Origin of the sequence: Herbaspirillum sp. VT-16-41 (assembly GCF_001994935.1) — a bacterium.
In the GTDB taxonomy this organism is placed as follows: domain Bacteria; phylum Pseudomonadota; class Gammaproteobacteria; order Burkholderiales; family Burkholderiaceae_D; genus Herbaspirillum; species Herbaspirillum frisingense.
In genome coordinates, this window is sequence record NZ_MUXB01000064.1 from 1 (window position 1) to 46,156 (window position 46,156).

The 46,156-nt window shown below is 57.5% G+C and carries 47 protein-coding genes and 6 pseudogenes; 34 read left to right on the forward strand and 19 right to left on the reverse strand.

The window, feature by feature from the left end:
- Positions 1–306: CopD family protein (locus tag BTM36_RS27625; protein ID WP_139347062.1), on the forward strand; the 306-nt coding region annotated here is incomplete at its 5' end.
- Positions 307–322: 16 nt separating this feature from the next.
- A pseudogene (locus BTM36_RS04205) lies at positions 323–1,264 on the forward strand (nickel/cobalt efflux transporter); the annotation flags it as partial.
- A gap of 15 nt (positions 1,265–1,279) precedes the next feature.
- Here BTM36_RS04205 and BTM36_RS04210 read toward each other — a convergent pair.
- From BTM36_RS04210 to BTM36_RS04235, 6 genes and pseudogenes are all read right to left on the reverse strand, one after another.
- Positions 1,280–1,880 (reverse strand): annotated as a pseudogene (locus BTM36_RS04210) (recombinase family protein).
- A gap of 60 nt (positions 1,881–1,940) precedes the next feature.
- Positions 1,941–3,158 (reverse strand): TniQ family protein, encoded by a 1,218-nt coding sequence (locus BTM36_RS04215; RefSeq protein ID WP_050470032.1) that lies wholly within the window; start codon positions 3,156–3,158, stop codon positions 1,941–1,943.
- 1 nt (position 3,159) lies between these two features.
- Entirely contained in the window at positions 3,160–3,345 is a 186-nt protein-coding gene (locus BTM36_RS04220; RefSeq protein WP_050470034.1) for a hypothetical protein, read from the reverse strand.
- 57 nt (positions 3,346–3,402) lie between these two features.
- Positions 3,403–3,738, reverse strand: coding sequence for a PepSY domain-containing protein (locus BTM36_RS04225; protein WP_050470036.1), 336 nt, complete (start codon positions 3,736–3,738; stop codon positions 3,403–3,405).
- A 143-nt stretch (positions 3,739–3,881) separates the two neighbouring features.
- A pseudogene (locus tag BTM36_RS04230) lies at positions 3,882–4,247 on the reverse strand (chromate transporter); the annotation flags it as partial.
- Positions 4,244–5,203, reverse strand: a complete 960-nt coding sequence (locus BTM36_RS04235; protein WP_050470039.1) for a chromate resistance protein ChrB domain-containing protein — start codon at positions 5,201–5,203, stop codon at positions 4,244–4,246. The pseudogene BTM36_RS04230 and the gene BTM36_RS04235, both read right to left, overlap by 4 nt.
- Before the next feature lie 112 nt (positions 5,204–5,315).
- Between BTM36_RS04235 and BTM36_RS04240 the strand changes: the two genes are divergently transcribed.
- From BTM36_RS04240 to BTM36_RS04250, 3 genes are read left to right on the forward strand one after another with little or no spacing between them, the layout of a single operon-like run.
- Positions 5,316–5,585 carry a metal-sensing transcriptional repressor gene (locus tag BTM36_RS04240; protein WP_050470040.1) on the forward strand — a complete coding sequence of 90 codons (270 nt, stop codon included), beginning with the start codon at positions 5,316–5,318 and terminating at the stop codon, positions 5,583–5,585.
- Between the two features lie 9 nt (positions 5,586–5,594).
- Positions 5,595–6,692 carry a nickel/cobalt efflux transporter gene (locus tag BTM36_RS04245; protein ID WP_050470042.1) on the forward strand — a complete coding sequence of 366 codons (1,098 nt, stop codon included), beginning with the start codon at positions 5,595–5,597 and terminating at the stop codon, positions 6,690–6,692.
- Positions 6,693–6,705: 13 nt separating this feature from the next.
- Positions 6,706–8,010, forward strand: a complete 1,305-nt coding sequence (locus tag BTM36_RS04250) for an MFS transporter (protein ID WP_050470046.1) — start codon at positions 6,706–6,708, stop codon at positions 8,008–8,010.
- A 221-nt stretch (positions 8,011–8,231) separates the two neighbouring features.
- Here BTM36_RS04250 and BTM36_RS04255 read toward each other — a convergent pair whose 3' ends face one another.
- Positions 8,232–8,414, reverse strand: coding sequence for a hypothetical protein (locus BTM36_RS04255; RefSeq protein WP_050470049.1), 183 nt, complete (start codon positions 8,412–8,414; stop codon positions 8,232–8,234).
- A 324-nt stretch (positions 8,415–8,738) separates the two neighbouring features.
- On the opposite strand from BTM36_RS04255, the gene BTM36_RS04260 reads away from it, so the two are divergent.
- The 6 genes from BTM36_RS04260 (at position 8,739) to BTM36_RS04285 (ending at position 16,169) form a co-directional block, all read left to right on the forward strand.
- Positions 8,739–9,842: an efflux RND transporter periplasmic adaptor subunit gene (locus tag BTM36_RS04260; protein ID WP_050470050.1), complete on the forward strand. Its 1,104-nt coding sequence runs from the start codon at positions 8,739–8,741 to the stop codon at positions 9,840–9,842.
- A complete protein-coding gene (locus BTM36_RS04265) occupies positions 9,842–12,937 on the forward strand; it encodes an efflux RND transporter permease subunit (RefSeq protein ID WP_061286720.1) in 3,096 nt (1,031 codons plus the stop codon). Before BTM36_RS04260 ends, BTM36_RS04265 begins: the two co-directional genes overlap by 1 nt.
- Positions 12,930–13,232, forward strand: coding sequence for a DUF3240 family protein (locus BTM36_RS04270; protein ID WP_050470052.1), 303 nt, complete (start codon positions 12,930–12,932; stop codon positions 13,230–13,232). The genes BTM36_RS04265 and BTM36_RS04270 overlap by 8 nt, the downstream gene beginning before the upstream one ends.
- Positions 13,229–14,470 (forward strand): TolC family protein, encoded by a 1,242-nt coding sequence (locus BTM36_RS04275; RefSeq protein ID WP_050470053.1) that lies wholly within the window; start codon positions 13,229–13,231, stop codon positions 14,468–14,470. Before BTM36_RS04270 ends, BTM36_RS04275 begins: the two co-directional genes overlap by 4 nt.
- A gap of 70 nt (positions 14,471–14,540) precedes the next feature.
- On the forward strand, positions 14,541–15,497 hold the full coding sequence (locus BTM36_RS04280) for a hypothetical protein (RefSeq protein ID WP_050470055.1): 957 nt from the start codon (positions 14,541–14,543) through the stop codon (positions 15,495–15,497).
- A gap of 63 nt (positions 15,498–15,560) precedes the next feature.
- Positions 15,561–16,169 (forward strand): hypothetical protein, encoded by a 609-nt coding sequence (locus tag BTM36_RS04285; RefSeq protein WP_050470057.1) that lies wholly within the window; start codon positions 15,561–15,563, stop codon positions 16,167–16,169.
- On the opposite strand, the gene BTM36_RS04290 is transcribed toward BTM36_RS04285, so the two are convergent.
- A complete protein-coding gene (locus tag BTM36_RS04290; RefSeq protein ID WP_077235334.1) occupies positions 16,149–17,144 on the reverse strand; it encodes a site-specific integrase in 996 nt (331 codons plus the stop codon). The two genes, BTM36_RS04285 and BTM36_RS04290, sit on opposite strands and share 21 nt — an antisense overlap.
- A 170-nt stretch (positions 17,145–17,314) precedes the next feature.
- On the opposite strand from BTM36_RS04290, the gene BTM36_RS04295 reads away from it, so the two are divergent.
- The 5 genes from BTM36_RS04295 (at position 17,315) to BTM36_RS04315 (ending at position 23,083) form a co-directional block, all read left to right on the forward strand.
- Entirely contained in the window at positions 17,315–18,340 is a 1,026-nt protein-coding gene (locus BTM36_RS04295) for a DNA-binding protein (protein ID WP_077235335.1), read from the forward strand.
- Between the two features lie 32 nt (positions 18,341–18,372).
- Complete coding sequence (locus BTM36_RS04300; protein WP_254426916.1) at positions 18,373–18,747, forward strand: abortive infection family protein; 375 nt, start codon at positions 18,373–18,375, stop codon at positions 18,745–18,747.
- Between the two features lie 451 nt (positions 18,748–19,198).
- Positions 19,199–20,125, forward strand: a complete 927-nt coding sequence (locus BTM36_RS04305; RefSeq protein WP_077235336.1) for a hypothetical protein — start codon at positions 19,199–19,201, stop codon at positions 20,123–20,125.
- Between the two features lie 120 nt (positions 20,126–20,245).
- A complete protein-coding gene (locus BTM36_RS04310; RefSeq protein ID WP_077235337.1) occupies positions 20,246–21,220 on the forward strand; it encodes a hypothetical protein in 975 nt (324 codons plus the stop codon).
- Positions 21,221–21,883: 663 nt separating this feature from the next.
- On the forward strand, positions 21,884–23,083 hold the full coding sequence (locus tag BTM36_RS04315) for a tyrosine-type recombinase/integrase (RefSeq protein ID WP_077235338.1): 1,200 nt from the start codon (positions 21,884–21,886) through the stop codon (positions 23,081–23,083).
- Positions 23,084–23,233: 150 nt separating this feature from the next.
- Here BTM36_RS04315 and merR read toward each other — a convergent pair whose 3' ends face one another.
- Positions 23,234–23,638, reverse strand: a complete 405-nt coding sequence (gene merR / locus BTM36_RS04320; RefSeq protein WP_077235339.1) for an Hg(II)-responsive transcriptional regulator — start codon at positions 23,636–23,638, stop codon at positions 23,234–23,236.
- A gap of 80 nt (positions 23,639–23,718) precedes the next feature.
- Here merR and BTM36_RS04325 point away from each other — a divergent pair, with 80 nt between their 5' ends.
- From BTM36_RS04325 to BTM36_RS04400, 16 genes and pseudogenes are all read left to right on the forward strand, one after another.
- Positions 23,719–24,072: a mercuric ion transporter MerT gene (locus tag BTM36_RS04325; RefSeq protein ID WP_077235340.1), complete on the forward strand. Its 354-nt coding sequence runs from the start codon at positions 23,719–23,721 to the stop codon at positions 24,070–24,072.
- 34 nt (positions 24,073–24,106) lie between these two features.
- Positions 24,107–24,361: a hypothetical protein gene (locus BTM36_RS04330; protein WP_077235341.1), complete on the forward strand. Its 255-nt coding sequence runs from the start codon at positions 24,107–24,109 to the stop codon at positions 24,359–24,361.
- Positions 24,362–24,461: 100 nt separating this feature from the next.
- Positions 24,462–24,632 carry a mercury resistance system transport protein MerF gene (locus BTM36_RS29655; RefSeq protein WP_077235342.1) on the forward strand — a complete coding sequence of 57 codons (171 nt, stop codon included), beginning with the start codon at positions 24,462–24,464 and terminating at the stop codon, positions 24,630–24,632.
- A 12-nt stretch (positions 24,633–24,644) separates the two neighbouring features.
- Complete coding sequence (gene merT, locus BTM36_RS04340) at positions 24,645–24,998, forward strand: mercuric ion transporter MerT (protein WP_077235343.1); 354 nt, start codon at positions 24,645–24,647, stop codon at positions 24,996–24,998.
- Positions 24,999–25,011: 13 nt separating this feature from the next.
- Positions 25,012–25,287 (forward strand): mercury resistance system periplasmic binding protein MerP, encoded by a 276-nt coding sequence (gene merP, locus BTM36_RS04345; RefSeq protein WP_077235344.1) that lies wholly within the window; start codon positions 25,012–25,014, stop codon positions 25,285–25,287.
- Positions 25,288–25,306: 19 nt separating this feature from the next.
- Positions 25,307–25,732 (forward strand): organomercurial transporter MerC, encoded by a 426-nt coding sequence (gene merC, locus BTM36_RS04350; protein ID WP_077235345.1) that lies wholly within the window; start codon positions 25,307–25,309, stop codon positions 25,730–25,732.
- A 41-nt stretch (positions 25,733–25,773) separates the two neighbouring features.
- Positions 25,774–27,459: a mercury(II) reductase gene (merA, locus tag BTM36_RS04355; protein ID WP_077235346.1), complete on the forward strand. Its 1,686-nt coding sequence runs from the start codon at positions 25,774–25,776 to the stop codon at positions 27,457–27,459.
- A gap of 17 nt (positions 27,460–27,476) precedes the next feature.
- Complete coding sequence (gene merD, locus BTM36_RS04360) at positions 27,477–27,848, forward strand: mercury resistance co-regulator MerD (protein WP_077235347.1); 372 nt, start codon at positions 27,477–27,479, stop codon at positions 27,846–27,848.
- Positions 27,845–28,069, forward strand: a pseudogene (gene merE, locus BTM36_RS04365) (broad-spectrum mercury transporter MerE); the annotation flags it as partial. The gene merD and the pseudogene merE, both read left to right, overlap by 4 nt.
- Before the next feature lie 199 nt (positions 28,070–28,268).
- Positions 28,269–28,928, forward strand: a complete 660-nt coding sequence (gene merB / locus BTM36_RS04370; protein ID WP_077235348.1) for an organomercurial lyase — start codon at positions 28,269–28,271, stop codon at positions 28,926–28,928.
- A gap of 4 nt (positions 28,929–28,932) precedes the next feature.
- The gene (locus tag BTM36_RS04375) at positions 28,933–29,781 is read left to right on the forward strand and encodes a patatin-like phospholipase family protein (RefSeq protein ID WP_168189743.1); all 849 of its coding nucleotides are present in this window, start codon (positions 28,933–28,935) and stop codon (positions 29,779–29,781) included.
- 26 nt (positions 29,782–29,807) lie between these two features.
- Positions 29,808–29,933, forward strand: a pseudogene (locus tag BTM36_RS27630) (patatin-like phospholipase family protein); the annotation flags it as partial.
- A gap of 117 nt (positions 29,934–30,050) precedes the next feature.
- Positions 30,051–31,022, forward strand: a complete 972-nt coding sequence (locus BTM36_RS04385; RefSeq protein ID WP_077235351.1) for an NAD(P)/FAD-dependent oxidoreductase — start codon at positions 30,051–30,053, stop codon at positions 31,020–31,022.
- A gap of 71 nt (positions 31,023–31,093) precedes the next feature.
- Positions 31,094–31,306 carry a DUF3330 domain-containing protein gene (locus BTM36_RS04390; protein ID WP_077235352.1) on the forward strand — a complete coding sequence of 71 codons (213 nt, stop codon included), beginning with the start codon at positions 31,094–31,096 and terminating at the stop codon, positions 31,304–31,306.
- A gap of 129 nt (positions 31,307–31,435) precedes the next feature.
- A complete protein-coding gene (locus BTM36_RS04395; RefSeq protein WP_077235360.1) occupies positions 31,436–31,993 on the forward strand; it encodes a recombinase family protein in 558 nt (185 codons plus the stop codon).
- Between the two features lie 2 nt (positions 31,994–31,995).
- Positions 31,996–34,151 (forward strand): annotated as a pseudogene (locus BTM36_RS04400) (Tn3 family transposase).
- Positions 34,152–34,193: 42 nt separating this feature from the next.
- Here the strand turns inward: BTM36_RS04400 and BTM36_RS04405 are convergent.
- The 7 genes from BTM36_RS04405 to BTM36_RS04435 form a co-directional block, all read right to left on the reverse strand.
- Positions 34,194–36,491, reverse strand: a complete 2,298-nt coding sequence (locus tag BTM36_RS04405) for a heavy metal translocating P-type ATPase (RefSeq protein WP_229297043.1) — start codon at positions 36,489–36,491, stop codon at positions 34,194–34,196.
- A 128-nt stretch (positions 36,492–36,619) separates the two neighbouring features.
- Positions 36,620–37,048 carry a hypothetical protein gene (locus BTM36_RS04410; protein ID WP_077235353.1) on the reverse strand — a complete coding sequence of 143 codons (429 nt, stop codon included), beginning with the start codon at positions 37,046–37,048 and terminating at the stop codon, positions 36,620–36,622.
- Positions 37,049–37,189: 141 nt separating this feature from the next.
- Positions 37,190–37,651: a DUF411 domain-containing protein gene (locus BTM36_RS04415; protein WP_229297034.1), complete on the reverse strand. Its 462-nt coding sequence runs from the start codon at positions 37,649–37,651 to the stop codon at positions 37,190–37,192.
- 25 nt (positions 37,652–37,676) lie between these two features.
- Complete coding sequence (copD, locus tag BTM36_RS04420; protein WP_139347064.1) at positions 37,677–38,600, reverse strand: copper homeostasis membrane protein CopD; 924 nt, start codon at positions 38,598–38,600, stop codon at positions 37,677–37,679.
- Between the two features lie 7 nt (positions 38,601–38,607).
- Complete coding sequence (copC, locus tag BTM36_RS04425) at positions 38,608–38,994, reverse strand: copper homeostasis periplasmic binding protein CopC (RefSeq protein WP_077235354.1); 387 nt, start codon at positions 38,992–38,994, stop codon at positions 38,608–38,610.
- Between the two features lie 46 nt (positions 38,995–39,040).
- Positions 39,041–40,036 (reverse strand): copper resistance protein B, encoded by a 996-nt coding sequence (locus tag BTM36_RS04430; RefSeq protein WP_077235355.1) that lies wholly within the window; start codon positions 40,034–40,036, stop codon positions 39,041–39,043.
- 30 nt (positions 40,037–40,066) lie between these two features.
- The gene (locus BTM36_RS04435; RefSeq protein WP_077235356.1) at positions 40,067–41,932 is read right to left on the reverse strand and encodes a copper resistance system multicopper oxidase; all 1,866 of its coding nucleotides are present in this window, start codon (positions 41,930–41,932) and stop codon (positions 40,067–40,069) included.
- A gap of 150 nt (positions 41,933–42,082) precedes the next feature.
- Between BTM36_RS04435 and BTM36_RS04440 the strand changes: the two genes are divergently transcribed.
- Together BTM36_RS04440 and BTM36_RS04445 are read left to right on the forward strand one after the other, a co-directional pair.
- Positions 42,083–42,787 carry a heavy metal response regulator transcription factor gene (locus BTM36_RS04440; RefSeq protein ID WP_077235357.1) on the forward strand — a complete coding sequence of 235 codons (705 nt, stop codon included), beginning with the start codon at positions 42,083–42,085 and terminating at the stop codon, positions 42,785–42,787.
- Positions 42,784–44,163, forward strand: a complete 1,380-nt coding sequence (locus tag BTM36_RS04445; protein ID WP_077235358.1) for a heavy metal sensor histidine kinase — start codon at positions 42,784–42,786, stop codon at positions 44,161–44,163. The genes BTM36_RS04440 and BTM36_RS04445 overlap by 4 nt, the downstream gene beginning before the upstream one ends.
- A gap of 27 nt (positions 44,164–44,190) precedes the next feature.
- On the opposite strand, the gene BTM36_RS04450 is transcribed toward BTM36_RS04445, so the two are convergent.
- The 3 genes from BTM36_RS04450 to BTM36_RS27635 all read right to left on the reverse strand — a co-directional run bounded on the left by BTM36_RS04450 (position 44,191) and on the right by BTM36_RS27635 (position 45,629).
- Complete coding sequence (locus tag BTM36_RS04450) at positions 44,191–44,682, reverse strand: 3'-5' exoribonuclease (RefSeq protein ID WP_077235364.1); 492 nt, start codon at positions 44,680–44,682, stop codon at positions 44,191–44,193.
- Positions 44,683–44,693: 11 nt separating this feature from the next.
- Positions 44,694–45,278 carry a 3'-5' exonuclease gene (locus BTM36_RS04455; RefSeq protein ID WP_077235359.1) on the reverse strand — a complete coding sequence of 195 codons (585 nt, stop codon included), beginning with the start codon at positions 45,276–45,278 and terminating at the stop codon, positions 44,694–44,696.
- Between the two features lie 132 nt (positions 45,279–45,410).
- Complete coding sequence (locus tag BTM36_RS27635; RefSeq protein WP_139347065.1) at positions 45,411–45,629, reverse strand: hypothetical protein; 219 nt, start codon at positions 45,627–45,629, stop codon at positions 45,411–45,413.
- Positions 45,630–46,156 lie beyond the last annotated feature (527 nt).

Consider the following 46,156-nt stretch of genomic DNA (forward strand, 5'->3'; position numbering starts at 1 on the left):
GGATCGTTGGTGATCACCGGTGCGCTGAACTACTGGCTGATTGTGGGCCCCACCATTACAGGGCTTTTCTCTTCTCCCTACGGGCAACTATTAATCGCCAAGCTCGGCCTGTTCGGCTTGATGCTGGCTCTGGCTGCCGCGAATCGCTACCGCTTGAGCCCGTTGTTGGAACGAGTCCAAGTTTCGGGAGAACACGCCACGGCGATTGCTGCTCTACGCAGAAGCCTTTTCGTCGAAACCTGTTGCGCGTTCCTGATTCTGGCGTTGGTCGCCTGGCTCGGCACCTTGGGTCCGATGACTGAATAAGTTCAATCCCACGGAGACCCTCTCGCACACGGCCGTGGTGTGGGCTGTTGCGATGGCTGGACTGTATTTCGGCCGCAACTGGAACGCCGAGGCGACCGAGCCTTATTTCCAGGTCGTTTCGGCTGTGCTGATCATCGGCGTCGCGGCCTGGATGATCTGGCGTACATGGCGTGCCCAACGTGCGTGCTTCCACGACCACAGCCATGACCACGATCACCACCACGATGAAGCCAAGCACATCGACACCGGCCATGGCGTAGTGCGTCTGGAAGTGTTTGAAAAGGATGTTCCGCCGCGCTTTCGCCTGTACCGCGAAAGCAAGCATGGCCATGTGTGGGCGGCTGACCAGGTAAAAATCGAGACGGAGCGTCCGGACGGCAGCCGCCAGACCTTCACTTTCGTGCAGCGTGATGGTTTCGTCGAATCAGGGCAGGAGATTCCCGAGCCGCACGAGTTCGTCGCCCGTTTGAAGCTGGGCCATGACCACCACAGTCATGACTACGACGTCGAATTCGTCGAGCACGATGACCATCACCACGCCATCAAGGACTACGAAGGGCTGGATGTATCGGCACCGGGCTACCAAGACCCGCATGAGCTGGCCCACGCCAACGACATTCGCCGCCGTTTTGCCGGCCGCGAAGTGACCACAGGACAAATCATCGTCTTCGGCCTGACGGGTGGGCTGATTCCCTGCCCGGCGTCGATCACCGTGCTGCTACTCTGCTTGCAATTGAAGAAGATCGCGCTGGGTGCGACCCTTGTTCTGTGCTTTAGCATCGGTCTGGCTCTGACGATGGTAGCTTCCGGCGCCCTTGCCGCGCTGAGCGTCAAACACGTGTCCAAGCGCTGGAGTGGTTTCGGCGAATTTGCCCGCAAGGCTCCTTATTTCTCTGGCGGGTTGATTGTTCTGGTTGGGCTGTACGTAGGTTACCAAGGGCTACACGCCTTGGTGTAACACGCTTTCAGTTTGTCAGGCCCTGGAGAGCAGCCTCTCCCCATCCGGGCGCAGCTCGCCTTGCGGCGAGATGTGCCGGTACAGGGTCTGCCGCGTGATGCCGAGTTCCTGACACAGATCGCCGACCTTGGTTTCCGGCTGCCCCATCGCTGCCATCGCCAGGCGCAGCTTGGCTGCGGTGCCCGCCCTTCCTGCCGCGCGCCCGCGCCGACGCCAGCCCCGCGATGGTCCGTTCGGCGATCAGTTCACGCTCGAACTCGGCCAGTGCTGCGAAGATGCCAAAGACCAGCTTGCCGGCGGCGGTCGTGGTGTCGATGGCCGCGCCGTGGCCGGTCAGTACCTTTAACCCGATGCCGCGCCCGGTCAGATCGTGCACGGTGTTGATCAGGTGGCGCAGGTCACGTCCGAGGCGATCCAGCTTCCACACGACCAGCGTGTCGCCGGGCCGTAGCGCCTTCAGGCAACTTACCAGGCCGGGGCGGTCCTCGCGCTTGCCGGACGCCTGGTCTTCATAGAGGTGGGCCGGATCGACGCCGGCAGCAACCAGCGCGTCGCGCTGCAAGTCGGTCGCCTGGGAACCATCCGCCTTCGACACCCGCATGTAGCCAATCAGCATATTGCACCTGTCACATATACGTTCGATTATGTGACAGTGTGCGCCGGAAAGCTCAGGCCGTTAAAATTTGTCACTTAACCCGTCATTCTGTCTAAGGCATGCAAAGGGTCCATCAGGCTCATAATGTGACAGGAATTCCGGCGGGATGCCTTCCTTCACGAAGGTGGCTCGCAACCGTTCCAGGGAAGCTGGGTCGCGCCGACCATAGGAAGCCAACGCGAACAGCGAGCGTGCCGTCTCGGGGTTGTGCCGCGCTTCAATGATGGCTTCATCGATGGCCTGGACTGCACGTTGCCAGTGATTGACGGGTTCGGGCTTCGGCGCTTTCGCCGGCAGGCCACTGGTGAACTCGGTTTGGGGCTCGGACCAGAATAGCTTTGCATGCTCGCCAGGCGGGCTTATATCCCTCACTTCGATCAAGCTGATTGCCGTTGCCGCAGCCTCCAGCATCTGCAACCCTACTGCTAGGATCAGGGTTTCATACGGTCGCCACAGACTTTGCCCAGCACGCAGCGGATACCCACAGCGTTCCCAGATCAGGCGGAGATACCCCGCGTAGGTTCCGCACGCCGAAAGCGGGGTGTTCAGCTCATCAAGCAGCGTGCGTAGCAGCCGAAACCACAATCCGGCGTGGATGCGTCGGCGCGGCAGCTCAACATGGCCGGTCGTCAGTGCCTGCCAGGTACGCCGGTCCATCGTCGCAATCGCGTCGCTGGCCGTGCGTGGGTCGGCGTCGGCGTTTTCCCAGCCGAGAAACCGCCCAGGCACGCCCCAATACGATTCCAGCCAGCACCCATGCAGCGGGCAGCTCAGCATCAGGGGCAGCTTCCACGCAAGTAATACGGCTTGGTTTGCCGGATCGTTCAGGCAGAGTGGACAGGCGCGATGTAATGGCTGGCTGGGCAGCCAGGCGCGCCAGCTCGTGATAGATCGCGTCCTACGGCGGAGTTTCGGCAGCAACACCGAGAGCTGGAACGTATAGGTTTCTAAAGCGTCAGGAATCTGATCATCAAGGCTGTCCAGTAACCAAGGCACCCAGCCGGCGAAACTCATGCAACGCAGCCGATCCAGCTCGATGCCGCTCCGCCGGGAGAGCATTGTCAGCAGCGACTGTGGTGGCGCGGTATCCATGTCATCAGCCTGGCCGTGACCAAGATCGTGCTCCAGCAGCTCGGACACTTCCATGTGATAGCAAAGGGCCACGCGGTTGAGCCACGAAGACAAGGCTTCGCCTTCTCTGGGAGCCGGATGCAGCGGCCAGCGCGGCGCTGGCGTCACATCAGTTCCCGCTCGAACTGTCGTCGCCGCTCGCTTGGGCCGGTGTAGTCGGCCAGCCGATACCTATCACGAGCGGCATCGCCCAGATAAGCCGCTCGGCAAAAAAGACGGCGAGCGTCAGCGCCAAAGCGCTGGGGTGCTCCGGTGCGTTAAGCCAGAGAAACAATGTTTGGTTGAGTGATTCCATAGGGTCTCCGGGCTGGATCGCCTCACACGTGGGCGATCCAGCCATGCTGTCGGGAATTCAGTCACGCTTGTCGTGGTCGTCATCGTGATCCGCCTTGTCCTCGGCGGACGAGATGACCGTGCCCTTGTTGGCATCGACCCGGACATCGAAGACCTTGGCCCCGCTGACGACTTCGACGTCATAGACCCAGCCTTGCTTCGAGTTCTCGTACTCGGCGCGTGACGCCTTGCCATTGGCGTGCTGCTCGGCAACGGTGACCGCCTGAGTGAGCGGAATCTTGGCCTTGGCGATAGCCATTGCGTCGTTTCCCATACCGCCATTGGCGGCGTAGGCGACCGCGCCGGTTGTAGCGATGGCGACGGCTAGAAGGGAAAGTCTGGTGTAGCGGTACATGATGCTTCTCCAAAAGAGTGCAGGGATTTGCACAGTGGAGAAGGTACGCAGGCGGACTTAGCTCTCACTGAGCCGGGCCATCGTCCTTTGGGATGTCGGGCAACGGCTTAGCGTGCTTTATTTTCCGTTTTCTGAACCGACCCCCCATAGAACACAGCTTGCATCCAGCTAAGGCCGCCAAAATGCATGTAGGCCCAACCCAGCGCCACGACCATGAAGAACGACGGCAGAACGAAGGCGAGTCCGGCGATGGTGGCACCCCAGATGCGGTAGTGGACGTAGCCCAGGTAAATTTCCAGTTGGGCCGCTAGCGGCCCCGGTGCCAATTGCGCTAAGGCGAGCCCTTCCTTGTAGTCGGCATCGCTGATCCACTTGCGCTCTTCGACCAGGTCGCGGTGCATGTAGCCGACCAAGGCCACCGGGCCGCCAAATCCTAGGGTGCCCAGGCGCAGCATGTAGAGCGCCATTTGCCAGAGGGTGTACGGTATTTTTTCTGCGATGGCACTCATGGCGTTTCCTTGTTGCAATGAGCGTAGAGAGAATCGAGGATGGAACCGACTTCCGCCAAAAACGCATCATCGTCGGCCAAACGGGCACGCGCACCGGTCAGGATCGCTTCGAACCCGGCCGCTTCCGCCGGCGCCTCGCCACCGGCATCGAGCGCATGCACCAGGGCGGCCAGTTTGGCCATGCCTGGCGTCGAGGGGAGTTGGAAGCTGGCGACCAGCACTTCAAACGTCACCTTGTTACCAACGTGGGTGAACGTGGCGTCGTTAAAATCGAAGCCCAAGGCATCCACAGGGCAATTGGCAGGACTGTCCAGCCACAAAAAGGCCGCCTTGGAATCGATGAAGCGCTGGATCAGCCACGCGCTAGCCACCCGATCCACCCATAAATGGCGTCGCGTCGCCCAGGTACGCCTTTGGTAATCCTGAATTTGCAAGTAGGGAATGTCCCGTTCTTGCGGCTGCGGCTCGCCAGGCGACAAGATCGCATCGGCCTTCTCGGCGAAATCGGCCCAGGCAGCATTGGCGGCCAGGGCCGCTTCATTGGGGAAAAAATCGATGCGCTCGATCGCTTCACGTTCCTTGGCCAGCTTCTTGAGCGTCTTGGCGATATCCGCCGTGGCTTGCGACATCAGCGACTTCTTGGCCTCCACCACCATTTCCAGAAATTCGCCATATTCCTTGGCACGATCAAACCGTGCCAGGAAGGCCTGTTCATCGTCTGCGTTCCGGGGAACCACCTTCACTAGCCAGGCTTCGCCGCCTTCGGCATTGGTTTGGTCGACCAGTTCGGCCAAGGTGTCGGCATGCCCGGGGCGTTCGGGAAGGAGATAGGCGCCGTCGCGCAACGGGACGCACCCCAGGGCCTTGATGGCCCGCCAAAGGCGCATGCGGGCGGTGGCGCCGGTGGTGGGAAGGCTGGCAATGAGGAGGTGCCAGTGTGTCGATGTAGTATTCATGTATAAAACTCTACACCATGTAACGAAAATTACAAAGTTAACTTTAAGGGCATTGCTATCGTGCTGATTAGCAATCGTGATATCCTATCCCCCCCGATAGGATAAATATGCGATGAGCACCCACGCCTCCCATTCCGACATCATCAAACGCCTGAAGCGGGCCGAAGGCCATCTGCGCAGCATTATTGCCATGATGGAAACAGGACGCAGTTGCCTGGATGTCGCCCAGCAGTTGCAGGCCGTCGAAAGCGCTGTCGGCAATGCCAAGCGCACTCTGATCCACGACCACATCAGCCATTGCCTGGATCACGCCATGCAGTCAGACGGCCAGGACGCCGCCGAGGCGGTACGCGAATTCAAAGAAATCACCAAATACCTCTGAGGCACCTCCATGATCGATATCGCAGGCCTGCTCCAGCAAGGCGCCGGCAACATCTGGCTGTTCATCCCCAGCGCTATTCTCCTGGGCGCGCTGCACGGCCTGGAACCAGGGCACTCCAAAACCATGATGGCTGCTTTCATTGTGGCCATTCGCGGCACCGTCTCGCAGGCGGTGCTGTTGGGCATCTCTGCCACGCTGTCGCATACGGCCGTGGTGTGGCTGGTCGCCTTAGCCGGCATGTACTTCGGCAGTCAGTGGAGCGCGGAATCGTCGGAGCCTTACTTCCAGGTCGCCTCCGGCGTACTGATCATCGGCGTGGCGCTTTGGATGGCGTACCGAACTTGGCAGCAGGCACGTGAAGAGGTGCATGGCCATCATCACGACGAGACCAAGTGGATCAATACCGGCCATGGCATGCTGCGTGTCGATATCTTCGAAGAGAATGTGCCGCCGCGCTTCCGGTTATCGACCGAGCACGGCATGCATCGCTGGCCAGCCGCTGGCGTCGAGATTCACACAACTCGCCCAGATGGCACCGAACAGACCTTCAAGTTTGTCGACAAGGGAGCATTTCTGGAGTCGATCGATGAGATTCCCGAGCCGCATGAGTTCAAAGCACAAGTGTTTCTGTCGCACGGCGGTCACTTCCACATTTATGACGTCCAATATGAAGAGCATCACCACCACGATCATGGCGATGATGGACTGGACGTATCGGATGGGACGTACCAGGATGCTCACGAGCAAGCCCACGCGAACGACATCAAGCGGCGGTTCGCTAATAGGGACATCAGCACCGGCCAGATCGTCATGTTCGGCCTGACCGGCGGCCTGATCCCGTGTCCGGCGGCTATTACCGTGCTGCTGCTGTGCCTACAGCTGAAGAAGGTTTCCTTGGGCGCAGGCCTGGTGCTGTGCTTCAGTATCGGTCTGGCGCTGACCATGGTGGCCTCGGGTATCGTGGCAGCCCTGAGCATCCGTCATGTCAGCAAGCGCTGGTCGGGTTTCGGTACATTTGCCCGCAAGGCGCCTTACTTCTCCAGCGCAGTCATTATTATGGTGGGCTTGTATGTGTTCTATCACGGCTGGATTGCACTGCCGGCTTAAAGAAGGAAATACCATGTTTTCCGTATTTCGAAACCGCAGTTACCGCCACTTATTCTTGGCGCAAGTGATTGCGCTGGTGGGTACGGGACTTGCCACAGTTGCGTTGGGCTTGTTGGCTTTTGACCTCGCAGGAGATAAAGCCGGCACGGTACTCGGGACTGCATTGGCGATCAAGATGATCGCCTACATTGGCGTGGCGCCGATCGCGTCCGCGTTTTCCGAACGCCTGCCGCGACGCACTACCTTGGTGACCCTTGATCTCATTCGCGCCGCTGTGGCCATTTCGCTGCCATTCGTTACACAGATTTGGCAGATATACATCCTGATCTTTGTGCTCCAGTCGGCATCGGCTGCCTTCACTCCGACTTTCCAGGCCACCATTCCTGATGTGTTGCCGGAGGAGGACGAATACACCAAGGCCTTGTCACTGTCGCGCCTGGCCTATGACTTGGAAAGTGTCGTCAGTCCGATGCTAGCGGCTGCACTAGTGAGCGTGATCAGTTTTCACATGTTGTTTGCGGGAACTTCAATCGGATTCATCGGATCCGCTTTGCTAGTGGTCTCCGTCGTGTTGCCAAAAGCAAAGCTATCACCACCCCGCGGCATCTACGATCGCACGACCAAGGGCCTCCGGACTTACCTGGCTACGCCCCGATTGCGTGGCCTTCTGGCACTCAATCTAGCTGTTGCTGCGGCGAGCGCGATGGTGATTGTCAACACCGTGGTGTACGTCCAGGCCAGGTTCGGGTTGACGCAGACGCAAACTGCTTGGGCTCTCGCCGCTTTTGGTGGAGGCTCGATGGCGGCCGCTTTTATCTTGCCGGGCCTCCTAAAAAGCATTTCTGATCGTACTGCGATGTTATCCGGTGCTTCGGTACTGATAATCGGCCTATTCGCGGGTAGTACAGTAGACTCGTATCATTGGATGCTAGTACTGTGGGGGTTGCTGGGTATCGGTTACTCCTTGACGCAGACACCGTCCGGGCGACTGTTACGTCGATCCTCGTCAGCGGAAGATCGGCCGTCTCTGTTTGCCGCGCAATTCGCACTGTCGCACGCTTGCTGGCTAGTTACTTATCCGGTTGCGGGCTGGCTCGGAGCGCGTATCGGCTTGTCGCTAACATTTGTCGTCCTTGGTTTGATTGCCCTAGTGGCTGTAATTGCCGCTGCAAAACTATGGCCCGCTGTTGATCCTGAGCAAATAGAGCACGAGCATGCAGATTTAGATGAAGAGCATGTGCATCTCGCTGGGGGCGGAAAGCGTCATTGCCACCATTACGTCATCGATGACTATCATCGTGACTGGCCTCATCCATGACATGGCTCAAGATAATCGCTTATATCACCATTGTGCTGGTGCTATGCTTCAGCCTGTATTTTTTGTTGCAATACATCCTAATGGATTAAATTAAGGATGTTTTCTACCCCTGATAACGGTTGAGAACTAGCAGGCCTTAACGGATAATTTGAAATATTCAGCACTTAAAATGTGCTTTATCCAATTTTATGAAAAGAACCATCTGCCGACGTGTTGCTTTACTAATGCTCGCGATTTTTATTGCGAACATTGGCATTGCGCACTTGCGCACGCAATGGCTTCATCATGATCTGGATCACACCCTGAATGGGAAACTTGTTTCCTTGATGGATCAGCATGCCGACGAAGATGATCATGGCATTCTCACCGGCGCAGAACATCAATTGCTGCATGCTGCGGATCACGGGCAGCCCCTTCCTGCCTCCATGTCTGCGACACTGCAGGTATGGGCGTTAGCTACCATCCTGATCTTTTCCTTACTGGCTTCCCGTGTTCCGGAGTCGGTATTTCCTGCGCCATTCCGGCCCCCTCGACGTTCGTCGATCTAATTCCTTCGCCATTTTTTTGCGTCAGTAATCCTGGCGACTTGGAGTGACCCGCCGTTCGGGGGCTGTCTTCGTCAGCTCGGCCATCGCTGCATCGCGTCTCAACATTTCTCGCAGTGAACTAATCCGTCTGCCTCTGGGCTGCCTTGTGTTGCCCGGACGGATGGAGATCAGGACATCCATATGAAAACACCTGCTTTCGTCGGGCGACTTGCTCTTGCCATTCTCATCTTCCAAGCATTGTCGGCCCATGCAGCCGACAGGCCAAAATCATTCTCCATCACCGATCAACAGATTAAGGCACTGGGTATTCAGCTCGTGCGGCTCGATCAGCAATCCGAAGCGCTGGCAGTACAGTATCCCGCCCAAATCACCGTGCCGCCTGATCGCGAGCAAATCATTAGTTCTCCGCTGGCCGGCATGGTATCGCAGATTCTTGTACGTCATAACGAGACCGTGAAGCAAGGTGCGCCGCTACTGCGCGTCGTGAGTCCGGACTTTAGTCAGTTGCAGATGCAGTTGATGACAGCGAATGCAAAGTACAGCCTGGCCGCGCAAAATGCTCAGCGAGAGAAGGCGCTCTTTGATGAAGGCATCATTGCCCAGCGCCGGGTGCAGGAGTCGCAAGCCGCGCTGCAGGAGAGTGAGGCGGCCCTGTTCCAGGTCAAAGCAGCTCTCCGTATGGCAGGTTTTATGGACAGGCTGGGCACCGCCGGCACGGTCGAGGATGGTTTCATTCTACGCGCCGCCAAGGGCGGTATCGTGACTGATATCGAGGTCAAACTTGGGCAGCGTGTTGATGCCAGTACGCCGCTGATGCGCCTGACACAGGCTGACGTATTGACAGCAGATATCCATGTTTCTGCTTCGGATGCAGCCACTTGGCGTGCCGGGACGCCGGTGAAGGTCAAAGGCATCAATGTCAAGGGCAAACTCCTTAGCGTTGGCACCAGCGTGGCCGCGGGCAGCCAGAGCGTGACCTTGCGCGCCTCTCTGGAGGGCGGCCAGGGAGCGCTGCTGCCCGGCCAATTCGTGACCATGGAGCTGATGCCTGAGAAAACACCCGGTAGCTGGGATGTTCCGCTATCCGCCATCGCGTACGACGGGGATTATGCGGTTGTCTTCGTGCGCACGGCAAAAGGATTCGACGCCCGTCCGGTTAAGGTGCAAGCTAGCGCAGCTCAGCGTCTGCGTATCCTGGGCGCGCTGCAACCCAATGAAAAAATTGCCACTAGCGGCATCGTTGCCCTGAAAGGCGCGTGGTTGGATGACAAGGGAGGGAAATAATGCTCGCCCGACTTATCCAGTTCTCCCTATCCCAGCGACTGTTCGTGTTGCTAGGGGCACTTATGCTTGCCGGAGCCGGATGGTTTGCGTTCACCCAACTGCCGATCGATGCATTCCCCGATGTATCCAGTACGCAGGTCAAGGTAATCATGAAAGCGCCCGGCATGACCCCCGAAGAGGTCGAGAGCCGTATTGCAGTACCGATCGAGGTGGAAATGCTTGGCATTCCCAAGACCAAGATCCTGCGCTCGGTGACCAAGTACGGACTGGTCGATGTCACGATCGACTTCGAAGATGGAACCGACCGCTATTGGGCACGCCAGCAGGTTAACGAGCGCCTTGCCGGGATCGCAGAGTTGCTTCCTCAGGGAATCAGCGGCGGCATGGCCCCCGTGACAACACCATTAGGTGAAATGTTTATGTTCACCATCGAAGCGGATGGAATGAGTCTGGCGGACAAGCGCAGTTTGCTCGATTGGGTAATTCGTCCCGCGTTGCGTACGGTCCCAGGCGTAGCGGATGTAAATTCATTGGGTGGAATGGTCCGTTCGTTCGAGATCATCCCCGATCCACTCAAACTTGCCAGCGCCGGTATCACGATGGCGCAACTGAAAGATGCATTGCGCAGTAATAACATGAATGATGGTGCCGGACGCCTGTCTGAAGGTGGCGAGGTTCTCCTGGTCCGAACCGAAGGCAGTATCCAGAATCTGGATGACCTGCGTTCCGTTGTCGTCACCGTTAAGGACCGCTCGCCCGTGCGTGTCGGTTCATTGGCCGAAGTTCGTGTCGGAACGATGACACGCAATGGTGTGGTCACCAAGAGCGGACAAGGCGAGGCGGTGCAAGGGCTGGTATTGGGGTTGGCCGGCGCCAATGCACAAAAGGTAGTCGAAGGAGTCAAAAAGAAGCTTGAAGAGATCCAGTCGACTTTACCCAAAGGGGTAACGCTCGATGTCTTTTATGATCGGGCCTCGTTGGTTGATAAGGCGGTAGGTGCGGTTTCTCGTGCACTGCTGGAAGCGACCATTTTGGTTCTGGTACTGCTCGGACTGTTCCTCGGCAACGTGCGGGCAGCAGTAACCGTCGCTTTAGTACTACCGCTCGCGGCTCTTATCACATTCATCCTCATGCGCAGCTTTGACATGTCGGCCAACCTTATGAGCCTGGGAGGGCTGACGATTGCGATCGGTATGCTGGTGGATGCAGCAGTGGTGGTAACTGAAAACATCGTGCAGCGGCTGGCCGACGACAAGAGTGACGGAAAACTTCCCAGATTGCATATCGTATATCGGGCCGTAAAGGAAGTTGCAGTGCCCGTGACATCTGGAATCCTGATCATCATCACCGTATTTTTGCCGTTGCTGACTTTGCAGGATCTGGAGGGCAAGTTTTTCGCGCCGGTGGCAATGGCTATCGTTTTCGCGTTGGCCGGCTCCCTGCTGCTTTCCTTCACCGTCATTCCCGTCATCGCATCTTATCTCATCAAGAATGTCAGCCATGAAGAACCTTGGCTGCCGCGTAAGCTGCTGCAAGCATATTCCCCTTTGCTTGAATGGGTACTTAGACATCAGCGGGTGGTATCGATTGGCGCAGTCCTGATGTTGGCGCTGGCTGGCGTGCTCTACACGCAGGTAGGCAAGACATTCATGCCGACCATGGATGAGGGGAGCTTGATTGTCGGCATTGAAAAACTCCCCTCCGTGAGCCTGGAGGAAAGCGCAGCAATTGACTTGAAGATTCATCAGGCACTGATGAAAGAGATCCCGGAGGTGACGGGAGTGGTGGCGCGCGCCGGTTCCGATGAGATTGGCTTGGATCCAATGGGTCTTAATCAGACCGACACTTATCTGCTGCTTAAGCCGCAGAGTGAGTGGCGCATGAAGACAAAGGACGAGTTGCTGGCAGAAATTCGCAAGGTCCTGGATACCCTGCCTGGCATCTCTTACAGTTTTACCCAGCCTATCGAAATGCGCGTCTCCGAGATGATCATTGGCGTACGGGGCGACATTGCGGTCAAAATATTCGGCCCCGACCTTGAACAGCTCAACTCATACGCGACCCAGGTTGAACAAGTGCTCAAGACCATCTCCGGCAATCAGGACGTATATACGGTTCAAAACGATGGGGTGCAATACATGCGGGTGATCGTCGACCGTATGCAGGCAGGCCGCTTGGGCCTCTCGGTGGAAGACGTCCAGGATGCGCTGCGGGTGCAGATCGAGGGCCAGCAGACAGGCACGGTGATCGAAGGCAACCGTCGTACCCCCATCCTGTTACGTGCTTCTGAATCGATTCGGCTGTCACCTGCCGAGTTTTCGGCAGTTCGTATCACTGGAAAAGATGGTATGACGGTTCCTCTGTCCAGTATTGCGACTCTGGAGCGCGCGGCTGGACCAGTCAAAATCGACCGGGAGATGGGTAGCCGCTACAGTGTTGTTATCGCCAACGTCAGCGGCCGCGACCTGGTGGGCTTCGTGCAAGAAGCGCAAGCCAAAGTGGCGCAGAAGCTGAAATTGCCAACCGGCTATCGTATGAGCTGGGGTGGGCAGTTTGAAAACCAGCAACGTGCTGCGGCCCGTTTGGGCGTAGTAGTGCCCATTTCGCTGGGATTGATCTTCGTACTGCTGTTTGCCACTTTCGGGTCGATCAGGCAGGCACTGCTTATTCTCAGCATCATTCCGTTCGCGCTTGTGGGTGGCATCGTGGCCTTGTGGCTGACCGGTGAGTACCTGTCTGTTCCTGCTTCGGTGGGCTTCATCGCCTTACTCGGGATTACGGTGCTCAACGGTGTCGTTCTCGTGGGCTATTTCAATCAGCTGCGACATGAGGGAATGCCGTTGCGCGAAGTCGTAGTCACCGGTGCCAAGCGACGTTTGCGGCCTGTGATGATGACCGCGTCCATCACGGCGTTTGGCCTGATTCCGCTGCTGTTCGCAAGCGGTCCCGGATCCGAGATCCAGCGCCCGCTGGCCATCGTGGTCATTGGTGGCCTAATTACTGCAACCGCATTGACCCTGATGCTATTGCCTATCCTCTATCTTAAGTTCGCTGGCGCCGACAAAGAACCCAGCCAGGAGATCAAGCATGTCTGATTCCATCATCACTATCTTATGTCCACGCAATCTTGAAGAGCAATTGCTGGATTCATTGCTCGTCGCGCCTGACGTCGCTGTGTTTACCAGCGTAACCGTGGCAGCACACGGGGTTGAGCGGGAACGCCTGTCCGCGTCCGAACAAGTTCTGGGGCGTGCGGTCATGACGCAAGTTCAAATCCTCTGCACTGAGCAAGCCAAAGATAAGTTGCTCTCCGGTCTGAAAAACACATTTGCTCGTTCGGGGCTGCGCTACTGGGTGACGGCCGTGTTCGAACAAGGAGAATTTGCATGAATCTTCGTAGCACTTTACTGACAGCGCTCTTTCTGCCGTTGTTCGCGCAAGCCCAAAGCTCCCCCGGCATACCGGACGGTCCGATCCCGGCGCTGGTTGCGCGCCCCCTGTTGGAACAGGATCCCTCCGTTGCTGCTGCGCGGGCCACGCTGGATGCGGCACGTCGAGAATCCAATATTCTTGACGCATCGCCCTATGAATGGACGGCGCGCGCTACCGGCCAGCGCCGTCGTGTCGAAAACGAAGCGAACTCGAATGAGTGGAACGTCGCTCTGGAGCGCACGATCCGCCTGCCCGCCAAGGCGTCGGCAGACCGCAAACTTGGTCAGGCGACGGTGGATGAAGCCGAGGCGCGCTACGGCGAAGCCATGCACGAGGCTGCGCGCGATCTACTGGAGTTATGGATGGCCTGGTTGCAGGCCAATGCCAACTATGAACTCAGCAAGAGCATGCAGCAGTTTGCGGTAGAAAATCTTTCTGCCGTACAGAAGCGTGCGAAAGCCGGTGATGCCGCCAAGCTCGATGTGAGCCTGGCGCAGTCCGAGTTGGCGGAACAGCGTCGACAGACCAACGAAGCCAAGCTTGGTGCTTCATTGACATGGACACAACTGCATAGCCGCTTCCCAGGTTTTGATGGACAGTTCTCCAATTTCCCCAACATCTCCGCGCTGGCGCAGGATTCTGGTTATTTACAAGCCCGAATTCGCGAGCAAAGTGACCGGTTTAAGGCTGCCGAGGCCGCATGGCGAAGCGCAGATGCACAAGCACAGCGCAGCAGAGCCGAACGGACGCCAGACCCCACTCTTGGGGTCTTCAGTGGATCCGAGGCGCGCGGCAGGGAGCGACTCGTCGGCGTATCGATCAGCATCCCGATCCCGAGTGGGTCCCGCAGCGAGAGGGCTATCCAAGCGACGCATGTGGCGGAGGCCAAACGCCAGGAACTTGAGGCTATTCGGAGGCAGATCGGCGCCGAAATCGATTCATCGATCATCACTGTGCAAAGCAACTACGATGGCATGCTACTGGCAGAGGAAAGCGCGAACTCCATGCGTGAGAACGCGCGTCTGATGCAGCGAGCCTACTTGTTGGGTGAGGGCGATTTGCAAGGACTGTTGCTTACCCAACGCCAAGCCGCCACTGCCCAGCAAGGGGCATTGGGAGCCAAGACTTCGGCGATCAGGAGTTATTACCAACTATTGATTGACTCTCATCTGATCTGGGGGCTGGAACAGAACTGACCTGAGCGCCGCCGGCTGATCGATGGAATGCTTGGCAGACGGCCCGGGATATGTATGTTCACGTCTATAGATGATGAAGACGCCCCAAGATATCGTCCGCTGGTTGGCAACCAGACCCAAACTGATGGATCTCTGTAATGAGTTTCCAGAACAATGGGAAATCGCCCAGCAGCAATTGAACGAAGTGATTACAACAGGCAGTCCCGAGGATTTGAGGCGACTGACAGAGAATCCGCCCGAGTGGCCACGGCATCGTAAGGGTTTTCGGCAAGAGGTGCTAACAAAGGCCATGTGGGAGGCGACATACAGGCAGGTTCGATATCAGATGATTTGCTTGGCCGTGAAGGACTGCAGTTTGTCGTTGGCAAGCGGAAATGCCAGAGGAAAAGTGCGCTTCAACTTCTGGAACGGGGGGCTTGCTCAGTGGCTGCTATTCTCCCGCGGGTTGGAACGGAAGATGGTCAGCTTGCGACTATTCAGGCTGATCTGGCCCTTGTTGGGCCAGCGGGAGCTTCTGATGCCGTTGGTATCGTCTAAGGGGATTTACTGTTTTTACAGTCGCGATTTCGTCAGGACTCTTGCAAAGCTGATCGGCCCTAGAAAAACGCTGGAAATAGGTGCGGGCGACGGAACTCTGACACGCTTCTTAAAGGGATGTGGAGTGAAGGTTACCGCAACCGATGATTACAGTTGGGGCCACCGGATAAAGTATCCCTCTGACGTAGTGAAATGCGATGCGGTCTCTGCCCTTGAGCGGTATGCGCCAGAAGTCGTAGTGTGTTCGTGGCCCCCGGCAGAAAATCCGTTTGAGCATCATATTTTTCAGACATCCAGCGTACAGCTCTACATCATGATCGGAAGCCAGTATCAAGTGGCGAGTGGAAGTTGGGGAGCCTATTCTGAACAAGAGAACTTTGAGATGGTGGAGGCAGCAGAATTAGCGAAAATGCTGATCCCCCCTGAGTTGGGATCTGCGGTCTACTTATTCACTCGGATAAAAAGTGTGAAAAATGAAAGCAGAAAATGAATTCCTTCGATTTTCGGTGAGATCGCTTAAGTCGTGTGACGGAGTGCCCCAGTTCGGTGGGGTATGCGCGTCATCTTCAAGGTATTGATATGGGTGAGGTTAATGATGTCTATTCTGTCTAATTTACTTGAGGCCACCAAGGTGGTGCACGCCAGGCACAGCAAGATCGCCGCCTATGTCAGCGCACTCGTGGCGATTCCGATCTTGGTTGCTTGTGCCCATACACATCCGGGCGTCGCCCACTGTACCATTCTGCTGCAGTCCAGCCACTGCGTTGAAGTACCGGTCGAAGAGGAAGTCGTGGCGGCACAGGCCCGTACACTCAATTCAGCACCGGTTGGAAAAGTGGCGATCTACGTGTTGCGGCCCTACGCACAACAGCGCAACACCGTTTCGCAAGTCTTCGTCGACGACCGTCTGGCGGCGACGCTAGGCCCGATGACCTTTTTCCGCATCGTGGCTGAGCAAGGCACGCATCGGATTCGAATTGAAACAACGGGGGTGGCGAACCGGGAGTATGAGATTTCCGGCGACGCTACTACTTATTTGCAATACCAGCTAAGCGAAACCTTCACGACGGTCCGAGGTGAAATTACTGAGCAGACTGAGGCCCAGGCCAGAGCCCGTGTGGCGCGCTTGGATCTGGTGAAATCAGCTGGTGCGCTTCCTTAGCAGGTGGCCAGCGGCATTTTCTTGGAATCTGCCAGCCTCTTCGATGTAGCCTTGCACCGTTCCGTCATGGCGCCAGCCGCCTTGGCGCTTGATGTCCCGAAAGTCTGCGCCGGCGCGATAAGCGCTGGTCGCCATGCCCCGGCGCAGGCTGTGACTGGAAAGATCCGGTACATAGTCCAGTCCCGCCATACTTGCGCAATCAGCCAGGATCGCGTTGATGCTGGCGGGGTGGATGGCGTGCTCGCCTAGCATCGCCCATTTGTTAATGGAACGGAATACCGCTCCGTCGCCAATTCCTGCGGTCTCCAGCCAACCTCTCAGAGCGGTCGCTGGGCAGCACGGGCCGGCACCGTAGGGAATCGCCTTGACGATCCCCTGGCCTTGTTGGTCTGTCTTGGAGCGCTGCAGCGTCACGATCAAGCCATCCGGCTCCCATGCAAGATCAGAAACCTGCAATCCTGCGAGCTCACTTCGCCGAAAGCCGCCAAAGAAGCCCAGCTGCAGCAGCGCGCTGTCCCGCTTAGCCTTGAGGGTATCCACGGAATCCAACTTCACGATGATCTTTTCAAGATCCTCAATCGGGAGGGCCTTGGCCTGCTTTTTGGGGCGTCCGTGGGTGCGCCCAATGCCTTTCAGGGTCTTGCGGACCGTCGGGGTGCCGGCAGGATCAGCAAAGCCTTGGTAGAGATGCCATTGCGACAAGGCCGTCAGGCGCAAGGCCAGGGTACGCGCATTGAGGCTGCTGGCATGGGCTAGCAGGTAGCGGATGACTGCATTCTCGTCAGCCGGCAGGATGCCACCCCAGGCCAGGAAATGCCGAATGGCGGAACGATAGGTGAGCCGGGTATTTTCGGACGTCGCTGCGGCGAGGAAATCCCTATGGGCCGCTTCAACATCTGCGGGCAATAGCGTACCGGCAGTCATCGCATTGCTAATGGCAGGGATAATCTCAGAGGGAGGCAATTTGTCGCTCATTTTGGCTCATGTACCGCAACGGGGCGTCATAAACGATGAATGACGCACTATAACATTCCATAACGCTTCTTATAGATAGTTATGGAGGAGATTTTCTCACGGATTTTGAATTGTATTTAAACGTATTATTACGTATAACGTAATACGATATCTTATTCAATGGAGGTCCCATGGCCCGTGCAGGCATCCTCTACTCACAAGTCGCCAAAGCAGCCTCGCAGCTGGCCGCCGCTGGCAAAGCACCCACCATCGACACGGTTCGCGAAGCACTCGGAGATACGGGAAGCAAGAGCACGATCGCCCCGATGCTCAAGCGCTGGAAGACCGAACATCAGGAAGTGGTTGCCGGCGGCGACACAGGCTTACCAGTCGATCTGGTGGAGGCCGTCAAGGGCGTCTACCAGCGGCTTCAGGATGATGTCACCAGGCAGTTGGAGGGGGCCAACGAGGCACACGAGCAGGCCCAGGCGGCCATGCGCAATCAGAGAGACGCAGCCCTGGCCGCCGAAGCCCAACTCCGCCAAGTCCACACTACCTTGGTCCGAGACCACACTCAGACCCAACAAACCTTGGCGAGATGCCAGCAGGATCTGCAGGCCAATGCGCTTGCGCTCACGGCCGCCCGGACTGAGAATGCCGGCCTTCAGCAGCGGCTGACTGATCGTGCCGCCGAGGCTCATGCCTTGAACAAGCAATTGGCGCAGACTCGCACCCAGTTCGAGCACTTCCAGGAGGCGGCGGTGCGCCAGCGCGCCGAGGAGCGGCAGGCTTTCGAGCAGCGTCTTTCGCGCCTCGAGCAGGAAAATATCGCCGGCCAGCGGCGCCAAGAGGCCCAGCAAGTGACGCTTGGCCAACAGGAGGCCACGTTAGCGCACCAGGTGAGCGAACTAGAACGGCTTCGCGGTGCACTGACGGAAGCGCACGCTGAATTGCACCAGGTTCGCTCGGAGCGAAACCAGCAAGCCGCTCAACTCCAGGAGCTGACTGTGGCACGAGTCGACGCAGAGCGACGATTGGACATGGCGCAACAGGCAGTCATCGAGGCCAAGGCCAGCGCTGCGGCTGCAGGCAAACAAATTGAAATGCTGGCCAGTCAGTTGGCTACCGCAGAACTCAAGGCCAACCAGGTCGAGCGGGACAAGGTAGCGTGGATTGAGAAGATACTCGCGCAGCGTGCTACAACAGGTGATCAATAGAGCGTTACCCCGGTAATGTAAAAATAGGCCAAATGAGCACAGAGAATACGTCCGAAAACCGGACGAACTTGCTTTCGGCAGCGATTTTATCGGCTCACACTAAGGCTAACTTCACAATTATCGGGATGGTCTCAGATCTGAAACCACTTTGGACGGTGGTTCGCAAGCACTTAGGATTCGATCCATCGGCCATTGCCGATACCGACCTGCAGACTATTCTAACTGGCATGCTTGCCACGGTTGAGGGCATCGCAGCATTGCGTACTCATGCCAGTTCAGCGCATGGTGCTGGCGTTACGTCCTATCGTATTGAGCCCCGTCATGCTCGACTCGCCATCCATGCGGCACACACTATTACCTTGTTCGCACTGGAGACCTGGGAAAAGCGGCGTAAGAGCGCAGGCTAATTGTTTCGCAAGATCACCACATACGCTGGTCGGCTACGCGAACAGGCACAAGGGCTAATGCTGCAAGTTAGGCCCGACAAAGGAACAGCATGATGCAAATCGGAACTCTATAATTCCATGAATCCACTACGTGAGCGCATCCGAGAAGAACGAGAAATTTTCCGCATGACGAGCCACCGAGCATTCCGGCGGAAGCGATTCATTTCGAAGAAAGATCTACGTCCTCTTCGGGTTGTAATTCGACGATCAATGCCCTTGAAACCAAATCCAAAGTGGGGTGCAGTAAAAAGCGCCCAAAGGGCCTGCTAGTGCTTTTAGGAGACTTCCTCATCTCCCGCGCGCAGTAGCCCCAAAGTTTGCGCTCCCATTTCCTTCAACTTCTGATGGGATAATGGGCCTAGGCAGCTAATATGGCTGGCTCCAGATTTTTTGCTCACGAATAAGGGATCAGGTGGACTCAAAGAAAACAAGTAAGACTGCGAACGACGGCCAGCACCTGAGTGATACGCTGAGGAAGGCCTCTGACGCAGTAACTGCGCTCAACATATCTATCCCGAAACTAGATCTCAATTTGACTCCTTTCTCTGATCTGGCCAAGCTTTCCAAGATCAATTTTCCGTCACTTCCAGCCATTGACAATCTCGCTCGTGAATGGAAGATGCCTCTTGCTGTAACGGCGTTCTCCAATCATCTGGGCCTTGACCACCTTCTGCCGACCGCGTATTTGAACGCACTGCCTGCCCTAAAATTTCCTAGCCTGTCGCTCCCCAGCCTCGATTGGACCAACCTCAATGAGCGGTATGAGCAAACATTGAGATTCGCTGCGCTCAACAATTGGTTTATCCAGCCTGAGACCGGGATTTCTTTCCTGAGTCAAATTGAGAAGTGCAAAGCTGATGTGGCGACCTTGGATCTGCTCTTTTCCAAGATGACGCGAGAACTAGCTTCAGACATTGAATCCCGCCTGCTCAAGGAGCATCCTCGCCATGCAGCTCAAATCGCAGAGTTATTCCGACTACACAAGGAGGGACGCTACATCTCGTCAATCCCACTTACGTTGGTCGTGGCTGAAGGCATTGCACACGCTGTCTCAAACAAGTCCATTTTCAATCTTTCAAAAAACGCTCCGGAAATTGCCTCATGGCTCAAGACAAAGGATCTGAGCTCGATGGCCAAAGCTTTTTTGGCTTCATTCGATGAGCAATTCCCGATGAGTAAACCCAGGCCCGGAAAGCTTTCACGCCACAAGGTCTTACACGGAATCGATCCAGACTATGGGACTGAATTGTTTTCTCTGCAGGCCATATCGCTTTTGGGATTCGTGGGCTGGGCGTTTGCGTGCGACGGACTAGTCACCGACTCTCGTGCCGAAGAGTGAGGCTGGGGACTATAAACAACCACGAGTATTTTTATTCATACCAGCCTGGTATTAGGAGTCCACTGCTTAAGCCGGATCAGTTGCACTAACAAATCAACAAGGTCGAGATAGGATTAACCGATGAAGTTCGCCAACGCCACGCGCAACCAGCACTTTGTCTCTCAGTCGGAGCAAAGGATGAACGCTTACTCCAGGGACAATATCTACGAGTTTTCGATTCTGCAGCGGGGCGTTGCCGAGGACATCCGTCCGTCAGAACCAGTGCCGAGAGCGATTGGCCGTAACCTGGCCATAGATGACTTGTTCAGCTTTGACGTTGCGCCCAAAGCTAAACTTCGAGAGAACTTCGAGGAGTTATTTCAGCAGTACGAAGTCACAGTCTCGACCCTAACAGGAAGCCTACTCGAAAAAGTCGCCGCGAAGTCGCCAAATGTAGTAGCCGAACTGACTGATCTATTCGCAGCGAAGCTAATGAATTTTGCACGCAACCCCTATTGCGTCCAGAAAATGTTGAACACATTCCCCGCCTTCAAGGGCATGCGCCCTACCGATCCAGAGCAAAATAGCCTTTTGGAAAAGGTGCTTATCGGTCGTAAGCCACGGCAGAAGTACATCTGTGAGCAGCTTGGAGTCACAGATGTCCAGTATCGTGAATGGCTTGCGACGCTCTTCATGCTGCTGACGGATTTTCGACAAGGTCAGCCGAACTTTCTGGACCAAGCTGTTGCAGGGCTATTTAACTCCGGAGAGACATCCGCCGCTGCCATGGTTTGCACCTACACGACTGAGAGCGTTCTTTTGTCTGACCGGGCGATGACATCAAACCTTCAAAGCGCGAGTGCGAACGGCTTTGACTTCAACCTGTGCAGCACGGCGTTTGTACGCTACGTTTTTATGGACAAGGCCGTTGCACTGAAGGGGAGAGCGCATCCGTCCTTTATTAAATCCACTCTCGAATTTAGTAAGAGGCATGAGCCAGTGCTGAGTCTGTGCTACGAGAACGACAACCTAGAAATACTGAAAAACTACAACTGGCATGTCATCAACCAAAGCCATGAGCGAGTTTTCTGTGCCTCGAAAACGGTACTACTTTGAACGCAGTACAAACACCGCTCGCCATACCGGCTAATTCGAATTCACCAACATCTTTTGCCGCAGTGCTAGCCCGTCGCTCGAATTCAGATGCGTCTGAGATGGCCTCCGCAGCCCAATTTATTTTATCCGCGAGGGCATCATTTTTCTCTTTTCTCCGCTTAAATGGAGGTACCTGCGGCCGATCCTCCGTATTCGAGCATCAGTCTGCGCAATATTGGAAGGCGGAGAAAAGACATTTAGAAGGGGAGCGGAAGATACGGGCATTGAGAAGATCAACTGATTTTGATGATCAGGCCGGTCGATTTTACGATTGAAGAGAAGAGATTTGGATATTCAATAACATCCATAAAAATCAATCACTTAACACAATTCCTGCGAAAAAAACCGTAATCCCGGCCGATCCTCCTTAGGGGGGTTACCGCTGTGCAGCACCGTTCTAAATAGCCACAATGCCTTAAGTTTGACGGCGTATATATCCAAAACGCTTAACGTACAGATTTTTCCGTTTGCTCAGTTCCCCCCATGATGTATTTTGTCGAGTAATGTCAATAAATAATATAACGTATTACATAGCATTTACAACTATGGATTCAATAAATATGACATTAGCGTTATAATGTTCATTATTATGCGGAGCCCCCATTTTTAGATGAGTCAGTCCCCATGACGCCCCAAAACAATCAAAATGCGGATACGTTGCCGGTGTTGATGCCGATCGAAAACGTACTGGTGCCCAGCCATCTCGATGGGAGCAGCGGTACCAATCGCGCCAGCGGCAACCGCCCCCAAATAGCTGCGAACAACGACGTTGATGCGATCAAAGCGTGGCTGGCGCGTTTCCTCGACACGAAAACCACCTTTGACAACTATCGCAAAGAGGCCGAACGCTTGCTGCTATGGTCGACGATGGCCATGCAAAAGCCCATATCTTCACTGACGCATGAAGATTTGCTCATTTATCAACATTTCCTTGCGGATCCACAACCGGCGTCTCGTTGGATCATGCCACGTGGGCGCAGAGTCGCACGCACGCACGCTGATTGGCGGCCGTTTGCCGGGCCGCTGGCACCGTCAAGCCAAAGGCAGGCAATCATCATTCTCAACACGATGCTCTCTTGGCTCGTGAATGCCGGTTACTTGGCCGGCAATCCGCTATCTCTGTCGCGTCAACGCGCACGCATAGCCAAACCTCGCATTACGCGATATCTTGACGAAGAGTTGTGGCTGGAGGTGAAACTGACGATCGATATGATGCCGAAAGAAACTGATCGCGAGCGCGAACACTTCTTTCGCATGCGGTGGCTATTTTCTCTGTTGTATCTGTGCGGATTACGCATCTCCGAAGTCGTCGACAATACGATGGCCGGATTTTTCTGTCGTCGCGACAAGGATGGCGAGGAACGCTGGTGGCTGGAAATTACCGGCAAAGGAGACAAAACTCGGATCGTTCCAGCGACCAATGAACTGATGGTCGAGCTAGCACGCTATCGTCGAGAAAAAGATCTTCCTCCCTTTCCGTTAGCAGGCGAATCTGTTCCGCTCCTCTTGCCGATCGGTGGTCGAAAACAGTCCATGACGCGCGGCGCGGTGCATGCGATCGTGAAAAGCGTCTTCGAGAACACATCCATCCGGCTCCGGCAACGCGGCGAGCAATATCACGCGATTGCGGATCGTGTCGAACAGGCGTCGACGCATTGGCTACGGCACACAGCCGGTTCGCACATGGCTAATAGCGAGGTCGACCTGCGCCATGTCCGCGACAATCTCGGGCATGAATCCATCAGTACAACGAGCAAGTACCTGCATTCATCCGACGATGCGCGGCATCGGGAAACCGAAGCCAAACATAAGATCAAGTGGTAAAAGTGGTGTTGCGAGCCTACGATCTTCCTTGCACGTACGGTTCTTAGGAGGCGGCGACGCAGTAATGCGTTGCTGCTACCCAGCAACAATTACCCCGAAAAGGGCAATGCCCCTATCTTGGTAAAATCCGGAATAAGTAGCTGTGCGGAATTATTCTTCCGCAACAAGCGCGTCTATCATCGGACACCCACATCCGCCACTGACCTTGCAGCAAGCATGAATGAAGCCACTAAGATTGGTTTCAATCACTGACAGATCGGCTATCTTTTGCTTGACCAACGCTAATTTCTGCTCCGCCAGCGCTTTCGTTTCCGCACAATGCGTCCCATCATCCAAAGTCAGTAACGCTGACACCTCTTCCAATGCGAAACCTAGCCGCTGCGCCCGTTTGATGAAGCGCAGGCGCCGTAGCGAATTGCCCGGGTAATGACGGATGCTGCCGTATTCCCGTTCTGGCGCCGGCATAAGGCCGATACGATGGTAGTAGCGCACTGTCTCGACATTCACACCAGCCGTCTTGGCAAGCTGTCCAATCGTAAAATTCTTTTCGGCCATTGCGAAATTCTCCTTGAGTCCGTACTTAACTCCGTACTTAAGCTTAGTCTACTCTCAATAACAAATGGAGTAGCAAGATCATGGAAAACGACAATGAGCCAGATTCCTCCTCGCCGCTAGCCGGCGTGTTGGTCGTGATTCTTCTTTTCGGCTGTTGCCTGATGCCACTACTCGTGACGGGTCTTGGCTTCATTGGTGCCTGGATCAGCAATCTAACCACATTGAAGCCCTACCGACCCTGGTTGCTGGGCGCGTCACTGGTTGCGCTGTTCTTCGCGTGGCGACGAATCTATCGCCCGCTAGAGGCGTGCAATCACGGCAACGTGTGCGCCGAGCCGCGCTCGCGCCTCGCTTATAAGGTCACTTTTTGGATTGTTGCCGCGTCGATTCTCAGCGTCCTAGGCTTTCCTTACCTCGATAAATATTTTTATTGAAATTTCTCCCCGCTTTTAGGAAGGAGTTGTCACCATGAAAACATCACTCGCGATTCCGTTGGCTGTGATCGCGTTCGCTGCGTCGGTTTTGGCCGTAATACAAACTGGCATAACCTGCTGCCCAATCACCGTCAAACATACGCCGAACAAAGCAACCGCGGCATCCACAGCGGATACGCATTTCGGACAAAAACAGGCTGTCGTCCCGTTTGACAGTGCTAAAACTTCCGTGTTGGTATCGGTGAAAGCGACCACCGGCGCCGGCTACCCATCCAGTGTCAAGAAGTGAACCATGATTAAAGAAAAAACGCCCGACAGTTTCGGTATTGTGGGCACTATTCTCGTAGCACTGGGTCGCTTCCCTCGGCGCGGGGACTGCTGCTAGGGGCATTGGCGGAGCCGCACTGAATGGCTACCTGGATTATGTCTGGATGCCCGCGCTGCTCATATTTCTCGAACTGATCGCTTATCGTCAACTTTTTCTAGGCGATTGCAAAATACTCCTTGAGTCCGTACCTAGCTCCGTACATATCATTAATTTATTCTCTCAACAGAAATGAAAGATCAGAACAATGGCAAACGACAACACAACAAAATCCGCTCCGCTCGTGGTTGGCGGACTGGCCGCCATTCTTGCCTCCGCCTGCTGCCTCGGGCCGCTGGTTTTAATCGCCTTGGGTTTTAGCGGTGCCTGGATCGGCAACTTGACGGTGTTGGAGCCGTACCGCCCATTCTTCATCGGCGCGGCGCTGGTGGCGCTGTTCTTCGCGGGGCGGCGCATATACCGCCCGGTGCAAGCTTGTAAACCGGGTGAGGTCTGCGCGATTCCGCAGGTGCGCACCACCTACAAGTTCATTTTCTGGGTGGTCGTCGCGCTGGTTCTGGTCGCGCTCGGATTTCCCTACGTTATGCCATTTTTCTACTGATAAGGAGTTCATCATGAAAAAGCTGTTTGCTTCCCTCGTACTTGTCGCCGCCGTGGCCCCCGCGTGGGCCGCTACCCAGATCGTCACGCTGTCGGTCCCTGGCATGACGTGCGCCGCCTGTCCGGTCACCGTCAAGCACGCGCTGTCCAAGGTCGACGGCGTGAGCAAAGCCGACGTGAGTTTCGAGAAGCGCGAGGCCATCGTCACCTTCGACGATGCCAAGACCAGCGTGCAGAAGCTGACCAAGGCGACTGAGGACGCGGGCTATCCGTCCTCAGTTAAACGTTGAGCCGCGAGGAGGCACTGCGATGTCCTTAATCACAAAAGTCACCGACAAGGCCGGCACCCTCGGCAGCATCGTGTCAGCCATGGGCTGCGCTGCCTGCTTTCCGGCCATCGCCAGCCTGGGCGCTGCGATTGGCCTGGGCTTCTTGAGCCAGTACGAAGGGCTATTCATTCGCATCCTGCTGCCGACGTTCGCCGGCATCGCGCTACTCGCCAATGCCATCGCTTGGCGCAATCATCGACAGTGGCGACGCACAGCGCCCGGCATGATTGGTCCGATCCTGGTACTGGCAGCGGTGTTTTTAATGCGCGCTTATGGCTGGCAGAGCGGTGGGCTGCTGTATATCGGCCTGGCCTTGATGGTTGGGGTGTCGATCTGGGATCTGGTCTCGCCGGCGAACCGCCGCTGTGGGCCGGACGGCTGCGCACTACCACCAACACGCGGATGACGGCATTGGCCGTCACCGAAGTAAATAAAAGGAATTGATTCATGACTACCTTAAAGATCACCGGAATGACTTGCGATTCCTGCGCTGTGCACGTCAAGGAAGCGTTGGAGAAAGTGCCGGGCGTGCGCTCGGCGACCGTGTCCTACCCAAAGGGCACCGCGCAACTCGCCACCGAGCCCGGCACAGCGCCGGATACGCTGACCGCCGCCGTGGCCGGACTCGGCTACAAAGCCCTGCTCGCCGATGCCCCGTCCGCTTCGCCACGAGGCGGGTTGCTTGACAAGGCGCTGGGATGGCTGGGCAGCGGCAACAAGGCTGACGGTGACGACAATGGGCTGCACATCGCCGTTATCGGCAGCGGGGGGGCCGCGATGGCAGCGGCGCTGAAGGCTGTCGAGCAAGGCGCACATGTGACGCTCATCGAGCGCGGCATCATCGGCGGCACCTGCGTCAATGTTGGCTGCGTGCCGTCCAAGATCATGATCCGCGCCGCTCACATCGCGCACTTGCGCCGGGAGAGCCCGTTCGATGGCGGCATCGCTGCAACGCCGCCGACAGTCCTGCGCGAACGGCTACTGGCGCAGCAGCAGGCTCGCGTCGACGAACTGCGCCACGCCAAGTACGAGGGTATCCTGGACGGTAATCCGGCCATCACCGTGCTGCGCGGCGCGGCCCGCTTCAAGGACAGCCACAGCCTCATCGTGCGCATGGCCGATGGCGGCGAGCGCGAAGTGGCCTTCGACCGCTGCCTGGTTGCCACCGGCGCCAGTCCAGCCGTTCCGCCTATCACTGGCTTGAAAGACACGCCATACTGGACTTCCACCGAGGCCCTGATCAGCGATACGATTCCCGATCGTTTGGCCGTGATCGGCTCGTCGGTGGTGGCGCTGGAGTTGGCGCAAGCGTTTGCGCGGTTGGGCAGCAAGGTTACGATCCTGGCGCGCAGCACGCTGTTCTTCCGCGAAGACCCAGCCATCGGCGAGGCCATCACGGCGGCTTTCCGCGCCGAAGGGATCGAGGTGCGGGAACACACGCAGGCCAGCAATGTGGCCTACGCGGATGGAGAATTCGTGCTGACTACCGGGCACAGCGAAGTGCGTGCCGATAAGCTGTTAGTTGCCACCGGCCGCGCGCCGAACACGCGTAGCTTGGCGCTGGAAGCGGCGGGTGTCACCGTCGATGCGCAGGGGGCCATCGTCATCGACAAGGGCATGCGCAGCAGTACGCCACACATTTACGCCGCCGGTGACTGTACCGACCAGCCCCAATTCGTCTATGTGGCGGCGGCCGCCGGCACCCGTGCGGCGATCAATATGACCGGCGGCGAGGCCACGCTTGATCTGACTGCGATGCCGGCCGTGGTGTTCACCGATCCTCAGGTCGCGACCGTCGGCTACAGCGAGGCGGAAGCGCACCATGACGGCATCGAGACCGACAGTCGCCAGCTCACGCTGGACAACGTACCGCGTGCGCTCGTCAATTTCGACACGCGCGGCTTCATCAAGCTGGTCGCGGAAGCGAGCAGTGGGCGACTGATCGGCGTGCAAGCGGTAACGCCAGAAGCGGGCGAGCTGATCCAGACAGCGGCGCTCGCGATTCGGGCGCAAATGACGGTGCAGGAACTGGCGAACCAATTGTTCCCGTACCTGACAATGGTCGAGGGGCTGAAGCTCGCGGCGCAGACCTTCAGCATGGACGTGAAGCAGCTTTCCTGCTGCGCGGGATGAGGAAAAGGATGTGTTCGATGAACGCCTATACGGTGTCCCGGCTGGCCCATGATGGCGGTGTCAGCGTGCATGTCGTGCGCGACTACCTGCAGCGCGGTTTGTTGCGGCCGGTAGCGCGCACCGCCGGTGGCTACGGTTTGTTCGATGCCGCCGCCTTGCAGCGGCTGTGCTTTGTGCGGAGCGCCTTCGAGGCGGGTATCGGCCTGGACGCGCTGACGCGGTTGTGCCGGGCATTGGATGCCGCAGACCGAGACGAGGCGGTCGAACTCCTCGCCGACCTGTGCCGGATCGTCGAATGCCGGCGCCATGCGCTGGCGGGCCTGGATGCGCAGTTGGCTGGACTGGTGCGTGGTCAGCGCCTGTGCAGCACCTCGGAGATATCGCCATGAACGGCCCGGAACGCCTACCCCCTGAGACACGCAAGCCGTTCAGTGGTTACCTGTGGGGCGCGCTCGCCGTGCTGACCTGCCCCTGTCATTTGCCGTTGCTCGCCATTGCGCTCGCCGGCACGACCGCCGGCGCCTTCATCGGCGAGCACTGGGGCATCGCGGCCGTGGCGCTGCTCGGACTGTTCGTCCTGTCCGTGGCGCGAGCGCTGCGGGCCTTCAGGGGGCAGCGCATGACCGCCTCCCAGCCGGCCGCTTTGACCAGGACACAACTGGCGCAAGCGCTCGAATGGCAACAGCTCATGCTTCACTACCCGCCGATGGTCGAACTGCGCCGCGGCGTGGTCGCCGGCACAGTACTGCCCCGGGCCGAATCGTCCAGCCTGATCGGTCCGGCTGCTGCCCATACTAAAGAGGTGACGCATGAAGGATTCCGACGCTATCCGGCATGAGCGCAAGGCAACCGTGCTGCGCGTCCTGCAGAAACTGCGAGATGAGTTCCCTCTGCAACAGGCCATTGAAGGGGCCGATCCCGCCCTGCGTGCGGCTTACGTCAACACGCTTTCGCACTGGATCCTTCACGGCCTACCGCCTCCGAGAGATTGCTCCTCCGAAGCGGCAATCCAGGCGCTGGGCGCGCTGGACGCGCTGGTAATCGATGAGTGCGGTATCGGCTGCTATCCGTTTAGCGCTCGCGAGACGGGCATCCATGTTCACTTTTCTGGACGTGGCGTATCGGCAATGTGCGCCATCGACGCGCTGGCGATCCCCCGCCTGGTACAACATGTGTCGCGCGTCACCGCTCGGTGCGCCGTGTGTGGCTGCCACCTCGCTTGCACGGTGGCGGCCAACGGGAGCGTCGAGGGAGGCAATCCGGAAGGTGTGCGTGTGGTCTGGCGATCCGGCGCGGCCGCCGAGGGCGCCTGTTGCCACACCCTGTGCCCCGGTATTCGATTCGTCTGCAAACACTGCGCCGAACTCCCCGCGGCGACGGGCCTCTCGCTCCCCGAAGCGGCGGCAGTGGGAAATAGCTTATTCGCGTTCCAGCGGCGTTTGCTGCACCACCACCATGAGCAGACATGACACCATGAACACGCCGTCTCCCGTGGCGTTGGTCTTATGCGGTGGCGGCAGCCGCGGCGCCATGGAGGTGGGCTTCTATCGGGCCATCCGGGAATTGGGGCTGCCGGTGGATTTGGTGGTCGGCAGTTCCATTGGAGCGCTGAACGGGGCCTGCATCGCCGCGGGCATGACGGTCGATGAGATGGTGCGATTGTGGTGCACGATCCGGCGCCGGGACGTGGCCCGCTTCAGTCTGCGCGGGGTATTTACGCCGCGCCGGCACCCGGCCTTTTTGAGTCTCGCGCCGCTGCGCCGGCTCCTGCGCCAGGTGTTGCCGGTGACCCGGCTTGAGGATTTAGCTATCCCGCTAACCGTCGTCACCACCGATCTACAGCAGGGCCAGCCGGTCTATTGGAGCGGGACGGGCGACCTCATGGAGCCGCTGATCGCCAGCATGAGCCTGCCCGGCGTGTTCCCGCCGGTGGACATCGATGGCCATCAGTTCGTGGACGGCGGCATTGCGAACAATGTGCCACTGGACAAAGCGGTCGAACTGGGGGCGCGAACCATTTTGATAGTCTATTGCAACTGCTGTGAAGCGTCTCCCAGACCGTTTCGCGGTGCGGTGCCCGTTCTGGTGCGCAGCTTCTCGATCACGCTTGATCGCAAGTTTTCGGTCGAGCTTGAGCGTTTCGGCGCACTGGTGCACATGCATAGCGTGCAGCCTCGCTTTCCGCGCGAGATTGCTATGCTGGATTTCCGCTACACCGCGGAGTTGATCGAGGTCGCGTATCGGCAAACGCTTGAGTATTTTGCGCGAGCGAACGCGCCTCCTGACATGTCGCTGGTCCCGGCAATGGCCCCCGAGGGTTGAACGCTAGACAAGCGCCAGAAGGATACATGAACACGCCTCGCACCCCAGTTAAGACGATCGCCCTGGCACTCCAGGGAGGCGGCGCCCACGGCGCTTTTACCTGGGGCGTGCTGGATCGTCTGCTGGACGACGAACGGATTGTCATCGAAGGCAAAGGTCTGGGGCGCGAGCTGGCCGAGCGTTGGCTCGCAGAAAACTTCAAGCATCTCAGCAGCCGTTCGACCCTTGATTTCAAAGCTTGGCAACCTGTCTACCACTAGGAGAGCGTCATGTCCAAACAGTATGACCTTATCGTTATCGGCACCGGCATGGCGGCCACCACGGCGGCGGCCAAATGCCGCGCGGCCGGGTGGAATGTCGCTATCGTGGACTATCAGCCCTTCGGGGGGACCTGTGCATTGCGGGGATGCGACCCCAAGAAAGTACTGGTCGGCGCGGCAGAAATTATCGATCGGGTCCGCCGCATGCAGGGTAAAGGCCTCGGCGAACAGGACCTGCACATCGACTGGGGAGCGCTGATGGCCTTCAAGCGCAGCTTCACCGATTCGGCTCCCTCCAAGATAGAGAACAGCTTGGAAAAACAAGGAATCGACGCCTTCCATGGCCGTGCCCGGTTCCGTAGCCCATCTTCGCTCGAAGTTGCAGGGCAGCTGCTCGCATCCCGCCACTTCCTTATCGCCGCCGGGGCAAAGCCCATGCGTCTGGGCATACCAGGTGAAGAACATCTCATCACTAGCGATCGATTTTTGGAACTGGAGGAATTGCCACAGCGCATAGTCGTGGTCGGTGGTGGCTTCATCGCCTTCGAGTTCGCCCATATCGCCGTGCGCGCGGGCGCTAAGGTCACCGTCCTGGAGCAGCTTCCCCGCTTTCTCCGCCCCTTCGACCCGGATTTGGTGAGCTGGCTGGTGGATAGATCTCGCCAGATCGGCATCGATCTGCACGCGGAAACCAGCGTGGAGGCGGTGGAAAAGGATGCCGTGAGTTATAAGGTCCGAACCTCCACGGACACCTCCGGCTGGTACACGGCCCGGCGAGTGAACGAGGACTGTTCCGGCTACAAGATTCTGATCGAAGAGGGTTCCGAACGGATTCTCGGCGCTCATTTGATCGGGCCGCATGCCGAGGAAGTGATCAATCTGTTTGCGCTGGCGATCCGCGCGAACCTGTCTGCCAAGGATCTAAAGACCGTCATCTGGTCCTATCCGACAGCCACATCGGATATCTCGTACATGCTTTGACGGTACGGCTGGCACAGCGCCGCACCGCTATGTCAGCCGCCTGCGATGTCAACCAATGGAGGAGTACCACCATGAACGCAAACGTCCCGACCACTGCTAACTGCACCACCTGCTGCGAATGCTGCAAGGAAATTCCGCTCGATGCCGCCTTCACCCCGGAAGGCGCGGAATATGTCGAACACTTCTGTGGACTAGATTGCTATGAACGCTTTCAGGCACGCGCCAAGGCCGCGACAGAATCCGACACTGCGCCTGTCCCTGGCGGTTCGCGGTCGTCCGGTTGAAGCATACCCTATCCTGGTGTCAGGATAGGCCGCTTTGTAACGTCAGAATAGAGTTATCTTTCGATTTTATTGACACCTGCGGCGAAAGATCATAGATTTCTTCCTGACACTTTCACGTTGGGAGGCATCTTGCAGGGGCAACGCATTGGCTACGTCCGGGTCAGCAGCTTCGACCAGAACCCGGAACGGCAATTGGAGCATGTCGAAGTCGGCAGGGTGTTCACCGACAAGGCGTCGGGCAAGGACACCCAGCGGCCTGAACTCGATTCGCTGCTGGCCTTCGTGCGCGAAGGCGACACCGTGGTGGTGCACAGCATGGATCGACTGGCGCGCAACCTCGATGACCTACGCCGCCTTGTACAAAAACTGACCAAGCGCGGCGTGCGCATCGAGTTCGTCAAGGAATGCCTGACCTTCACCGGCGAGGACTCGCCGATGGCGAACCTGATGCTGTCGGTGATGGGAGCGTTTGCCGAGTTCGAGCGGGCCTTGATCCGTGAGCGGCAGCGTGAGGGCATCGCGCTCGCCAAGCATCGCGGGGCCTACCGGGGCCGAAAGAAGTCTCTGAGCGGTGAACAGATCGCTGAGCTGAAACGGCGCGTCGCGGCGGGCGAGCAGAAAGCGAAGCTGGCCCGTGAATTCGGCATCAGCCGGGAAACGCTTTACCAGTACATGCGAGAAACCTGATCATGCCCCGCCGTTCAATTCTGTCCGCCGCCGAGCGGGAGAGCTTATTGTCGTTGCCGGACACCAAGGACGACCTGATCCGACATTACACGTTCAGCGATACCGACCTCTCGATCATCCGGCAGCGGCGCGGGCCTGCTAACCGTCTGGGCTTCGCGGTACAGCTCTGTTACCTGCGTTTCCCCGGCATCATTCTGGGCATCGATCAACCGCCGTCCTCGCCGCTGCTGAAACTGGTCGCTGATCAGCTCAAGGTGCCTGTCGAGACCTGGGGCGACTATGGTCAGCGGGAACAGACCCGGCGCCCAGCCTTTCACCATGAGCCATTACCGGCAGGCAGTGCATACGTTGACCGAACTGGCCTTTCAGACCGACAAGGGGATCGTGCTGGCCAGCGCGCTGATCGAGCACCTGCGGCGGCAATCAATCATCCTGCCCGTCCTCAACGTCATCGAGCGCGCCAGTGCCGAAGCCATCACTCGCGCCAACCGGCGGATCTACGAAACCCTGTCCGAGCCGCTGTCGGACGCGCATCGCCGCCGCCTCGACGAATCTGCTCAAGCGCCGCGACAACGGCAAGATGACTTGGCTGGCCCTCAAAGCCTGGCAGGCGCTCGACCTGCCTTCCGGCATCGAGCGGCTGGTGCACCAGAACCACGAAATCATCGACCTGCACGACCGCATCCTGGGCAAGCTGTTCAATGCCGCCAAAAACAAGCATCAGCAGCAGTTCCAAGCATCCGGCAAGGCCATCAACGCCAAGGTGCGCCTGTACGGGCGCATCGGCCAAGCGCGCTGCCAAGGATGTGCTCGACGCCATCGAGGTGCTGCGCGGCATGAACAGCGACAACGGATCACGCCGCTCGATGCGGCGGTGCCCGACACCGCGCAGGCCCTGATCGACCAGACGGCGATGATCCTGCCGCACGTCAAGATCACCGAGCTGCTGATGGAGGTGGACGAGTGGACGGGCTTCACCCGGCACTTCACGCACCTGAAATCGGGCGACCTGACCAAGGACAAGAACCTGCTGCTGACCACGATCCTGGCCGACGCGATCAACCTAGGCCTGACCAAGATGGCGGAGTCGTGCCCCGGCACGACCTACGCGAAGCTCGCTTGGCTGCAAGCCTGGCACATCCGCGACGAGACCTATTCGACGGCGCTGGCCGAGCTGGTCAATGCCCAGTTCCGGCACCCGTTCGCCGAGCACTGGGGCGACGGCACCACGTCATCGTCGGACGGCCAGAACTTCCGCACCGGCAGTAAGGCCGAGAGCACGGGCCACATCAACCCGAAATACGGCAGCAGCCCAGGGCGGACGTTCTACACCCATATCTCCGACCAGTACGCACCGTTCCACACCAAGGTGGTCAACGTCGGCGTGCGCGACTCGACCTATGTGCTTGACGGCCTGCTGTACCACGAATCCGACCTGCGCATCGAGGAACACTACACCGACACGGCTGGCTTCACCGATCACGTCTTTGCGCTGATGCACCTGCTGGGCTTCCGCTTCGCGCCGCGCATCCGCGACCTGAGCGACACCAAGCTCTACATCCCGAAGGCCGGTGCTGCCTACGAGGCATTGAAACCGATGATCGGCGGCACGCTCAACATCAAGCACGTCCGCACCCATTGGGACGAAATCCTACGGCTGGCCACCTCGATCAAGCAGGGCACGGTGACGGCCTCGCTGATGCTCAGGAAGCTCGGCAGCTACCCGCGCCAGAACGGCTTGGCCGTGGCCTTGCGCGAGTTGGGCCGCATCGAGCGCACGCTGTTCATCCTCGACTGGCTGCAAAGTGTGGAACTGCGCCGCCGTGTGCATGCCGGGTTGAATAAGGGAGAAGCACGCAATGCTCTGGCCCGTGCCGTGTTCTTCAACCGCCTGGGCGAAATCCGCGACCGCAGCTTCGAGCAGCAGCGCTACCGGGCCAGCGGCCTCAATCTGGTGACGGCGGCCGTCGTGCTGTGGAACACGGTCTATCTAGAGCGGGCAACGAAGGCCCTGAACGGTCACGATGCCGCGCTGTTGCAGTACCTGTCGCCACTTGGCTGGGAACACGTCAACCTGACCGGCGATTACCTCTGGCGCAGCAGCGCCAAGATCGGCGCGGGCAAGTTCAGGCCGCTACGACCGCTGCAACCGGCTTAGCGTGCTTTATTTTCCGTTTTCTGAGGCGACCCCAGCTAACGCTTAGCCTCGGGTTCCGCGCAGGCGCAGCGCATTCGCGATCACTGATACCGAGCTCAGGCTCATTGCCAGTGCCGCCAACATCGGTGAGAGCAATTGTCCGGTAAACGGGTAAAGCAAGCCTGCGGCCAAGGGAATGCCCAATGCGTTGTAGAGAAAAGCAAAGCCCAGGTTCTGACGCATGTTGCGCACAGTTTCTACTGACAGTTCTGTCGCGCGAGCGATGGCCCGCAGGTCGCCTTTCACCAGTGTGACATGGGCGCTATTGATTGCCACGTCGGTGCCGGTTCCCATAGCGATCCCAACATTTGCCTTGGCTAGCGCCGGAGCGTCGTTGATTCCATCACCCGCCATCCCGACGACCTTGCCTTTGGCCTGGAAACGCTCTACAAGTGCCAGCTTGTCTTGCGGTTTCACTTCACCGTAGAACTCGGAGATGCCAAGCTTATTGGCAACCGATTTAGCGGTAGTAGTGCCATCACCTGTGGCCATGACTACCGAGATCCCGGCCTCTTTTAGGCTGGCCAACGCCTCCCGTGTTGTTCCCTTAACGGGGTCCGAGACTGCCAGTAGCCCCAAAAGTGCGCCATTCCTCGCCAGATACATCACGCTGGCACCTTCAACACGCAAAGCTTCTGCTTCCGACAACAGAGATTCCGAAGAGACGCCTTCCGATTCCATCAACGTCGTATTGCCTAGCGCTAGACGCTCTCCGTTGACTACGCCTCGAACGCCTATGCCACTGGAAGATTCAAAGCGGCTGGGTGTCGATAAGGGAAGCTGGCGCCGGCGTGCCTCGGTAACGATCGCGTGCGCTAGTGGATGCTCACTTCCTTGGTCGAGGCTTGCCGCCAGTTGCAAGATCTCCGCTTCTTGACTGCCCGGTGCGGCAATTATTCGATCGAAAGCAGGTTTTCCTTCCGTAAGGGTGCCAGTCTTGTCGACGATGAGCGTATCCAGCTTTTTCATACTCTCGATGGCCGCTGCATCTCGAAACAGGATGCCTTGGGTTGCCGCACGGCCAGTGGCGGCCATGATGGACATAGGCGTGGCCAAGCCAAGCGCACATGGGCAAGCGATAATCAGGACCGCTACCGCGTTGACAAATCCATAGACCCAGCTTGGCTGCGGTCCAAAAAATCCCCAGCCTAGCAGCGTCAGCAAAGCAATACCCACCACGATGACGACAAAATAGCCGGCGACGACGTCCGCCAACCGCTGCATGGGAGCGCGCGAGCGCTGGGCTTGGGCTACCATCTGAACGATTTGGGAGAGCATGGTCTGCGACCCGACCTTCTCGGAGCGGATGATCAGACTTCCGCTGGCATTGATCGTTGCCCCGATAACCTTGTCACCAGGTCGCTTGGTAACGGGGACAGGTTCACCGGTTAGCATCGACTCGTCGATGGCGCACTCTCCCTCAACGACCACCCCGTCGGTAGCGACTTTTTCGCCTGGCCGAACGCGGAGCAGGTCGCCAATATGAACGTTGCTCAAAGGGATGTCTTCTTCCGTACCATCTGCTGTGATCCTTCTGGCCGTCTTGGGCGCCAAGCCGAGCAGTGATTTAATGGCGGCAGACGTCTGCGAGCGCGCCCGGAGTTCCAGGATCTGTCCCAGCAGCGTCAGCGAGATGATGACCGCCGCGGCCTCGAAGTAGACGCTAATCCGCCCATGTTCCATGAAGGTCTGGGGGAATAGCTCGGGGAAAACAGTTGCGACTACGCTATAGCCGTAGGCGGCTACCACGCCCGTGCTGATGAGAGTCCACATGTTGGGGCTACGGCGGACAATCGAGTCGACTCCTCGACGCAAGAACGGCCAGCCGGCATGCAAGACCACGGGCGTACCAAGCCCCAGCTCGATCCAGCTTTGACCGTGCAGACCATGTGGGAATATTCGGCCACCGGCCATGGCCAGTACCGTGACCAACACAGTCAAGGGCAAGGTGAACCAGAATCGCCGCTGGAAGTCACGCAGCTCAGGGTTCTCCTCTTCTTGCTCCGTCGGTAGCAGCGGCTCCAGGCTCATCCCACAGATGGGGCAATTCCCCGGAGAAGTCTGCCTGATCTGCGGGTGCATGGGACAGGTATAGACGGCTCCATCAGCTGGCGTACTGCTTGCCTCGGGCTTTGATGAAGCTCCGACGAATGCAGCCGGATTAGCACGGAATTTTCCCATGCACTTGTCGCTGCAGAAGTAAAAATCACTTCCGCCGTACTCTATCCTCCGGTATGGATCGGGAGTCACCTTCATGTGGCAAACCGGGTCAGTCTGGCTTTTTTCCGTGGGCGAGCTCATTTCAACGCCTGGATCTGGTGCGGTATGATGATGGTGATGATGTTCATCCATAGTTACTGCTCTCCCGTCAGGCCTACCCATTAGGTCACGTGACGGGCACACGGAGCACCCCATCACGCTATCAGTACTTACTTCGACATTGACATCGGCATTTCCATACAGTCCATCATCATCTGCATAGTCATCTGCATCATGTCCATTTGTTTCTGCATCATCGCCGGTGTCGGTGCCGATTTGTGTTCCGTCCTGGCCGCCATCATGCTTTGCATCATGGCCATACTGTCCTTCATGGTTTTCATGTGATCGGCCATTAATTGGCGCCGATCTTCAGGAGAAGCGGCGCTCATCATTTTCTGATGCATATCGCGCATGACTTTCATCTGATCATCCATCTGAGCCATGGGTGCGCCCTCAGATCCCGGTTCGGCGGCGGAGGACGGTGAAGTGACGGCCGGTCCCGGATGATGCCCTTCATGCTCAGCGGCGGTTTGTGCAAATCCGGAAATGGCGAATGATGCCATTGCGACCGTACCGATCAGGTTGGCGACGCGTTTCATGGTTTCTCCTTAATTTGAGATGAGGCCGTCGAAAGGTTGCCTCTCTCTACAGTCTAGTAAGGACCGGATCGGACGGCGTGACCCAGGTCAAACCAAGTTCATATGCGTCCTGACGGAATGAACCGCATCGCGCTATCGGCGTCAGTCTTGAGAAAAATCCTTACCGACGAAGTCCACCGTCACCAGCTTGCCATCCATCTTGCCCATGCCCGGAGAGTTGGCGGGCATGCCCGGTACCGCTACACCTTTGGTTGGCTTGGATGCAATGAGTTTTGCAACGACCGGTGCTGGGACATGGCCTTCGATCACCTGACCCGTTGCTTCTACCAGGCCGGTATGGCACGACTGCAGAGAGTCAGGCACACCCAGTCTCTTTTTGATCGCCGACATATCTTTGCTGTCAACGACCTTGAGCTTGTAGCCTGCTCGGCGCATGTGATTTGCCCACGCCGTGCAGCAACCACATTGAGGATCCTTATAGATGGTGATCGTTTCACCTGTCGCATGCGCAGCAAAAGAGGTCAGCACGAGTAGATTGGCGACAAAAAGCTCTTTCATCCATTTACCTTTACAGAGACAGGAAAAATTGGTGCGGCGTTTCATATTCCGCGCTAGCTTGGCGTGAGCCTCATTCCGTCATCGGTCCCAAGGTGCCGAGCCAAGCGACCAGAGCGAGAATCAGGAATGCACAGCATGTTTCGATAAAGAGGCTTTTGCGTAATGCAGCGATGGCTTGGCTATGTTCGCCGGAGACATGGACGCGCTCAAGCAAGGGACTGAGGCGGTACCGGTTTGCCGCGGCCAGCGCCAGCATCAACGCGAATAGCCCCAGCTTGGCGAGCAGCAGCTGGCCATAGGGCGACGACAGCAGGCCGTTGAACGTAGGGCCAACGATGAGCCAATAGTTGATTGCGCCAGTGACGACCAGCGACCCCACGATGACCGTTCCCATGAGGGCAAAGCCGTTGAGAGTGCGGCTGAGCAAGGAAACGTCAGCCGCCTCGTTACCATACCGCAGCAGAAGCAATAGGATAAATGCTGCCAGAGCGCCTATCCATCCACCCGCGGCAAGCAGATGAATGATGTCTGCCGTGAGGTGGATTTGGCCACGCATACCTTCATCCATTGCGCCGTGACCAGCCCAAGACAAAGTGGCCAGTGCGACGGCCCCCGCCATACTCATTACGGCAGCGCTCAAAGTCGGCAATGCGGCGCAAAGCAGTGACACCATTACAATCACCAGCAGCATGGCCATTCGCAAGCACCACGCCATGCCGAATGCTGTGTCGGTCAACATCATCTCGAAGACGTGCTGCTCAATCGAGCTGAAATCGGCGGCGCCGGTCATTGCCTTGGCCATGAGGAACATACTCACCACCGAGAGCGCCATGCCGATGACGGCTGATATCACCGTCAAGGTACAGAACTTCCTGCCCAGGGCGGATGAACGTTCGGTCTGGCGCAAAGCATGGAGCTGAAACAAGGGCAGACCAAAAACAAGCATCAGGTCTAGGTAGAGCGCAAAGCGCACCAAAACGGTCATCCCGTCCATTACCGGCTCACTTCACCGTGAAAGTGATCTTGCCAGTGATAGGGTGCGTATCCGACGACACCGCACGCCATTCGATGCTGTATACGCCAGGCATCAGCGGCTGGCTGGGAGTGATCACCATGGTCTTCGGGTCATCCGAGCCGGACACCTTGGCGGCCATTTTCATGGGCGACGCGTGATTCATGCCAGGCATGCTAGCCATCAGGAGGCTGGCACCGGAAAACTGCTTGGAAAGGTTCTCCGAGAAGTGCAGCTCGATCTTCTCGGGGGCACTCACCGTCGAATTGTCTTCGGGGGTCGACCCGAGCAGTTTCGGGTGAGCGAAGGCGGCGGTAGCAAAAGCGGCTGCAGCGATCGTGACGGCTGTTTTGGCGAAGAGAGACTGGTAGGACATGGCGATACTCCTTGGAGATGTTGTGGAGGGTTAAAAAAGTGGAGAATTAAAACAAGACGCGTACACCGGCCACAAGCCGGGTTTCCCCGGCATTGCCCCCGGCACCACGGACGTAGGTCGCGGTACGGCCGAAATTCTGGCTACGCTCGATCCCGACATAGGGAGCGAGCTGCCGGGAAAACTCATAGCGCAGTCGCACACCGTAGGCGGCACTGGACAGGCCACGTCCGATACCCAGCTCGGAATCCTCTTTACCGTACAGGTTGGCCTCGACGCGCGGCTGAAGTATCCAGCGCTGGGTCAGCAACACCTCATATTCGGCAGCCACACGCAACGCGGTACGGCCTTGCTCACCCACGTAGCCCGTCGCTTCGACCTCGAACCAGTACGGTGCCAACCCCTGCACGCCAAAGGCAAGCCAGTTGCGCCCTGGTCGGTTGCTGCCCACGTCAACGCGCAGCCCTAACTGGCTGTCCCAATACGGCGTAATTGCGTGGCTCCACAGCAATTCCGTACGAGAGTCGCCCACGCGGCCTTGTTCGATATCACCTTCGGCCTTGATGTAGAACTTGTCATAAGAATTGCCAATCCAGCCTTGCGTGTCATAGGCGATGGAATTTCCATCACGGGTATGCACGTGCTCCAGCCGGTCGATCAGGAAGGAGCCAAAGGAATGCATATCCGACATCATTAATGCACTGGTGTCCTTCTGGGCATAGGGGCCCGTATTGAGGGTATAGCCATTGGAATAGCCATGTGGATCTCTGGCATCCGCTGGCGCTGTCGAGCTGGAGCCCATGTCCATGCCCCCCATATCCATACCGTCATTCATGCCGGCGTGGTTCATCGCCCCATGATCGATTGATCCCGCCGTGCTGGCGGTGCCGCCGTCCATACTGTCCATAGTGGTAAGGGCCGGCTGCGAGGCCGAGCCAGCCGCAGGCGCGGTATGGCCTTCGTGGGACTGGGCCAAAGCTGCGTTCATGCTTGCCGACGCCAGGGCCAGTGCGAGAATCTGAGTTGAATAGCGAGTAAGAGTCATTCTAGGTATGCCTTTCGGTGCAGGTCCTGGTTAGCTGACGACGACTTCACGGAACATGCCCATGTCCATGTGGTACATCAGGTGGCAATGCCAGGCCCAGCGGCCTAAAGCGTCCGCTGTGACCAGAAAACTGATGCGCTGTGCCGGCTGGACTGGAATCGTGTGACGTCGTGCCAGGAAATCGCCATTCGGCATTTCCAGCTCACTCCACAGTCCATGCAAGTGCATCGGGTGGGTCATCATCGTGTCGTTGTGCAAGATGACGCGCAGGCGCTCACCGTAACGGAAATGAACGGGCGTGGACTTGCCGAACTCCAGACCATCCAACGACCAGGCATAGCGCTCCATATTGCCGGTCAGGTGAAGTTCGACTTCGCGCTCCGGACCGCGCTGATCGAGCGGACCGCCGATCGTGTGCATGTCGGCCAAGGTCAGTACACGGCGCCCGTTATTGCGCAGGCCGACACCCGGATCATCCAGATTGGTGCGAGCGTTATCGACACGAGCGTCTGTGCTAGGCCCATACTCGGTGCTGGCATGACGCGCCTTCTTGCTCGGCACTTTCAGCGGACTGGCTGCGCTCATCTGGTGCTGGCTGTGATCCATGGGCTGCGTGGCCGGCTTGCTGTCCATGGAATCCATACTGTCCATGCTGGACATCGAGTCCATGCCACTCATGGAAGACATGCCGCCCATCGCGCCGTGGTTCATATGCCCCATGGCACCATGATCCATGCCACCCATCGAGGACATATCGCCCATCATGTCACCCATGCTGAGCCATTCCGGCTTGTCTACTGCCGGCACCGGGGCCGTCAGACCGGCACGGATGGCCAGCGTGCCTCGGGCGTACCCGGTGCGATCCATCGACTGTGCAAATACCGTATAGGCGTCTTCCTTGGGCTCAACGACCACGTCACAGGTTTCGCCCGGCCCAAAGCGGAATTCATCCACGCTGACCGGCTCGATATCCACGCCGTCCACCTGGACAACCTTCAATTTGAGTCCCGGAATACGAACGTCATAGAAGGTATTGCCAGAGCCATTGATACAGCGCAGGCGTACTTTCTCCCCAGGCTTGAACAGTGCGGTCCAGTTGCCCGCTGGCGTGACGCCGTTGGCCAGATAGGTCAGGGCCGCCGCAGACAAATCCCCCAGGTCCGTGGGGTTCATCCGCATCTCATTCCACATCGCACGATTGTCCATAGCCGCCTTCACGCCATCTTTGCGTGCGTCGCGGACAAAATCGCCGGCCGTCAGGCGATTTAGATTGTAGAAATCGCCTTGCTTCTTGAGCTTGGAGAGCACCGACATCGGATTTTCATCCATCCAGTCAGAGAACAGAATGACATGCTCCCGATCTGCCAGCTTCTTGCTGGCATCCACCGGATCGATGACGATGGCGCCGTACATTCCGGTTTGTTCTTGCATCCCCGAGTGGGAGTGATACCAGTAGGTGCCGCTTTGCTTGACCTTGAATTTGTAAGTGAAGGTCTCACCAGGCGCAATGCCAGCAAAGCTGATGCCCGGCACGCCATCCATCTGGAACGGCAAAATAATGCCGTGCCAGTGGATGGAGGTGTGTTCCCGCAGCTTATTGGTGACGTTGATGGTGACCATTTCGCCTTCTTTCCACCGCAACGTCGGCCCCGGCAGCGAGCCGTTGATGGTTGTGGCAACGGTCTGCTTCCCTGTGAAATTGACCGGCGACTCTGCAATTACCAGGTCAAATACGTTGCCCGTGAGAACGGGAGCAGCCGAGGCGCTTGCCGGCGTTTCGACTGCCTGGGCCACCGCCTGCATGGCGCGCGACGACAGCCCCAGCAGCACACCCCCTGCGGCCAGCCCTTTGACAAAGCGGCGACGGGAATTGAAAGGGGACGATGAGTTCGACATAGGATGGATCTCTCCGAAATGGGGATATGGCGCTGATGATAAGTAGGGCTGGCGATCAGCTGGATTACTCGCTCATTACATTCCTGTAATGATGTCGTCATCTTGTTCAACTGCACGTAAGATGTCTCTATCTTCTTAAGTGTTATTAATATGAAAATTCTTGTGGTCGAAGATGAGCCCAAAACAGGCGAGTACGTCCAGCGAGGACTGACCGAGGCCGGCTTTGTTGTCGATTTGGCCAAAAACGGCTTGGATGGCTATCACTTGGCCATGACCGAATCCTATGATCTGGTCATTCTGGACGTCATGCTTCCCGACGTGGATGGCTGGCGCATCGTCCAATCGCTTCGGGATGCCCAAAAGACTGTTCCTGTCTTGTTCTTGACGGCCCGGGATAGCGTTTCCGACCGGGTCAAGGGGTTGGAAATGGGGGCCGACGACTACCTCGTCAAGCCGTTTGCATTCTCCGAGCTGCTGGCCAGGGTGCGCACCCTGCTGCGCCGGGGTAGCAATGTGGTTTTACAGGATCGCCTGACGGTCGCAGACCTGGTGCTCGATCTCCCCCGGCGCACCGCTAGCCGAGGCGGCCGCAAACTGGTGCTGACTAGCAAGGAGTTCGCCTTATTGGAATTCCTGGCGCGGCGCCGGGGAGAGGTGCTGCCGCGCTCCCTTATTGCATCCCAAATCTGGGACATCAACTTCAATAGCGACTCCAACGTCATCGACGTTGCCATCCGACGCTTGCGCGCCAAGGTTGATGATGGGTTCGATCATAAGTTGATTTTGACGGTACGCGGCGTGGGCTACATTCTGGACGATGAACAGCCCAAAGAGTCGGCTGAGAGCGCGACATGATTCGTCAACGCTCGCTGACTGTCCGCTTGACCGCCTTGTTTGCCCTGGCGTCCACGACTGTGCTGGTGGGTCTAGGGTTACTCATCATGTCCACCGTAGCCAAGCACTTTACCGACCAGGATGAGCAGCTACTGGAAAAGGAGCTTGAACTCATCCGCATGGTGGTCAATGAACGCGGCGCCGGCGCCATTACCAGTACCTTCGGCGAAGCGTTGCACAATCATCCAGGCTTTTTCGTTCACATCAGTGCGGCCAACGGCCAGCCAATGTATTCAACCCTGGCCGATGCGACCCGGCCCATATTGGCAGCCGCTAAACGGATCGCGGGCAACCACTCATTCTCCGTTGATGCGGGCGAGCATAAGCAATTTCAGGCCATCAAAGCACACTTGAAAGACGACAAAAGCGGCGAGCAGCTAGAAGTCATCGTTGCTGTTGACACGGAAATCCACGACCACTTCATGCGCAATTTCAAGACAACCTTGATTTTGTATGTAGCGGGATCTGCCTTGATTGTGGTCTTGCTCAGCTGGTGGGCGGCGCGGCGCGGGCTGGCGCCGCTGCGAGCGATGTCGGACAAAGTGCAAGCCGTGTCTTCGCATAACTTTGGCGAACGCATGCCCATCGAGACTTTGCCGGTGGAAATCGCCGACTTGGCGGCCAAGCTAAACGCCATGCTGGAACGGCTCCAACAAGATTTCCATCGCATCACCAACTTTTCGACCGATATCGCTCATGAGCTGCGCACGCCTATCACCAACTTGCTGACGCAAACGGATGTGGTCTTGACCCAGCAGCGCACCAATGAGGCCTATCGGGACACGCTTTCCTCGAATGCCGAGGAATTGCAGCGCCTCGCTAGAACCATTTCCGATATGCTGTTCCTGGCGCAGACCGAAAACGGTATCAGTCTGCCTAGCTATGAGCCACTCCAGCTCCAGGAGGAAATTACCGAGCTTTTCGACTTTTATGATGCATTGGCAGAGGAAAAAGGGGTGCAGCTGCAGCTGGCGGGCGATGCGACCATCAGGGGGGATCGCCTGATGGTGCGCCGCGCACTGAGCAACCTGATCTCCAATGCCATGCGCTACACGCCAGCGGCCGGCAGCATCACAGTGTCGATCGCCTGGTCTGAAGGCGACGTTCTGGTAGCCGTTGAGAATGACGGCCCCGAGATCCCGGCGGAGCATCTGCCTCACTTGTTTGACCGGTTCTATCGAGCAGACAAGTCCCGCACCAAAGTTGACACGGATTCCGCTGGCTTGGGCTTATCCATCACGCAGGCCATTATGCGGGCTCACCAGGGGGATGTCACCGTACGCTCGGTGCAGAGGAAGACGCGCTTCACTCTGCGATTCCCCCATATGGTGATCTAGCAGTGTCTATGGGGATATCCCGACGATCTATGCAATGGTCTCGCCAACTGAGGCCGGTGGCAGTTCACGAAAAGCGTAGCAATTCGCCTTGGCATCATTCAGGGCGTGGTGCTCGGGCAGCTTATGCTGCTTGTGGAACTCGTACCGCAATAGCTCATTAATGCGATCGGCGACCAATCGACGTTTGCACCACGGCGGCACCCGTCCATCCAAGACATCGTAGAAGAGATCCCAGTCCGTTTGGTAGTCGTAGCAAATTAAGACGTCTTGATCCTTCGGCCTTACCAACTTAAGCCAATTGGTCATTTGCAGATAAAGGTCGTCCTTGGACATTTCCGCATGCGGCGCGTATCCCAAGAGCGGAAGAACCGCGGCCTTGACGAACTCGCTGCATTCACGCACCTCGTAAGGAAGCTCGGCGTAAAACTCCTCGCCGCTTTGTGCGACCAGACCGATGCTGATCAACTGCGGGTCGAGAAAATCAGTGAACTCAGTGTCGATGAAGACGTTAAACGGCATCGTGTGCTCCCTCATTTGTGAACTCCAGGGGTATGGCTCTGGCCCGAAAGTGTGGCATGCCCCAATACCCATGGCATCAGCTTGGCAATATTGACTGCATCGTCCAGCCCACGATGATGCTGCCCCTCCAGAGGAATGCCGGCCAGCGCACACGCCCGCACCATGCCAACCTCCTTGCCAATGCGCTGAACCTTCGCAAACAACCGCTTGGCATTCTGATGGGGCATGGCCAAGGGCATAGCAATGCCGTGACGCTGGGCATCTCTGGTCAGTTGCTTGTGATCGTAGTTTCCCCAGCTCATCCAGACAGTATCGCTGGACACTACCTCGCTGACGAAGGCCTGAAGCGCCTGCGCTGCGACAGGAAACAGGGGGGCTTGATCGATTTCCTCTTGGGTGATACCGATCAACGTCTTGCAAAATGGCGTAAGGGCCGGCCGCACCAGCGGCTTCACCAGATGCTGAAACCGTTCCAGCACCACACCACGTTCAGTGGCCCAGCAAGCACCCATTTCAATGATTTCCATCTCTTCCGGCGGGATGGTGCCGTCGTCCGAACAGGTCGCTTCGAGGTCGACAACGAGAATTCTTGCCACGTGATCCTCTTGATAATGGAGTTGGTCCGGCTGGAGGACAATTTCGCACGCGAAATTGCTGCCTTTAGTGACTAAAGGATCTGTTGCTTTCGCAACTTGAGCCGGCTCAACTTGGAGGCTAGCTGGTAGCTATCAGCTAGCTGAGAAATGTTTGCTGCTGAATTTGCGACTGACGCGGGCGGAAAATATTCGCCCGTCCATTGAGCGCGCCGGCCGGGTAGTCACGGCAATAGCTCCGTCCTTAATGGACAGGAAAACACGTTGGCCTATCTTCCAGTCTGTCAATGCCTTCGGCCACGAGACTTTGCCGCCGCGTTCAAGGATGGTCGAGTAGGTTTGACGTTTTTTCATGCAAGCTCGATTGTGCAGTTTTGATCAAAGACGATCACGTTTTGGATCATTTCATTCCACAGTTTATAGCATCTCGTGGTCACAATATATTCATGTCGTGACTTGAGTCTGGTCAACCTACAAAGAATATCTGAGAGCGTGAAAACTTGCCATTGACAACGAACCTTCGGCTGATGCAATGTCCGTGGAGCCTGTTGATGTCACTCCGATTTTTCAACGATTTCGCCTTTGAACGACCCTGCCAAGGATCCCCTTACCATGGCCAGTATCGAACGGACTGCGTATCCTAGATTTCCACGTACGCTGACACTTAAAGATCTTCATGCAACCTTCACGCCGCGGCCTGAAGAAATAGAATGTGAAGATGGAACCACAGTTCTGCCATTTGGCAGCCTTGTGCTTCCAATTCATATCGGCAAATCTATGCTTCCCAAGCTTTTTAGCCTCTAGTGTAGTTGCCCCCGCAATTCAGGACACTCAGACATCGTTAAGTTACTGATGCTGCAGCCCGTCTGAACTCGCGAGGC

What these genes read in the sequence shown, in the direction of transcription:
- BTM36_RS04220 (WP_050470034.1), bottom strand. Translation starts at nt 3,345, where the DNA reads ATGGAATCACTCAACCAAACATTGTTTCTCTGGCTTAACGCACCGGAG.
- BTM36_RS04225 (WP_050470036.1), bottom strand. Translation starts at nt 3,738, where the DNA reads ATGTACCGCTACACCAGACTTTCCCTTCTAGCCGTCGCCATCGCTACA.
- BTM36_RS04235 (WP_050470039.1), bottom strand. Translation starts at nt 5,203, where the DNA reads ATGAATACTACATCGACACACTGGCACCTCCTCATTGCCAGCCTTCCC.
- BTM36_RS04240 (WP_050470040.1), top strand. Translation starts at nt 5,316, where the DNA reads ATGAGCACCCACGCCTCCCATTCCGACATCATCAAACGCCTGAAGCGG.
- BTM36_RS04245 (WP_050470042.1), top strand. Translation starts at nt 5,595, where the DNA reads ATGATCGATATCGCAGGCCTGCTCCAGCAAGGCGCCGGCAACATCTGG.
- BTM36_RS04250 (WP_050470046.1), top strand. Translation starts at nt 6,706, where the DNA reads ATGTTTTCCGTATTTCGAAACCGCAGTTACCGCCACTTATTCTTGGCG.
- BTM36_RS04260 (WP_050470050.1), top strand. Translation starts at nt 8,739, where the DNA reads ATGAAAACACCTGCTTTCGTCGGGCGACTTGCTCTTGCCATTCTCATC.
- BTM36_RS04265 (WP_061286720.1), top strand. Translation starts at nt 9,842, where the DNA reads ATGCTCGCCCGACTTATCCAGTTCTCCCTATCCCAGCGACTGTTCGTG.
- BTM36_RS04270 (WP_050470052.1), top strand. Translation starts at nt 12,930, where the DNA reads ATGTCTGATTCCATCATCACTATCTTATGTCCACGCAATCTTGAAGAG.
- BTM36_RS04275 (WP_050470053.1), top strand. Translation starts at nt 13,229, where the DNA reads ATGAATCTTCGTAGCACTTTACTGACAGCGCTCTTTCTGCCGTTGTTC.
- BTM36_RS04280 (WP_050470055.1), top strand. Translation starts at nt 14,541, where the DNA reads ATGATGAAGACGCCCCAAGATATCGTCCGCTGGTTGGCAACCAGACCC.
- BTM36_RS04285 (WP_050470057.1), top strand. Translation starts at nt 15,561, where the DNA reads ATGCGCGTCATCTTCAAGGTATTGATATGGGTGAGGTTAATGATGTCT.
- BTM36_RS04290 (WP_077235334.1), bottom strand. Translation starts at nt 17,144, where the DNA reads ATGAGCGACAAATTGCCTCCCTCTGAGATTATCCCTGCCATTAGCAAT.
- BTM36_RS04295 (WP_077235335.1), top strand. Translation starts at nt 17,315, where the DNA reads ATGGCCCGTGCAGGCATCCTCTACTCACAAGTCGCCAAAGCAGCCTCG.
- BTM36_RS04300 (WP_254426916.1), top strand. Translation starts at nt 18,373, where the DNA reads ATGAGCACAGAGAATACGTCCGAAAACCGGACGAACTTGCTTTCGGCA.
- BTM36_RS04310 (WP_077235337.1), top strand. Translation starts at nt 20,246, where the DNA reads ATGAAGTTCGCCAACGCCACGCGCAACCAGCACTTTGTCTCTCAGTCG.
- BTM36_RS04315 (WP_077235338.1), top strand. Translation starts at nt 21,884, where the DNA reads ATGACGCCCCAAAACAATCAAAATGCGGATACGTTGCCGGTGTTGATG.
- merR (WP_077235339.1), bottom strand. Translation starts at nt 23,638, where the DNA reads ATGGCCGAAAAGAATTTTACGATTGGACAGCTTGCCAAGACGGCTGGT.
- BTM36_RS04325 (WP_077235340.1), top strand. Translation starts at nt 23,719, where the DNA reads ATGGAAAACGACAATGAGCCAGATTCCTCCTCGCCGCTAGCCGGCGTG.
- BTM36_RS04330 (WP_077235341.1), top strand. Translation starts at nt 24,107, where the DNA reads ATGAAAACATCACTCGCGATTCCGTTGGCTGTGATCGCGTTCGCTGCG.
- merT (WP_077235343.1), top strand. Translation starts at nt 24,645, where the DNA reads ATGGCAAACGACAACACAACAAAATCCGCTCCGCTCGTGGTTGGCGGA.
- merP (WP_077235344.1), top strand. Translation starts at nt 25,012, where the DNA reads ATGAAAAAGCTGTTTGCTTCCCTCGTACTTGTCGCCGCCGTGGCCCCC.
- merC (WP_077235345.1), top strand. Translation starts at nt 25,307, where the DNA reads ATGTCCTTAATCACAAAAGTCACCGACAAGGCCGGCACCCTCGGCAGC.
- merA (WP_077235346.1), top strand. Translation starts at nt 25,774, where the DNA reads ATGACTACCTTAAAGATCACCGGAATGACTTGCGATTCCTGCGCTGTG.
- merD (WP_077235347.1), top strand. Translation starts at nt 27,477, where the DNA reads ATGAACGCCTATACGGTGTCCCGGCTGGCCCATGATGGCGGTGTCAGC.
- merB (WP_077235348.1), top strand. Translation starts at nt 28,269, where the DNA reads ATGAAGGATTCCGACGCTATCCGGCATGAGCGCAAGGCAACCGTGCTG.
- BTM36_RS04375 (WP_168189743.1), top strand. Translation starts at nt 28,933, where the DNA reads ATGAACACGCCGTCTCCCGTGGCGTTGGTCTTATGCGGTGGCGGCAGC.
- BTM36_RS04385 (WP_077235351.1), top strand. Translation starts at nt 30,051, where the DNA reads ATGTCCAAACAGTATGACCTTATCGTTATCGGCACCGGCATGGCGGCC.
- BTM36_RS04390 (WP_077235352.1), top strand. Translation starts at nt 31,094, where the DNA reads ATGAACGCAAACGTCCCGACCACTGCTAACTGCACCACCTGCTGCGAA.
- BTM36_RS04405 (WP_229297043.1), bottom strand. Translation starts at nt 36,491, where the DNA reads ATGAGCTCGCCCACGGAAAAAAGCCAGACTGACCCGGTTTGCCACATG.
- BTM36_RS04410 (WP_077235353.1), bottom strand. Translation starts at nt 37,048, where the DNA reads ATGAAACGCGTCGCCAACCTGATCGGTACGGTCGCAATGGCATCATTC.
- BTM36_RS04415 (WP_229297034.1), bottom strand. Translation starts at nt 37,651, where the DNA reads ATGAAACGCCGCACCAATTTTTCCTGTCTCTGTAAAGGTAAATGGATG.
- copD (WP_139347064.1), bottom strand. Translation starts at nt 38,600, where the DNA reads ATGGACGGGATGACCGTTTTGGTGCGCTTTGCGCTCTACCTAGACCTG.
- copC (WP_077235354.1), bottom strand. Translation starts at nt 38,994, where the DNA reads ATGTCCTACCAGTCTCTCTTCGCCAAAACAGCCGTCACGATCGCTGCA.
- BTM36_RS04430 (WP_077235355.1), bottom strand. Translation starts at nt 40,036, where the DNA reads ATGACTCTTACTCGCTATTCAACTCAGATTCTCGCACTGGCCCTGGCG.
- BTM36_RS04435 (WP_077235356.1), bottom strand. Translation starts at nt 41,932, where the DNA reads ATGTCGAACTCATCGTCCCCTTTCAATTCCCGTCGCCGCTTTGTCAAA.
- BTM36_RS04440 (WP_077235357.1), top strand. Translation starts at nt 42,083, where the DNA reads ATGAAAATTCTTGTGGTCGAAGATGAGCCCAAAACAGGCGAGTACGTC.
- BTM36_RS04445 (WP_077235358.1), top strand. Translation starts at nt 42,784, where the DNA reads ATGATTCGTCAACGCTCGCTGACTGTCCGCTTGACCGCCTTGTTTGCC.
- BTM36_RS04450 (WP_077235364.1), bottom strand. Translation starts at nt 44,682, where the DNA reads ATGCCGTTTAACGTCTTCATCGACACTGAGTTCACTGATTTTCTCGAC.
- BTM36_RS27635 (WP_139347065.1), bottom strand. Translation starts at nt 45,629, where the DNA reads ATGAAAAAACGTCAAACCTACTCGACCATCCTTGAACGCGGCGGCAAA.